A 57,671-nucleotide genomic window follows, 5' to 3' on the forward strand; every position below is an offset into this window, starting at 1 on the left:
AAATTTGTCTAGCCTTTTCTTGTTGCCAGTCATAATTTTTCTTGTAGTCTAATCAAAGCTTTCCTAGAATCAAGAATAAAATTAACCCAACTGGAATAATCAAAACCAGCCATTTTATTTTTTAAACATACAATTTCAAATCAAATAAATTCTTATTTAATACTTTATATATTGTGATTATTTTAACATTATTTAAGAATTAATAGCAACATCATAATTAAGCAATAAAAAATCCAATTACCAAATCCCAAATGAAAATAAGCCTTACTAACTAGTAATTAAACTGCAAGTAAGGCTTATTTATTTTCAACTTAACAGTGCTTCAATTATTTAAGATTAGTATTCTAAAATTTATTAAAGAAATCTAACTGAAAGATTTTTTAAGATAGTATCTAATATCATCGTTAAAAATTAAAAATCCACATTCTTCGTCAATCAGCGAAATAATGTGGATTCCCCCTCTAAAATAAGTATTAATACCTATCTTCCTTCACCAGTATATCATTAAACTGATTTATGTTTTTATAAGTTTAAACATACCTATAGTCAGTAATACCAAAGAAAAAAGAGCAAGCTCGAAATGAACTTGCTCTTAAAGTATTATCTTAATTTTTAGACTTAGGGGAATCAAATACCTCATAAATACTCCCCATGTTTCTTATTACTTCCAGGTAAAGTAACGGACCAACTTGAAGATTCCCAAAACCAATAGGATGCTTCCTAGCAAAGTCCAGAGCAATAATGCTCCCCAAAATGGGCTGAACAATAGGATGATTCCGGCCAACAAACTAAGAATTGCTGAGAAAATCATCCAAGCTGGTGATGCTGATGACCGAGCCATACTAAAGCCAACAAAGCTTTCAACCAACCATGTTATTCCAACAAAAATCCCAATTAGCGCAAAATAGTAGGTTGTTGCTGCTGCTAAATCTACAAATGTAAATATTCCAGCAATTAAGTACAAAGCTCCCAACAATAAATGTCCCAAGCGGCCCCAACCACTTTCATTATCTAAGCGGAAAACTGTGAAGACATAGCCTAGACCGATTAAAATAAAAGCCAGGCCAATTAAGATTGCAGCGACAGCCGCTGTGCGACCTGGCCAGAACAAAATCAAAGCCCCAAAAATTACTGATAGTAACCCATCAAAACCAATTCCATTACGAATATGCTTGAAAAATGAATCTGAAAACATAAATACCCCTCCAATCGTTATACATTAACTATAACATTTACTAAGGATAAACTGCAAAAGCTAAAATTCAGCTTTGCCTTTCAGCTTATTTTTTTAAAGGAAATAACATGCGCAACCCATTTAAGATTACTAGAATTGTGCTACCTTCGTGCGCAAAAACACCAAAGGTAATATTACTCAAACCCAAGAAGTTTAAAATAACCAGGGCTACCACAATTAACAGGGCAAAAATAATATTTTCCCAAACGATAGTCTTCAAGCGCTTTGATAACCGGTAAGCATACCGCAGCTTTACTAAGTCATTTTTCATCAAGACCATATCAGCTACGTCCACTGCCACATCAGTTCCATTTCCCATCGCAATCCCGATATCGGCCCCAACCAAGGCCGGCGCATCATTAACGCCATCACCAACCATCCCAACTGCACCATATTGCGCCTGCAATTGTTTAATCACGTTCAATTTTTCAGCTGGTAAAACATTTGCGATGACTTCGTCAATCCCAACACGTTTAGCAATTGCACTTGCTGTCAATTCTGCATCACCCGTTAACATCACGGTATGCACATTTTCATTACCTAAATATTTAATCACCGCATTTGCTGCTTGATTTGGCTCATCCATAATACCGAAATAACCAACTACTTGGTGATTTGCAGCAATATAAATAACTGTTTTACCCGCCATTGCTAGTTTATTTTTAGCCGTTTCAATCGCTTCCGGTACCTTCGTGAAAAGTGCTGGTTTACCAATTTGATAGGCTACATTGGCATAATCGGCAGTTAGCCCTTCGCCAAGAGTTGTCTGAATTGTTAAATCTAATGGCTTAGCATCAGACAAATAGCGGACAATTGCTGCCGCTAAAGGATGATTAGCCTGACTTTCCATTGAAAAAATTACATTCTTAAGCAAATTTTCTTCAACCTGAGCGTCTAAATGAAAATCAGTTACTTCAGGTTGCCCATTTGTTAAAGTTCCAGTTTTGTCAAAGGCTAGTACTTTTAATTCACTCAAACCAGCCAAAAAACTACCACCCTTAAACAAGATATTTTGCTTTGCTGCATTAGAAAGACCAGCTAAAGTTGCCGGAATGGCACTAACTGCCAACGCACAAGGCGAAGCTGAAATCAAGAAAATGATGCTACGATATAATGTTTCCGACCAAGTCCAACCAAACAGGTATACGCCCATTAATATCACTAGCGGGAAGAAGCCCAGAATGACGGTTACATAAATTGGCTCAAAGCGTTGAATCTTTGAGGCAATCCGACTAAGGTCTGTTTGAGATTGCTCAACTAATTGGAGAATCTTGGCAAAAACAGTATCCTTGCTCAATCGGGTCACAGTCAAAGTGATTCCTTCGCCAAGATTAATGGTTCCTGCAAAGACTTCGTCCCCACTTTGTTTTTCACGGGGCATACTTTCCCCATTAATTGTGGCTTCATCAATAACTGCTTGATTTGTCAGTAATCTACCGTCAATCGGAATCTGTCCCCCTTTAGGTACCTGAACCTGATCATTAACCTGTAATTGAGTAACATCGACGGTGTTAATTTGACCATCTGCTTGAATTTGGCGTGCCTTTACTGGTGTCAAAGCCAATAAATTACTTATCTCACGTCGACTCTTGCCCTCTGAATAATCTTCCAAGAAATGGGCCCCGGCGAAAATTAAAATTAATAAGGCGGCTTCAAAAAAATCACCAATTAAAATTGCCCCAAAGGCACCAATTGACATTAGTAAATGAATATTGGGCGTAAAACGACGCTTTTCACGTGTACTCTGCCAAGTTTGGCTAAAGCCCTCAAATACGATATGGTAACCTGCCAAAATACTGGCTAATAACAAACAAATAACAATGATACTTTTTGGCAAACCCAAGAATTCACCAGCCAGCCCTGCAAAAAATAGACCTAATCCTGCAAAATATAAGCTTAATTGCTTTTTCATGGTTTACCTCCAATTCTTTTTAGTTTTATGATAATATGAACACTCGTTCATATATCCTTATGTTTATAATAACAGCTTAAAAACGCTTTTTCAAGGTAACGTCTTTTATCAAAGTAAGTTTTACTGTATGATTAATAATATTATTACTTTAGGTAAGGAGCTTTATTGTGGCAATTGAAAATTATCCAAAGAAAAGCATTACACTAAAAAACCACGAAACCGCTGACCAAATTGCCAGCCCACTCGCTAATTTTTTTAAAACACTTAGCGATCCAACTCGCCTTAGAATTATTTTGGCAATTGGTACAACCTCGCTAAGTGTAAATGAAATTTCAACTATTATTAACATGAGTCAATCAAGCGTTTCTCACCAGCTACGCATTTTACGTGATAACCACCTTGTCATTAGCCAACGCTTTGGACAACATATTCATTATCAATTAACTGACCAACATGTCCTAACAATTCTTGAAAATAGTTTAGATCATATTAGCGAAAGCTAAAAAAACTGACAGACCAGTGTTTACCGAGTCTGTCAGTTTTTTTACTTTTGCCGCTTCTTTATTAAGAACCAGCCAACTCCAAAGATTAGTGCAAGCAAGCAAACTACCCCCACTAAAATGCTAGTCCAGTCTGTTGATTTTATTGTCACGTCCTTGCGGTTTAAACTTTCAGCAACTGAGCCTTTAATTGTAAATTCTCGCTCAAATTGCCAGCGATATTGATATTTTTCGGCCTTTTTATCATCAAAAGCCCTTGTTTCATAATTTGCTTGGCCGTTTTTCTCAGCAAAAGCCGTCAACTTCAGGAGATACTTTCCTGGCTTTAAACGTTCACCACTATCCAAATTAATTGAATAATTAAAATTAGTATTCGGTGCCATTTGCATAGTTGACCGCTTACTTTGATATAGAAGTTTTTTACCATCTGCCGAATAAACCTTAGCAATCACACCAAATTGATTAATATATACTGGCAGTGGATTTTGTAAATTAGCATCAATTACATTACGATAGTTCACCTGACTGGCTTTAACAGACTTTAATTTTAATCCATCCTTGGCTACTTTAGCCACTGGGAATGAATTACTTAAATCTTCGTTTTGCCGCATCAATAGGGCCAATTGGAACCCATAAATATTTTTTATCGCTGTCTTACTAGTTCCCTCTTGAGTGGCATTATCCGCTGCTTGATCATTAAAGGTCAGACCACCAGCTATAATACCGTCAAATTTTTCGTCCGGCATCTTTACTTTAAATATGACATCTTTACTTTCGTGCGCCTTTAATTTAACATCTGTTGGAATTGTAACTAAATCTGGTAAAGCATATTTCAAACTTTTATCTGCTTTAGCTGTTAAATCACCATAATCAACCGCCCCATTTGCATTGGTACTTGCGCTTGCGACTTTAGTAGTAACTGTAATCGGTTTGTCAGTATTATTTGAATATTTTAAATGTAATTCTTCTTCTTGACCAGGTTTTAGGAGGAGATTAAAAAATCCATCCTTTGTGTTAATTTGATTATTTGGCAAGGTTGGCTCAACTGAAAAACTTAGCTCATTAGCTGAACCAATTATGAAACTAAAAGCAGTCACAATGGTTATGCAACTAATAAAAATCACGGACTTTAAAATTTTCTGTAACATATTCCCCTCCATCTATCCAAGCCGTCTATTCCCCACATCTACTTAATAAAAGCAAACAATCTTTACTTAATTATATATTAAACACCAGGTATTTACCTGATAAACACCTTGAAAAGTCCGTATATAACTATTTAAATCAATAAAAGCCGTAAAACTCTCAATTTGAAAGTTTTACGGCTTTTATTAGTGACTAACTTTATCAAGCAAAGCTTTTGCTACAATTTGTGTATAGTATAACTCACCATCGGAATTTGGATGAACTTGATCATCATAAAACCAATCCGGATGATTGCTACTAGCTTCATTCCATGAAATAATATGCAAATTTTTATACTGCTTGCTTGCTGCTGCAAGTTGCGTGTTCACTTGATTCTGCCAACGCTGCGCAGGTGCATGAATATCAACCCAATACACCTGCCTATTTGAACCAATTGAATTCATAAAATCATTGAACTGGCTATCAGTCCAAGTACCATTGGTTCCCAATGATACCAAAACCGTGTCCGCCAATTGATTTGAATGTTTTAAATCATCTAAAACTGAATAGCTCTCATAAAGTTGTCGACCAACTTGTGCATCAATCTGCATTTTTGGAAAAACACTTTGTAATTGTGGGGCTGATGCTAAAACAACTGAATCCCCAATTGCAGTAACTGGTAAATTTGCAGCCGCTTGAACTTGACTTTGGGAAAGACCAAAACGTTTGGTTAAATCGGTTGCGTCACCATCTGCTTGGCTACTAGCTGACATACTATTTGCCTGATCAGCAGCTTTCTTTTTTAGTAAATCACTATTTTCCTTAATCTTATTTTGTAACGCGCTAGGTTTACTTGATCGGTCACCAGCTGCTGGTAAAGCAATTATCACGAACATGGCTGTAAATAAAACAAATAATGTATACTGTCGTAATCTTGCCTTTTGTAATCCTGGTTCTAGTATGGCTACCTTACTAGCTAACCACCAATCTTTAACGGTGCGATTTTTCAAAGGTTGCTCAATATAGCGATATGATAGTTCACTTGCCAATAAAATTAACCCAATCTCAATTAAAGTATACAAAATAGGTTGTCTACCGACATCAACCTTTGCTTCAAAAAAGACCATAATTGGAAATTGCCACAGATAAATCCCATAGCTTCGACTACCAATATATTTAAAGAAAGGTGTTGTCAGTAAGCGACCAGTTATCGTTGCTGGGTGAGCAACCACAAGTATTAGTAGGACAGTAAATATACTAAATAAGTACATCCCCCCCTGGTAGACAAAAGCTGAAGCGTCGCTGACAAATAAATAGAAAACAACCATCAAAATAAGGCTTCCAAGTCCCAATAAATCTAGCACATTGCGATTTTCGCTAGGTATTTTTTTGCTCAAGCCACTACTAGGCCAAACAAAAGCTAAGGCACCACCCAGTAGAAATGCAAAAGCACGTGTATCGCTACCATAGTAAACTCGACTTGGATCAGTCCCAGGGTGAAATAAAAAAGCCATTACAACGGCACTAATAATACTTAAGGCAAACAAAATATTAAATATAGTTTTATTGCCTTTACTCCCCTTGAAAAAATAGCTGAGCACGATAAAAACAATGGGCCACAGTAAATAAAATTGACCTTCAATTGATAGCGCCCAGATATGCTTAAAAGGTGATTCATTGCCAAAACGATCGAAGTAACTTGTGCCTTGCAAAATTTGCCAAAAGTTATTCACATATAAAAGGCTCGACAAGACAGCCCCTCTTAAATGGACTAATAAATTTCTTTGAAAAATTGCAATATAAATTGTGCTTGTCGAAACTACAAAAAATAACAAAGGGAAAAGTCGTCTAATCCGTCGTTGATAAAATTGTTTAACGGCAATTTTACCGTTTTGAATTCTTTCTTGCCTAAGTAAATCAGTAATCAAATACCCTGTTAATGAAAAAAATATTATAACCCCTAAAAAACCACCTGGTAAAAAGTTAGGAAGCAGATGATAAACTATCACTCCTACTACTGCTAGTGTACGTAATCCATCAAACCCTGTAATATACCTAGAACTTTGAAGCCTTTTCTTCTCCATGCACTCGTTTCCTCTTCCTGGTAACCACCCAAATATAACAATTCAAACTTTTTACCCTAACATTATTTTAACTTTTATTTATTACTTAATCATTTACGAATAAGCCCCGCTAGTAAGTTTAACAGCTACTAGGCCGTTTTAACCACTAAATTAATAATTTTAATTATAAACGCCTTGTCAAATTCAATAGCAGACAATTAAAGTATTAAAACTACCTACTACCTAATATAGCGCAAAAAAAGGATGGTAAACCAAAAACCATCCTTTTATCGTTTAATTGCTAACAGGTGTTTGTGCCAAAGTCCAGCGCAATGTAGTTGTATATGCACCGGTTTGTTTCATTGATGCACCTGGAACATATAGGGAAACTGTTCTGGCACCATCAGTACTATCATTACCATACCGAGTCACCCAGGTTCCCTGCCCAGCAGCCTGTGCTGCGGTTGTTACGCTCTGTTCAACTCCTTTAACTAAAGTATAGTTTGCAGTTGTCGTTGGCCTACCGGCATCTGAACCTGTAGCAGTTAAAACATTTCCACTACCGAAGGTTAAACTAGCTCCTGTGAGTGACTTTGTGCCATTTTTAAAGTCATCAACTTGTGTGACTTTCAAGGACCATCCTTGCGAGGTACCAGTATTATCTGTTACCTGGACATAATTTGGTACACTTTTCTCAGTTCCAGTGCTATCTTTACCCTTGGTTAAAGCTGCATAATAAGTCTGATTTATCGAAGTAATCTTCTGGCTACCAAAGTCTAGTGATGAAGCGAAATCAATTGATAAAGGTCCACTTGTCCCAGCCTGTGCCGGATTATCTGGCGTAAATGGATTGTTTGGATTAGTCGGATCGACTGGTGCAGTTGGATCAGTATTTGTAATGAAATTAATTGACGCATTTGACGTATAGTTTACATCGGCACTAACTGCTGGTTGCATTAATATCAACGTCGCTAAGCTTAAGCCGCCGACTAAGATTGCTTTTTTCATGATACTCCCCCATCTTTCTAGTCCCATCTAAAAATTTAACAGTTTATTAAATCACCCATTTTAAACAAAGCAATGATACCGAAGCTATTACCGTAGTTAGGTTTCACCAATCAACTAATGCTGCTATCCTCTTCTTACGCTTGATTATCCCATACAGGTGCATTTTTTTTATGAGGACTTTGCTAAGGGCTTATGAATTGTTTAATACCAAGTTATGACCAGCTTTTTTAACAAAAATAAAAGTCAGTCGTTTCGCAAAGCAAAACAACTGACTTTCTTAAATTAATTAGAATAATTACTTTTAATCTGCCTTCCGATAACTAAAGAAAGCGAGCAAGCAAATGACCAGCGCAAAAATTGAAAGATACCATGGATTAGTGGTTACTTGTGAATAAACTACAAAAATCAAAAATAGCAACACAATCACGGTAATTATCTTCAAGAACCAATTAGCAACGCCACTAACCTTAAAGTACAAAATCAAAGCTGAAACCAGCAAAACCATCCATACGATTGAAATGGTATAAGAAATTGAACCAGCAACAAACTGCCAAAAACCATTTCCAAAGATTGCTGATAAAATCACACCTAAGAACAAAACAGCTGAACTTACAGCAATTGCTCGTGTTGGTACTTGATTTTTATTTAATTTACTCAAGCTTTTACCTAAGCCAGTTTTTGAACCTTGTACTCGCGAATATAATGATCGTGAAGTGGCATAGATTGCTGAATTAACCGCTGAAAAAATGGCAATAACAATAACAATCAAAATCAACTTATCAGCGTGTGGAATCCCAACACGCCTAAAAATTGTTGCAAACGGACTTTCCGCGTTTGGATTAGCTACTTGCTTCCAAGGTAATAGCTGTAGAAATAGATAAATTGGAATTACATAAAACGCAATAATCCGGAAAAGCACACTTCGAATGGCTTTCGGAATTGCAAGTTTAGCATCCTTAGTCTCAGCAACTGTGACAGCCGCCAATTCAGAACCACCAAAGGAAAATATAACGACCAATAGTGAATTCATCACTCCTTTTAGGCCACCTGGTGCAAAACTTGGAGCCGTACTCTGGTTAGCAGCTAGTTGTGCAGCGGTTTGCTTGAAACCTAAATGAATATTATTAATGAATAATAGATAGAAGCCAACAGCAATTAAAATAATAATTACAGCAATTTTAACAAAAGCTAGCCAATATTCAGTTTCCGCAAACGCACGCACTGAATATAAATTAATCCCAGTGCCTAACACCGCAACAACCAAAGCAAAGACCCAAAGGGGCACGCCCGGAATCAGCATACTCAAAAAAGTTGCTACTCCGGCCTCTTCAGCAATCAAGACTGCCATCCAAGTTGCCCAATAAACCCAGTCGGTAAAATGAGCCATATGCGGCCCAATATAAGGTTTAATAATTGCTGACATTCCAACATCTGATGATCGCTTATTGTGTAAAATCATCTTAGCCACACCATTCATTACAATATATAATGAAAAACCAGCCAAAACGTAGGCAAGAATTGCTGCTGGTCCGGCAGTTGCAATCACTGAACCCGATCCCAAAAATAATCCTGAACCAATTGCTCCCCCAAGTGAGAGCATAACGACATGGCGAGTTTGTAGCGCAGGCTTTAACTCATCTTTTCTTTCTTCCACAGGTAATACCACCTTTAAATTTGTTCTTTTTATTTTCGATCGCTCACTTAGTATTTGCTCTGTAACCCTGCTTGGAGTCGATACACGATTAATTACAACAAAATACTTTAAATAAAAAGACTTCCATTAATTTAGCACAAAAACAAACGATTGTCATCATTTTCTAATCTTTCTTTCATAAACATACAAATAAAAAACCGTGATAGGTCTAAACCCACCACGATTAATATTAGATTAACTTTAATTTTCAAACAAAGCTTTATACTGACCATAACCTGCTGCATCTAAATCAGCTTTAGGAATGAACTTCAGCGCTGCTGAATTAATGCAATACCGCAACCCACCGGCTGCCATTGGCCCGTCATTAAAAACATGACCTAAATGAGAATTTGCTTGGCTAGAGCGAACTTCATCGCGAACCATCCCCGCGGTAAAATCAAGCTTTGTTGCCGTACTATCTGTATCAATTGGCTTTGTAAATGATGGCCAACCACAGCCCGCATCATACTTATCTCGTGAACTAAACAAGGGTTGACCACTGACTACGTCAACATAGATGCCTTCATCAAAGTTAGCGTCATACTCATTATTGAAGGCGGGTTCAGTTGCATTTTCTTGCGTAACAGCATACTGCTCAGCCGTCAACTTTGCCCGTAACTCTTGCTCACTTAAATTCTTATCCATCATCAATCCCCCTATCTAACTTTAAGTGGGTTACCATCGCCAACCATAATCGATAGTTAAATCTGTCCCCACTTTCAACCAAAACGGTACTTTTGTACCTAAGAATATTATCGCTCAACCAACTTAATTAAACAATAATTATACATATTTGAACGTTCCCATGACTAAAGTTACGGGATTCGACAATCCTAATTTAGCAAAACACTTAGACAATGCACTACTTATGTAACAATCTCCGAAATGAAACTCAATGAACCAAATCGTAATCATTTTGTAAACTTAGCCTGATGCGCAAATGGCTAACTCTTAAGTCTTTAAAAACGAAAAGGTTCTGTCTCACTCATATTTTTGGTTTATAGTCACTAAACTGCTTGGCTCTTAGCTTGGCAGTAAAGTCTCGAATTTTCTGTTTATTTATAAACGTAAATTTGCATCGTTACATAATAAAATAAGGAGTTGAACAATTTTCAAAATTTCTAATTAGGTCGTTAGAAAACCAATTGTTTAATCAATCCTAAGCCTAGCAAAATTATTAATAGCGCCAACCCCAAAAATGATTTTGAGTGGCCAGCTAATTTTGATTGCTTTACATTATAGCTACTTAGGTTTTTATTAATTAAATTTTGACTTTGATAATATTCAATTAATTGAATATCCTTATGTCGCTTTTGCATATTTTCCCCACCCTATATTCTGCTATTCAGCCTGGTAAATCCAGGCATTTACTATATATTATACAGACAAAACAGGTGGATTCTACTAAAACCGCTTTTAGCTTAATAAGCGTTTATACAAGGCATGTTGAACCGGTTGTGCCAGTTGCAGCACAAACTTTATCAGTGCAGTAGCTTGCCCTGCATTATCCTGCATGCTAATTTCTTTGGCACTAAGGACTTTAGCACTACCTAAGTAGTAGAAACTCTTGGTATCTTTAACTGTTTCATCCGACCAGCGCATGAAAACTTGTAAGACACCATAATTTTCCTGTGCCGCTAATTGTTGTTCGATTGGACTATGTAGCGTCCGCTGACTTTTAGAATAAAAAGTTAATCGGTTTTCAGCTAAAAATTCATTTGTATAATCAACTGAATTTATCGCTCTATCGCGATTAATGGTGATAAAGATTGGTAAAAAGCGGGCATCAGTTCGCTTAATATAGCCACTAACTACTAGCCCGGTTTGTTCTTTTTCCCAAGCAAAGCCTTTAATAATATCACGTCGATAATAACGATTACCAATTTCAAAACGCACTTGATTATCTGTAAATTCAAGTAACTGCTGCCAGGCCGCCTCAATTGTATCGTTAATATACGCCGCAAAATCCATATTTTCTGCCAAATTTTGAGCAAAATCACTTGTAAACTGCCACCGTCCAGCTTGTCGCTCAACTGGTGCCTGTGCTCCAAATTTCTTTGCGGTAACTGTTAAGAAGTAAGTATAGTTTAGTACCCGTTCTACACTGTCTAATGTTTCTGAATCATAGAAAAATTGATGCTTTTCAAAAGATTCAATAATTTCTGCGTCAGTAATAACCCGCTTTTTCACTAGCAAACGTAAAACCGCTACTTCGTTAATCCGCTTTGAATTAGCAATTTCTTTGCTGAAAAAAATCAACCACGCACTCTGTGCAGGTGTAAAGGTGGGCACAGCCACTCCTTTAGCAAACTTTGCCTGCATATTTTGTACGGTTGTATACTTTTCAACAATATCATCAAGCGTTACGCTCGCAAAACGCAGAAAGTCAGTTAGCATTGGTAATGCTTTCCCACTCTTGTCGGCTACTGTACTGAAAGCCGTTTTGAAGCGTTGACTAGCCTTTAAATCAGTTGCCCGAATACCATTTAATAGGCGCGTTTGCGCCAATTCTTCGAAATTAATTGTTGAAACACCCGAAATTGTCGGCGCTAAAACAGTGTTAATTAGTTGTTCTTTATCTGTATGCAGTTGTTGTCCCAAAGCCAGTGGAATCAGATAATTATTTTGGTAATTACCAATAAAATCAATTACAGTTACATAGTCCTTACCAATGTTTTTACGTAAGCCCCGGCCTAATTGTTGCAGGAAAATAATCTTAGATGTTGTTGGTCGCATCATCACAATTTGATTAATCTCAACAATATCAATACCTTCATTAAAAATGTCAACGGTAATTAAGTATTTAAGCTTACCTGCTCGTAAAGCTTGAACAGCATCTAAACGCTCGGCTAACGGCTGCTGACCACTAACAAATTGACTTGCAACACCCCGCTGTGTCAATTCAACGGCCAAAGCCTCGCCTTCGGTAATTCGACTTACAAAGATTAGACCGTGAAGTTGCTCGCCACTATAACCGTAGTATGCTGTCTTAGCTAAGAGGTAATCAACCCGTTCTGGCGCAACCAAATATTTTAATTGCGTCTGATCATCGATGATTTGCCCATTTAGTTCAAAATCACTCACTCCAATATAGTGAAAGGGGGTCAATAAGTTCGCAGCTAATGCATCAAGTAAGGATACTTCATAGACAATATTATTATCAAAATATTCATAAACATTTATACCATCCGTCCGCTCTGGCGTTGCCGTCATTCCTAACATAAATTTAGGTGTAAAATGTGCTAAAATCCGTTCATACATTGTGGTTTGCCCGGCCTGCTTGCTTAGGGTAACACGATGCGCTTCATCAATAATAATATAATCAAAATAATCGGCTGAGAAGGCAGCTAAAATTGACGGACTAGCCATCATATTAACAGTAGCAAAGGTATACCGAGCCTGCATATCGTGCTGATTACCTGATAAAATTCCGTAGTCACTGGCAGGTCCACCTAAAATCCGCCGAAAGCTTGCTAAGGCACTCATTAAAATCTGCTCACGATGCACAATAAATAGAAGATGTTGTACCTTAGCCTGCTGAACCTCAAAAGCTGCCAAATAGGTTTTACCCGTCCCAGTTGCCGATACCACTAACCCGCGTTGTGCCCCCTGTAAGCGTGTATTTTCAAGCGCTAGTAGTGCCCGTGCCTGCATTTGGTTGGGCTTAATTTGGGCGGTATAAGTCGGTGAAGTCGCTTGACTAGGTTGCTGTACTTGTTGCTGTGCCTGCCAAAAAGCTTGGTAATCATTAATCCATTCAGCACTCAAGGGAGTTGCATCAGCCCAAAGGGTCTCAGCTTCTTGCAAAACGTCTTGACCTAATTGTCCGGTCGCCTTAGATATTATTTTTAAATTCCACTCACCATTCCGTTTTAAAGCATTTTGGGTTAAATTAGCTGAGCCAACAATAATCGAATGATAATCTCCCTTAGTAAAAATGTAGGCTTTAGTGTGTAAAGCTGTCACTGAACTAATTTTGACACTTAAATTTTTAATTTTTAATAATTCCCAAAAAACTTTAGGCTGATTAAAATTAAGATAATTAGCTGTAATAAGGCGACCTTTAATCCCACGCCGAGCTAAATCAGCAAATTTGCTTTTAAGACTAACTAGCCCACTCTCCGTAATGAAGGCCACGACAAAGATAAAGCTTTCTGCCTGATCCAACTCCTCTAGTAAATGCTCCAAGACATTATCGCTAGCGCTATTGGTAATTAATTGTGGACTCAAATGACTATTATCACTTGCGCTATTAAACAACGCATATTGAATTCCCGCCTCTAACTCACCAAAACCTGCCATTTATTTTCGCTCCATCACTAATTTGCTTAGCTGTATTGTTAGTAAACTTCTTTGCGTTATTGCTCATTTGCATTTAAAATCTCAACTTGTAATGAGCGCATGGTTTCGAGTGCTGCTCGATACTTGCTTGGACTAACGCCAGCAGTTGCCTTAGCATCGACAATCACACGAACTTCCGGTGCAAAGTTCTTTATCAAGACAACATTTGAAATGACACAAATATCAGTATCAAGACCGATTAGTTCGACCTGATCTGGTGCTTCATCTCGAATATATTCCGCCAGTTCAATTGAACCAAAAGTGCTTTTTTCAAAAATCTTTTTAAAGCCAATCTGTGCATCGACTGGTAATTGCCAACCAAAGCTCCCCTTTTGGGCATGGACAATTGGTAAATTATGTCCTTCTTGTGTTTGCATATAATCCTCAAAATGGGTATCCATTGTTGCAAGGCGCTCTTCGGGCTGATATTCTTTTAACTTTGTCAAAACATCAGGCATAATTGCCACTGCTTCTTTATTTCCCAAACTACCATCAATAAAGTCATTCTGAAAGTCAATCAATACTAAGAATTTTTTCATTATGCACCCCTGTCTTTTAGTCAACATTGCCAAAGCCCCCTAACTTAGGTTCAAAATTATCTAAGTACCAAGTAACTGCACTCACTAATTTTTATCAAGTAAATTAACCTAAGCGAGTTCATGATACAAAAAAAATGGCCTTGGTACAAGTTACCAAGGTCATCATTTTCGTTACTTTTATTTACCGAACCAAGAAAGTATCGACTTCGGCATGCTTAGCAACATATTGAGCCACTGAACCCAAGAGCAAACGCTCCAAGTTTCCCTTACCAGTTGCCCCCATTACGATTAGATCAATACCATCATCTTCTGGATACTGCTTACTAATCAGATTTCGTGGATCACCAGTCACAACCTCAACATTGATTTTAAAGCTATCACTATTACCTTCCTTCAAGGCGTTTAGGCGCTCTTTAGCAGAGGCAATCGTATTATCACGCCGTTCTATATCGTAGATAACACCATGATCAGGTGAGCTAATTACCCGTTCTTCGTAAACATAGAGCAAGGTCATTTGTTCAATTCCGAAGTGCTCACCAATTTCTACGGCTTGTTCAAAAATGTGCTTTGAAATATCTGATCCATCAAGTGGTACTAAAATATGCTTAAACATAGTCAACCTCCTAGTATTTGCTTGCTTAATTTAATTTATAAGTTAATTATAAATTTTGATTATGGTTTTTACGGGCTTAAAGTGTGAATAAGCCAATAACATTAATTGTTTTTTCGCCGTGCAATTTTCACAATCTCGATAATTAAGGTTGGCAGTAAAATCAGGCCAAGGGCACATAGCCAATATGGCCAAGGTAAAACTACCAAATGAAAAGCGGTCGCAATTGGTTCAATTGTCACCAACATTGCAGTAATCAAAATTGAAAGGCCCGCTAACTGATATAAACGTGGATTGCTGCCATAAGAATCACTTAGTATCGACCTTGTGCTGCGAATATTGAATACATGGATAATCGAAATAACTGATAAGACTAAGAATGTCATTGATTGTCCCACCATCTCTGATGGTGTAACCCCATTAAAGCTAACATGTGTTCCCAAGTAAAAGGCTACCAGTGAAACACTGGTAAACAACAGCGCATTACCAATAATCTGTTGGGATAGCCCTTGACCAAACAATTTAGCATGCTTGGGTAGTGGCTTTTTTTGCATATTAGTCAGATCATTTTCTTCATAACTCAAAGCAAAACCTGGTAGGCCATTGGCAACTAAGTTAATAAATAAAATATGAATTGGCAAAAGTGGGCTGCCCCAACCAATTGCTAGAACTAAGAGAATTAGCAATACTTCAGCTACGTTCGCTGATAGTAAGAAGTTAATTGTACGACGAACCCGGTCATAGGAACCACGCCCTTGACTAATTGCGGCAACAATCGAGGCAAAATTATCATCTGCCAAAATAATATCGGCCGCTTCCCGTGCCACATCAGTTCCCGTTAAGCCCATGGCAATTCCTACATCAGCTGCTTTAAGTGCTGGCGCATCATTAACTCCATCACCAGTCATCGCTACCACGGCTTGATTTGCTTGCCAGGCCTTAATAATCCGAATTTTATCAGCCGGAGTAACTCGTGCAAAAACTGCATAATGTTGAATATTGTCTGTTAGAGTTGCATCTGACATTTCACGTAATTGACTGCCTGTTAAAGCTTGATCACCCTCACCCAAAATGCCAATTTCTTTAGCAATTGCGCTTGCAGTCAGCACGTGGTCACCAGTAATCATTACGGTCTTGATGCCAGCTTGTCGAGCTTCTGCAACGGCTTGCTTTGATTCTGGTCGTGGTGGATCAATCATGCCGAACAAACCAATTAATTTTAAATCTTGCTCCAAAAACTGTTCAGTTAATTCACCAGCAGGTAATTCATCAAAATACTTCACAGTCACTGCAATTACACGTAAAGCTGATTTTGCAAAGCTAGCTGTAACTTCTTCGGCCCGCTTTAAATCACCCTCTGTGATTAATGGTTTTAATACATCGATTGCACCCTTTGTAATTGCCATATAGGTACCATTTGGCATTTTTTGTACGGTCGTCATGCGTTTTCTAGTTGAATTAAAAGGAATTTCGGCAATTCTTGGATAGCTTGCTTGCAGCTGGCTTAACTTTGCAATCCGCTCGGTTGCAGCTACCAAGGCAACTTCAGTTGGTAAACCTAAAGCTTGATTGTCATCTTGGTCATAGTGGACATTGCTTGCCAAACCAGCCATGACCAGTAGGCTTCGAGCATTTTCATTAGCCTTATAATCAACATCAAGATTACTAATTTCATTATCAGCACTAACCCATATCTTTTGTACTGTCATCTTATTTTGGGTCAAAGTTCCGGTTTTATCAGAAGCAATCACTGATGTTGTACCTAAAGTTTCAACCGCTGGCAATCTTCGGATAATTGCCTGACGCGCAGCCATCTTACGAACGCCAACCGCTAAAGTCATTGTCACAATCACTGGTAGCGTTTCTGGGACTACCGCAACTGCCAATGATACGGCAATCATAAACGTTTGCATAAAGGCTAATCCCTGTAATAGACCAATTACCATGACAATTAGCGCTGCAACCACGGCAAAAATTGAAATTTGCCGGCCAAGTTGTTTCAGTTTAATTTGCAATGGCGTTAATTGCTTCTGCTCACTATTTAATAAGCTTGCAATTTGTCCCAGTTCAGTCTGGTCGCCGACCGCTGTTACTAGTGCCAAAGCAGATCCATTCACAATGGTTGTACCACTATATACCATATTGCTACGGTCAGCTAATTCAACTTCGTGTGTAAAGTCAGTATCTGCATTTTTTTCAATTGGTAAACTCTCGCCTGTTAAGGAAGCTTCCTCAACTTGTAGGTCGGTTGTTTCTAACAAACGTGCATCCGCTGGGATTTTTACACCGTTCTCAAGATATAAAATATCACCGACCACCACGTCAGCACTGCTAATAGTTTCAACTTTACCAGCCCGCAGGACCTTCGTTGAGGCTTGGTTTAAAGCTTGTAGGGCTGCTAATGCTTTTTCAGCTTTCCCCTCTTGTAAAATTGACAGGACGGAATTAATTATCACAATCCCGATAATCAAAATTCCCTCAACAATTTCACCACTTCCCTCCAAATATGCAGTCGTAAAGGAAATTATTGCTGCTAAAAGCAGAATAATTGTGGCGACGTCTTTTAAGGTATGCCCAATTTTTTTCAAAAGGCTTTCGCGAACCGGTGGCGATAGTTCATTGCGCCCATAACGAGCACGCTGGTTAGCAACTTTTTGGGTGCTATCAAGCCCCACTTTCAAATCAACTGCATGGTCTTTTAATAGTTGGTCCCGCTTAATTAAATAATCTTTCATCTACTTTGCCGTCCTTCCCCCAGTGTTAAGCTCTACAATTGTTCTCAATAAAATATTAGCAATTTTCAATGAAAGAACTATGACTATTTGATGAGCACCTTGTTAAACTTACTTTTGGTATATATCAACTAGCTAAAGTGCCAAGTAAAATTAGTTAAAAGTTCATCCCATTCTCCTGCATAACAAACCACGCTTCTTTAAAAGCTTGATACTGATATAATCAGCTTTCCAAATCACGAAAAATAAAAACCTGCCTAATTAATTCCATTTATCTATCAATCATCTACCGTTAAGGACATTAACAATGCTATTATCATTTCTGTTGAACAAACATCCCCAGGTTCAACAAAATTTTGGGTTTTCAATCCCAAAAAGGCCTAGTAAATCTAATCGATTTACTAGGCCTTTTTTATTAAACGTGAATTGGCAAACCGTCAGCTAATTCTGCTGTATCCATAATTGCTTCACCCAAGGTTGGATGCGGATGGATTGTCAAAGAAATATCTTCAGATGTTAAGCCATTTTCAATCGCCAAGGCTAACTCAGAAATCAAATCTGAAGCCCCTGGACCAACAATTTGACTACCAAGGACGGCCTTTGTCGCCTTATCAGTAATCATACGGACAAAGCCAACACCAGCATCCATTGATAGCGCCCGACCATTCGCTGCAAATGGGAACTTAGCAATGCCAACTGCCAAGCCCTTTTCCTTAGCTGACTCAGGCGTCTCACCAACAGTTGCAACTTCGATATTCGTATAGGCAACGGCTGGGAGTGCATAGTGCATATCAATTGCATTATCAGCACCCGCAATTGCGGCAGCGGCCACTTTAGCCTCAAAGCTGGCCTTATGTGCCAAAGCTGGTCCTGCAACCACATCACCAATTGCATAGATATGTGGGACTGACGTGCGCTTAGCAGCATCAACTTCAATCAAATTATGCTCACTTAACTTAATGTCAGTATTATTTAGACCAAGGCTGTCCGTGTTTGGCCGACGACCAACTGAGACTAGGAGGTAGTCCCCAGTTACCGTCTGTTCGGCACCATCAACTTCAAAGGTCAATGTAACTTCATCAGCCGTTTGACTTGCTGACTTAGCCATTGCACCGGTGAAAATTTCACCGCCCCGCTTCTTAAAATCAGCGATTACTGGCTGAATTAGTTCCTTATCAAATCCATTTAAAGTCTGAGGCAAGCCTTCAATAATCGTAACCTTAGCACCCAAGTTTTGATAAGCACCACCCAATTCTGAACCAATCACCCCACCACCAATTACAATCAAATGTTTAGGAATTTCAGGTAAGCTGAGGGCTCCAGTTGAATCAACAATGCGGCCACCAAACTTGAAAGCAGGAATCTCAACGGGCCGTGAACCAGTTGCAATAATGGCATTATTGAACTGCAAAAGCTCATGTCCTTCGCCTTCAAGTACATTTAAAGTTTCATTGTCATTAAAAGAAGCTTCGCCATGAATAATTTCAACTTTGTGCTTCTTCAATAACATCTCAACGCCACCAGTTAGTTGGTTAACGACCTTATTTTGCTTCCAGTCTTGGGTCTTTTGCCAATCAAGTGTGGCAGTGGGAATTTCTAGTCCATAAGGATTAGCCACTTGGGTACTCTTATATTCATGTCCAACATGAATTAGAGCTTTCGAAGGAATGCAGCCAATATTCAAACACACCCCACCAATATTATCTTTCTCAATAATCGTGACTTTTTGCCCTAATTCAGCGGCTCGAATGGCTGCTACATAACCACCAGGGCCTGAACCAATTACGACTGTGTCAATTTCTCGTGCTTGTGCGCCAACAACCATAACTAAACCTCCATCAACATGTAGGCAGGATCAGCTAACAATTGCTTTAAGTAATTTGTTGCTGTTTGTGCTAACATTCCATCAATCAAACGGTGATCATACGTCAAAGACAACTTCATATTTTGTCCAACGGCCAACTCACCATCAGCGTCAACAATTGGTTCTTTAACAATTGAACCAAGTCCCAAGATTGCAACTTCGGCACCATTGATAATTGGAGTAAACCAACTACCACGGGCGGAACCAATATTAGAAATTGTAATCGTGGCTCCCTGCATTTGAGCTGGCTTCAAAGTACCGTCTTGAGCAGCTTGAGCTAAGTCGGCAATTTCCTTAGCAATTGCCATAATTGACTTAGCAGCCGCATTAGCAATCACTGGTACAAACAAACCAGTATCCGTGTTAACAGCAATTCCGAGGTTAACTTCATCATGGTAGATAATCTCATTCGTCTTCATATCAACACTAGCATTCAATTCAGGGTATTCCTTAACCGTTGCCGCCAAAGCCTTAGCCACATAGGCCAAGTAAGTCAACTTAATTCCCTTATCCGCTGCCTTAACCTTAAAGTCCTTGCGGTGTGCAACTAACTTAGATACTTCAACTTGATCAAAGTTGGTTACCGATGGGATATTAGTATGTTGGTTCTCCATCGCCTTAGCAATTGCCTTACGAATTCCCGTCATTGGAACTCGACCCTCAGTCACCTTTGGTGCTGGGGCTGGCTTAGCTGCCGCTTGGGCTACTGGAGCAGTTGGCTCAACTGGCGCTGGCGTTGCTACTGAAGCTGCAACTGGAGTTGGCGCAACGGCGCTTGGCCCATTTTGTACATCCGCTAAGGTAATATGACCGTGCCGGCCAGTTGGTACAACGGTCGCTAGGTCAATATTATGCTCATGCGCATAATGACGAACCGATGGCATGGCCAAGATTTGCCCGTTTGAAGCAACGGTTGGCGCTGGCGTCGGTGTAGCTTCAACCGCTGGCGTTGGCGCCGCTGCAACTGCCGGAACAGCCTCAGGCACTGGTGTTGTAGCCGCTACCGGCGCTGGTGCTGCTTGTTCACCAGTTCCATCAAACTCAATTAGAGGATCACCAACTGCTACAACAGTTGGGGCATCGACATACAACTTAGTTACTGTACCAGCATAAGGTGACAAAATTTCTTGCATCAATTTGTCGTTTTGAACTTCAGCCACTTCTTGGTCAACATCAACATGGTCGCCGACCTTAACTAACCAATTTGTAATTTCGCCTTCTGCCATTCCTTCGCCAATATCTGGCATTTTAAAAATCTCAGTCATAATTCACGACCTCCAAAGCCTTTGCTACAATATCATCTGCCTTAATCATCCAGTCATTCTCGGCTTGCGCGAATGGATAAATGCTGTCTGGAGCAGCTACGCGACCAATTGGTGCTTGTAGGCTCAAAACAAAGCGTTCAGAAATTTCAGCCATTACGTTCGCTGCAACTCCCGCCATCCGTTGCGCTTCTTGCACAACCACGACCCGACCGGTCTTCTTAACCGTGGCACCAATTGCTTCAATATCTAATGGTGAAACGGTCCGTAAATCGAGTACCTCAGCAGATACATCTTGCTTGGCCAATTCCTCAGCTGCCTTAAGTGCTAGCGGTACACCACCACCATAGGTAATGATTGAAACATCACTACCTTCATGGGCAATAGCGGCCGTATCTAACGGTGTTGTATAGTAACCCTCGGGAACTTCGCCCTTTAGTGAGCGATACAAGTGCAAATTCTCCAAGAAAACAACGGGGTCATTTGATTCAATCGAGGCCAATAATAGACCCTTTGCATCAGCTGGATTGGCTGGCATTACTACTCGCAAACCAAGTACCTGGGCAACCATCCCTTCCAAATTATCCGCGTGCATTTCTGGCGTCTTAGTTCCACCTCCATAAGGTGAACGTAAAACAATTGGCATATTGCGGGTATTGTTAAAGCGGAAGCGATTCCGTGACATCTGGCCAGCAACTGAATCCATCACTTCAAAAATAAACCCAAAGAATTGGATCTCCATGATTGGTCGGTATTGTTGCGTAGTTAGTCCGATCGCTAAACCACCAATTCCTGATTCGGCCAAAGGCGTGTTGAAGACACGGTCTTCACCATACTTGGCTTGAAGCCCATCGGTTGCACGGAAAACTCCACCATTTTGACCAACATCTTCACCAAAAATCAATGTATTTTCATCTTTAGCCAAAGCTAAATCTAAGGCTTCGGTGATCGCTGCAATATATGTCTTAACTGCCATGATTACTTTCCCTCGCTTTCAAACTTTGCAATTTGCTCTTGCATAACTTGGCTTGGTACCTCAAGCGTGTGCTTTAGGTAATCTGAGATCTTCTGCTTCTCAACATTATCAGCTGTCTTAATGGCAGCATCAATTTCTGCATCAACTTGGGCAATATGCTCAGCTTCAATTTCCTCACTCCAAAGTTGCTTACCTTCAAGGAAGGCACGCATCCGAATCAAAGGTTCTTTAGTCCAATGCTCGTCAATGTCTGCTTGTGTCCGGTAACGCAATGGATCATCACCTGCGGTTGAGTGGGGCTCCAAACGGTTGGTCAAAGTCTCAATCAAGACTGGTCCATTTCCTGCCACGGCCCAAGCACGGGCTTCTTTGGCTGCTAAGTACATTGCAATTGCATCGTTTCCATCAACAACAATACTTGGCAAACCGGCGGCCCAACCCTTGGCTGCTAGATGTTGAGCGGCCGTTTGTAAGTCACGAGGCGTTGAAATTGCAAAGCCGTTATTTTGCACAAAGAATACCGCATTCGCCTTATATGCCGAAGCAAAATTAATACCCTCATAGAAATCACCTTGCGATGAACCACCGTCACCAGTGTAGGCATAGGCCACAGCATCTTGTTGGCGCTTGCGTAGCCCTAGGGCAACACCAGCCGCTTCAACGTATTGCGCACCGATGATAATTTGTGGGAACCAAGCGTTCACTGGGCTACCATCTTCCTTCGTATATTCATTACCAAGTTGGTGGCCACGTGACCACAAGATAGCCTTCCAAATTGGCCAACCCTTAATGACAATTTCCGGAATATCTCGATAACCTGGGAAAAGCCAGTCTTGATCCTTAAAGGCATAGGCTGAAGCCATCTGTGAAGCCTCTTGTCCAGCTGTCGGTGCGAAGAAGCCAAAACGCCCCTGCTTAGCCAACTTGGTTGAACGAATATCCAATTGACGGCTCATCACCATATTCTTCATGATTTGGACTAGGTCCTCATCAGTCAGCTCACTCCGTGACAAGGCGTCTGAATCAACGATTTGTCCGTCATTATTTAGTACCTGTAGCACTGGAAAGGCTTTATCTTGTGTAACAAGCTGTTCTGCGAAATCTAAAATCTTTGCATTTGTCTCTGTAATTGCCATGAGTATACTCCTTAAAATTAAGCATTATCAGAATCAGCGGCAGTAAACATCGCTGCTAATTCTTGATTGGAAATTTCACCAAAGTAACGTGGTTCCTTATTACGTTCTAAAATCTCAAAAATTGTTGTTGCCTCAAATGGTTGACCAATAAATTGATCTTTAATCACACGCCAATCGTCTAACGCCAAGAAATCACCAACAAAATTAATATCAGTAATCAATCCCGCCACTACATTGGCCTGGACATCAATTGAACCAGCTGTAAACTTTTGATGATTACTGAAAGAAAATTCTGGACTTGCACCATAATTCCAATCCCAATTATCAAATTTTTCAGCCCGCCAAGTTTTAATGCCTGCGATTTGCTCATCACTCAGCTTTAACTCACCGTCTTTGCCTTCATCAGACAAATAATAAGTTAACTTATCAATAAAGGCCTCAATTGTTAAATCGGCTGGTGCATAATCTTTAATGTTACCCACTCGGGCACGAACAGATTTAGCAGCCTTAGAAATAAACTTTTCATCAGCTACATTCAAGACCCGCACCATGGTATCAACGTCAACATCCCAAAGTAAAGTACCGTGATGCATCAAGTAACCATTTGCATAACGTTGTGCATTACCTGAAATTTTCTTACCGTCAACTACTAAATCATTCCGACCAGAGATTTCAGCCTCAATCCCGAGTGAACGAAGTGCATCATACATTGGTTGAACAAATTGCTTAAAATTCACCTGACCCGAACTAGGTAGTGGTACAAAGAAAGTGAAACAAATATTGCCTAAATCATGATAGACTGCTCCACCACCCGACATACGACGCACAACTTTGATACCCTTCTCATCAATCAAATCTTGATTAATTTCTGCAAAGGTATTTTGGTTGCGTCCTACAATCACTGATGGAGCATCTTGCCATAGGGAGAAGACCGGTTTATCCGGCTTAAGGTTATACAACAACCAACTGTCAGTTGCAATGTTGGTCGCGGGATCCGTCCCGAGATATTTGATGTACTGCATCTTACTCGCCTCCGAAAAATGTAAACGTTTTCATAAATATATTATAGACGTATTTTTCACAAAGTCAAAGATTTTCAACCTTAAATGTAAATTAAAAAGGACTTTTTTCTTAGAAAAAGTCCCTTTAAAGCCTATTATTATCAAATATCCGGAAAACCGGATAAATATTTTATTTTAAGTTACAAAAAATAAGTTTGTGAAATCAATATAAAAGTTCAATTAATTCGCTGAGTTGTGCTGTTGCTTAATGCGCGCTCAGGAATCATCGTACTATTCATATTTTTAAGTAGGCCAGCTTATTGTAATACCCGTTCAAAACATATTTTCTTTGAACGTTTAACCGCCATTTTGTGGATTTATTTCCAAACAACGCACCTGTATTTAAATCTCACCTGTTTAGCTAAGTACAGGCCTTAGATATTAAAGCAAAACTGGTCGGAAAAATCTCGGTTCAATCCCGAAATTTTTCCGACCAGCTACCGACTCAAACTTAACGTCAACTTTTTAGCACAATGCACTTTACGCCACTTTTAAAAAGTTTTTTTATTAAAGGTTTGTGATTGCTACAGAATCATTTTGATATTGTTCTGGCTGTAAAATCAATTGACTTATAAAGTGTGCCACGTTCCCTCTTGATACTTCAGCCACTTCAACTTGATCTGTTCTAGCATTTATAACATAATCTGATTGTCCATCATTGGTTAGCAGATTAGGTCGAATGATTGTTGATATGATTGAACTAGCTTCAATTATATCTGCGCCTAGAGGCTCGTCACCAATATAACTATTTGGGTCGTCCATCATTCCACCCTGTAACCGCATCTCTGGAATTGCCGCCTTTGGCTCTTCCTCATAAATGCCGATTGTTGCAACCCAAATCAAACGTCTAACATTACTTTTTTCAGCAGCTTTGACCACGGCCTTTGCCATTTCGGCCATTGGACTTGGTCCAAGATTTGCATATACAATATCTTGCTCTTCCATTGCTTCAACCAGGGCAGTTTAATTTAACACGTCACCAATGATGACGTGATTACGATTATCTGTTAATTTAGTTGAACTACGCACAAAAAGGGTGGTTTTAACTGAGCTACCTAATTTCTCAGTGACTAACCGGGCAATTTGCCCATTTGCGCCCAAAATCAAAACTTTTCGTATCACATTATATTCCTTTTTCATCAAAAACTTGACAGTATACTAGTGTTAATCAAATATGACACACCTTACTTATGACTAACCGTAAAACTGACTTGGGCAATTGTTCCCTTTGGCTGATGGTCAAAAAATCTAATCGTTAATCCATTCTTTTCTGCCAATTCAGCTGCTAAAGCCAACCCTAAACCAGTTCCATTAATTGTTGAGCTGTGCGCCCGGTCACCTCTAAAGAAGCGTTCAAAAACCTTTTTACGATCTGCCACAGGAATCCCTAAGCCACTATCAATAATTTCAATTAAATTATCTTTAAGGCGTAAAATAATTGGCGAATCTGCCGGTGAATATTTAACAGCATTTTCAAAAATAATCTTTAATACATACAGCGTATTTTCCTGATTCGTCAAAACCCACTTTGCAGTCTGGCGTTCAATCCTAATCTCACGAGAACTCTCACTTTGTACCTGCGCTGCAAAATCATCAAAAATTAAAGCCAAAGGATAATCACTCTGTAATGCCGTACTTCCTTCAATGTGTGACATTGCTAATAACTGTGAAACTAAAGCTTGCATCCGCTCTGCTTCCTGGTCTAAATGAGCCAAGGCCTGTGGAATTACTTCCGGGTGACTTTGCCCACGGCGATGAATTAAGGCTAAATTCCCCCTAAAAGCTGCTAATGGCGTCTTTAGTTCATGCGAGGCATTGGCAATAAAGTCCTTTTCATGTAACACCTGGTCTCGCAAAGATTCTAGCCAAGAAACCGAGGTTTCACGTAAAGTCCGCACCTCAGCTGGTGCCGTAATAGTTGGTAATTGTGGCTCAATGGGTTCTTCTAAACTAACCTGACCAACAGCTCGGGTAAAATTAACCAACGGAGCGCTAATTTTATCAGCCAAGCGCCGAATATAAAAAATCGCCAAAATATAAAGCAATAAAATGGCCAATAACATACTAACGACCACAATTTGTAGGGTCTGAAAAGCGCTGTGCATTCCAACCATGACTAAAATCTGACCATCATTCGTCGGTAAAAGATATTTATAATACAAACCACGATCGTCAACCCAGTAATAATGATTAATCAAGGCAGTTTTATTAGCCTTAGTAATTAAAGTTTTAGCAGCTGTATCGGAATAAAGATACTTTTTCCCATGTGAGGCATGATTTAACGTAATTTGTACATAGACATCGTGTACATCAACTATACTGTTTTCGCGCCAGCTATTCCAATCAATAAGACTATCAATATCCTCTTTGTTCATCTGTTTTGCCAGGCTAATAATATCATGTTGTCGCGTCAAAAGTAGTCGGTACCCTACTGTGCTGCTTGTAACAACAACTAGGACCAAAAAAATCATCGCAAACAAACGTGAAAAGGTACCCACAATAATATTGCGACTACTTTTAATTGGTTTCGTCTTCTCGGAGAACATACCCCACCCCACGCTCTGTCCAAATCAATTCAGCTTGTTTATCAAGTGCCAACTTTTGCCGTAGATGCCGAATGTATACATCAACTGTATTATATTGCCCAGCAAAATCAACACCCCAAACTAAATCAAATAATTCATCTCGTGATAAAACTTGACCGGAGTGTTTCATCAGCGTTGCCAATAAATCAAATTCGCGCCGGGTTAGATTTATCTTTTGTCCTGCCCGCTCAACCCGATGTGTGGAAGTGTTTAACGTTATGTCAGCAAATTGATAAATCGTTTTTTCTACCTGATTTTGTTGGATATTAGCTAGCCGGCGTAGCGCTGTGTGTAGGCGTGCCAATAGCTCCTCTATCTTAAAAGGCTTGGTGATATAATCATCAGCCCCCTTATTCAAACCTAAAACCTTGTCGTCGAGCTCCGTTCGGGCAGTCATTAATAAAATTGGTAATAGTTGCGTCGTTTGCCGAATTTCTTTCAAGACCGTAATACCATCTTTTTTGGGCAGCATCCAGTCTAAAATAATCGCCCCAATCTCGCCTTGGTGCACTTGATACAAAGCTAGTGCTTCTTGACCATCATAAGCTGAAATCACCTTGTAACCCTCAAAGGTTAGTTCTTGACGTAGAAAATATTGCAGTGCTTCCTCATCTTCAACTAATAAAATTGTTTCCATATTAATTCACTCACTTAGTTATTCTTCAATAATTAATTAAATATCTATCAAATAAGGGCACTCTTTAACATTTATTTAATGAGCTTGACCCTAAAATCTGCTAAAATTAAATGTGTTTGCGCAACAATTCTATAATCATTGCAATCAAATTCTTGGTTTGGCTCAGTCACATTCGACGTAATTTTACGCCTCCAAACATGTCCCTAACCTTAAATATTTTTACACTAACATTATTTATTTGGAGTCCTTCATGCAATTCATTACAAGAACTATCAGCCTTATTACAATTTTTGTACTATTCATCGGCTGTATTACGAATCTACTCTACCCATTTTCAGTAATTACTGTTCTTGGCTTTTTACTAGTTATCGCTTTACTAGCTTACCTGCGACCTCGACTAAACCAGTTACAAGTTAAGCATTGTGACTGGTTAATTACTGGTATTTTTATTGGTATGGTTATTATACAAATTATAACCCTATTAAAAATACCAACAACTGTCTATCACGATCCCTTACGAGTTTATTTTCAGGCCGAGCAATTAGCAACTGGCAATCATAATTGGGGGCATATTTCCTATTTTTGGCGTTATCCTAACAATGCGGGCTTTGCCATTATGCTCTCTTGGATTTTTAAAGTCACCAATTTCCTTGGGATTTCAACTAATTTTGCCGTTAATAGCCTAGCTCTTATTCTATATGATGGCTTAATTGTCTCACTACTCTATATGGCTAAAAAGCTGCAACAAAGTTCATTGCGTCGCCTTGGAATTATTGCTTTCTTTGCCCTAGCCCCCCTTTCATATACCTATGCTATTCATGTTTTCTATACTGATACGCCGTCATTAATTTTTCTTGCTTGGATTATCTATCTCCTGATTCGTTGGCCGCAATACAGCCATAAGAAACGCTGGATTACTGGTCCTTTACTAGTTCTTTTTGTTTTGCTTGGTCAGTTAACTAAACCAAATCTAATTGTGATGGCAATAGCAATTGTCATTTGGATGCTCTTAGCCTTAATAAAAAATCGACAAAGCTTCAAAAAATTAATCTTAATACCAGCGTTCTTAGTTTTAATCGGCTTTGGCTTATCAATGCCAGTAAAAAGTGCGATTTTACAATCGGCTAATTACCACACTAATACCAAATATGAATTGCCAGCAACTTCATGGATTTATATGAGCCTAAATCCTAAACATAGCGGTACTTATGTTAGTTCGGATGTTGCCAAGATGATGACGCTACCTGACAAAGCTGCACGTTCAAACTATCTTGCTAAAGCTATTCCAGAGCGGCTGAATCAGTATAACCCGTTGACCTTGTTGATGCATTTCGTCGTTAAATTAAGTGTCTTAACCAGTAGTCACACCCTACCAGTTGCTTACACGGGGGGACATACTAGTTCGCCAGCTTGGTATCAAGCAAATCAGTTAATTATTACCCGCTTGGCTAGTATCATGCAGCAAATTCTCTGGTCCAGTCTCTATTTCATTGCAATGTTGACAGCTATTGTGCGCTATAGAGCTAAGGATATGCCAGCTGAGTCAAACGCAATTACCCTTTTGATTAGTCTTACAATGCTTGGTTATGCTGCCTTCCATGCCTTGATTTGGGAAACTGAGGAGCGCTACGGTTTAATCCTCTTACCACTCATTTTTCTACTCTTATTTGTTCAAACAAATTCTCGCTTCGACGATAATTTTTCTAAAACTAAAATTCCCGTCTTAAAGCGCGGTATGGTCTTAACATTAGCATTAATCTTCTTACTCGCTAATGTATTAAATATCAGTCTTTCTGGTAGGTTTGGACAAAAGCAAACGGTAGTTATCAAAGCACAACGCAGTCAGTTATCGGCTCAATATGGCGCAGCCCCCTTCATGCTAGCACCACAACGCTTTTTAACCCAAGAAGTGCAACTAGGTACTACTAGCCAAAAAGTTTTAATTCAAATGCCAGCAGCTAGTCAAATTAATGCTTCTCTAGTCAATCTTGATAAGTTCAAGCGTACACCATTAAAGCCTGAGATAATTGGGGGTGTTCCTTATCTAACTTCGACTAAAGCACTAAAACCTGGTCGCTATCAAATTACTTTATCAAATGACACAAATGAATCACAACCACTTTGGTTGGTTAATTTAAATCGTTATCAATTAGCGCCTAATTCAGCAAAGAGTAACCAAATAATTCCGGAACGGGCATCATTAATTTACACATTCTTTGCACAACAGCACAACTTACCCCTCTAAATAGAAAAAGCGTTTTAACTCTAAGAGTTAAAACGCTTTTTTTATAACCAGCTCAGCTTGAAATCTGCTTGATTGGCGATTGGCTGAACAATTTCATAATTGTCAGCTGCCAAAATTCGCCGCATCGCACGATCCACATACAAAGCATCATCATCAGCAAAATTTTTTAACTTTGCATTTTCAACATTTAAACGTTGCTGCACCACATGGTAAGTATAAGGATGGCTTCCCGCATACTTTGCAACTCCCGCTAATGGAGCCGCTAAAGTATATTGATTAATACCATCTGCATCAACAACAATTGTCCCCTGCCAATTAATTGCCGCCTCTTGATTTAAACTAACCGCATCAACTTGATTAGCCAATAAGGCTAAATTAATATCTACAACTTGCTCTAAAAATAATTTATCTGCCATGAAAACTCCCCAATTTCTGCATAACATATATTATCTACGTTAAAAGCTGGCTAACCATCAATAGTATTATATCATAATTCATATCACAAGTTAATTTCTTCACTATCTTCAAAATGACATTATTGTAAGTTTTAACAATAACAATTTCTGTATAATTAATGTTATTAATAAGAAGGAGTCAATCGATATGTTTTCTAAGATTAATGGGCACTGGGGTATAAACTCTTTTGGTTTAAAAGTCATTGGTATCGTTTTAATGGTTGCCGATCACATTCATGAAATGTTTTATTATGTTGGTGCACCTGAATTTTTAACGATGGTTGGTCGCGTAGTCGCCCCAATTTTCTTATTTTTGGCGGCTGAAGGCTACCACTACACGCATAGTAAAATTAAGTATTTGCGTAACCTATTAATTGGTTTTTGGATTACGGCCTTAATGGAAATGCTTTTGCAAAATTGGTTGCCAAATCAGCACATTGTCTTGATTAATTCAATTTTCGGCACACTTTTCTTGGGTGTCCTAGCCATGTGGGTTTTTGATAGTTTAAAGCATCCTCGACAAGCGCCCAAAACATTTGGCTGGGGGCTACTTGGCCTAGCTTACTTACTATTGAGTAACGTCTTAGTGATCTTACTTCTATCAGCCAACAGTGCCCCTAATCTAGCGCGTTTTGCGCTCTTCTTACCAACCGCGCTTACTGTTGAAGGTGGCTTTATTTTTATCCTGTTAGCCCTGTTCTTCCATATTTTTCGTGGTAAAAAATGGCTACAAGCTGGCGTTCTCGTTATTCTAGGCTTAGCACTCTTCTTCTTGAATGGGCACGGTGATTTTGCTTGGCTACTAGTCTTCGCAGCTCCTCTTATTCTACTTTATACGGGTAAAGAAGGTCGTAAGGAGAAGTGGTTCTTCTATATTTTCTATCCTAGTCATATTGCTCTGCTCTATATCATTGCAACGCTGTGCTTCCCAAAGTAAACAAATTTGAGCTTCTCACATATAACTTTTAATTCTTTATAAAGTGTGAACCCCTAGAGTTAGCAAACATTCGCTGCCTCTAGGGGTTCATTTCATTCATAACTAAAGCTACGACCTTAATCTAAATCTAACTGACGGTATGGCCGATAAAGCTCTTTATCTGCATTCCAAGTGTAGACCGATTTAGTTGCGCCTTGGTAAGTCAAAACTAGCTGGTCAACTAGGCCCGGATTAATCGTCGCTGGTAGCCCGACACCTTGCTGAACTTTCGCAAACTCGCTTGCACTAAGCGCGTACTGTGGTAAGTCTACTAAGGCTGTACCAAGCGGTTTTAGCCAATCTCCTAAATCATCTGTGGCAGTCATCTGTTCTGCAATTTCGCTTAACGAATGAGTTTCGCTTAACACAAACCCGCCAGCTGCCTGTCGCGTTAATTGGCTCATCACAGCTGCAACCCCAAGCGACTTACCTAAATCAACCGCAAGGGTTCGAATATAAGTTCCTTTAGAAACGGCTGCTTCGAACCGGAATTTTTGTAAGCCCTCGGCTGCATCAAACTTGCTATCCGTTAGGCGTTCGAAGCGATAAATCATTGCCTGACGTACAGGTCGCTCAACACTTTCTCCCGCCCGGGCATACTCATATAAACGCCGTCCATTCACTTTAACGGCTGAATACATTGGTGGAATTTGGGTAATTGCGCCAGTTAGCTGAGCCATCGCTTGCATTAATTCTGCATCACTAAAGGGCTTAGCTAATGGGGTTTTCTCAATCACTTCACCATCAAGATCTTCAGTCGTAGTTGCAAATCCCAAAGTTACCTCACCGGTATACACCTTACCCGCACTTTGTAAAAATTCAATGGTCTTTGTTGCCTTTCCTAAAGCAATTGGTAAAACACCATCAACATTTGGATCGAGTGTTCCGGCATGCCCAATTTTTTTCATGTGTAAAATCTTCCGTAATTTAAAAACTACGTCATGACTTGTCATACCGACTTCTTTATATACGGGTAATATTCCATCCATCTCAGCTTATCCATCCATCTTTTATTTGATATAACATTCTAGCATATTTACTAAAAATTTTTTCTAAAAAAAAAAGATTGAATCAGCCAGTTAATCGCTAATTAGCGGCCTTAATCAATCTTTGTTTTTTTATTTATCTTGTTGGAGCTTACGAATTAAATCGTCAATTTTATTACCATAAGCGACTGAATCGTCTTTTACAAATGATAACTCAGGAGTCTTATAGATTCGAATCCGGCTGCCTAATTCGCGTCGAATCAAACCAGTAGCTGCTTCTAAGCCGGCTTTGGCCTTTTGATTATCTGATGCTAATTCAGACATAACTGAATAAAAAATCTTTGCCTGTTGCAAATCACCAGTGACTTCGACACCGGTAACTGTAACTCCTTCAACGCGTGGATCACGAATGCGCTTGAGTAAAATATCATTTACTTCGCGTTGAATTTCTTGCTCCAAGCGTCCAACACGGAAATTTGATTGTGCCATTGCTTGTCTCCTTTATCAAGATGTAAAAATTAACGAGGAATCTCAACCATTTCGTAGGCTTCCAAAGTATCGCCAATCTTTTCATCATTGTAATTCTCGATTGTCAAACCGAAGTCATAACCATTCTTAACTTCCTTGACATCATCCTTATAACGACGCAATGAACCTAATTTACCATCGTAAATTACGATACCATCACGAATCAAACGGACTGATGAATTACGAGTAATCTTACCAGATGTTACCATACCACCAACGATGGTACCAACCTTAGAAACCTTGAATAACTCACGTACGTCAGCTGTACCAACGACACGCTCTTCAAATTCAGGGTCAAGTTGTCCCTTCATCGCTGCTTCAATTTCATCAATGGCGTTATAAATAACTGAGTGCAAACGAATATCAACCTTATCAGACTCAGCTTGTTGCTTAGCTTGAGGAGTTGGTCGAACGTTGAACCCGATGATAATTGCGCCAGAAGCTTCAGCTAAGGTAATATCTGATTCGTTAATGGCACCAACGGCTGTATGCAAAATATCAACCTTAACACCTTCAACGTCAATCTTACGGAATGATCCAGCCAAAGCTTCAACTGATCCTTGTACATCCGCCTTAATAATTACAGGAACTGACTTCATTTGCTTCTCGGCCATCTTGTTGAACAAGTCAGAAACTGAAACCACATTATTGCGGTTACGCTCTGCCAACAAGGCCCGCTTAGCACGTTCTTCACCAGCTGCACGCGCAGTCTTTTCATCTTCAAAGACAACGAATCGATCACCAGCAGAAGGTACATCATTCAAACCAGTAATTTCAACGGGTGTTGAAGGTAGAGCTTCTTTAATGCGACGACCACGATCATTAGTCATGGTACGAACCTTACCAAAAGTATTACCAACAACAATTGGGTCACCAATGCGCATTGTACCTTGTTGTACCAAGACAGTTGCCACAGTTCCGCGACCCTTATCCAAACGAGCTTCAATTACTGAACCAGCTGCGCGTTGTTCTGGGTTAGCTTGTAGCTCCAAAACATCAGCTTGCAAAAGCACCATCTCAAGTAATTCATCAATATTTTGACCAAACTTAGCCGAAATATTAACAAAGATAGTGTCTCCACCATACTCTTCTGGGATTAGTTCGTATTGCATCAATTGGTTGATTACATTTTCAGGGTTTGCACCTGGCTTATCAATCTTATTAACCGCAACAATAATTGGTGTCTTGGCTGCCTTAGCATGATTAATTGCTTCAATTGTTTGTGGCATAACACCATCATCAGCAGCAACCACTAGGATTGTAATATCAGTAATATCAGCTCCACGTGCCCGCATCGCTGTAAAGGCCGCGTGACCAGGGGTATCCAAGAAGGTTACCAACCGACCAGTATCGGTCTTAACTTGATAAGCTCCGATATGTTGTGTGATTCCACCAGCTTCACCCTCAGTAATATGAGAATTACGCAAGTAATCTAGCAAGGTGGTCTTTCCATGATCAACGTGTCCCATGATTGTTACAACCGGTGCACGTGGTTCAAGGTCTTCAGTATTAGTTGATTCGCTCTCAAAGAATTGGTCCAAGTCAGCAATATCAACTTCAACCTTCTTTTCCGCATTGATGCCGTAATCAGCTGCCAAAACTTCAATCGTGTCATCATCAAGTGATTGGTTTTGATTTACCATTACACCCAACATGAACAACTTCTTGATGATTTCAGTTGCATCACGGTGAATCAACTTTGCAATATCTTGTACGTTCATCCCAGTTGTGTAAAGCAAGGTCTCTGGTAATGGTTGATCCTTACGTACAGTTGGGGCTGGCTTATTTTCGTTAACATTGTTGCGATTATTGCGCCGACCCTTTTTGTTAGAACGGAAGTTATTGTTGTTTCCACGGTTGTTGTTGTTATTACGACCGTGAGAATTATTGCTATTATTTTGTTGATTATTGTTACGGCCGCTACGTGGGCTCGTGCTTTGCACATTCCGGTTACCACGTGGCTTGTATTCAGTTTCAGTTTCATTGTTACGACTAGCTTGCTTTGGAGCAGCTGGTGTAGCTTTGCTTTCAACTTTTTTTGGTGCAGCTGTTTTTGCAGCTGGCTTTTTAATACTATCAGTCAGAATCTTTTCCGCCTTTTCATCAATTGTTGACATATGATTTTTAACATCGATACCAGCCTTCTCCGCGGCCACTACCAAATTTTTGGAAGGAACATTTAGTTCTTTAGCTAATTCGTAAATACGTTTTGTCATGCGAATCCTCCTTAAAGTTCCAGATACTCCCGCATCTTCTTTGCGAATCCACGATCAGCAACAGCAATGACGGTTCGGGCAAGACCAGTTGCATCGGCCAACTCCTGTCGTGTCAAATCTGTTGTAAAAGTTACTTCGTAACTAGTGGTTTTATCTGTAAATTTCTTCTTACTGCTAGCCCCACCATCTTCAGCAAAGAAAACAAGGTTTGCCTTTTTTGCACGGATGGCACTTAGCACCATCTCTTCGCCAGTAACTAATTTACCAGCACGTCGCGCTAGGCCGAGTAAGTTTAATAATTTTTGCTTATCTTTCATCCCCAAACAATTCCTTTCGGGCTTGTTGGTGGTCAACATAAGCAACTAATTCATCGTAAAAGTCATCCGTTAATTTAACAGTAAAGACGCGATCAAAAGTACGCTTCTTTTTTGCTAATTGAGCAACTTTAACGTCCAAAGAAATATAAGCCCCCCGGCCGTTAGCACGGTTAGTTGGGTCAAGTAGTACTTCACCTTCAGGTGTCTTAACTACTCGCACAAGATCCTTTTTGGGCACCATTTCTCCCGTTACAATATCTTTGCGCATCGGAATTTTACGTGTTGCCATAAATTCACCCCTTATTCTTCATCAAAGCGGCGATCCAAAGCAGCCTCAACCTCATCTAAGTCAGGAAGCTCAGCTTCCGTATTAGCATCAACGGTTGGTGCAGTCGCTTGGTGTGCTTCTTTTTCCACCATTGAAGCCGTAACATTGTCACGCTCTGATTCTGGCTTAATATCAATCTTGTAATTAGTCAAACGAGCAGCTAGACGGGCGTTTTGTCCTCGCTTACCAATTGCCAATGATAGTTGATAATCCGGTACGAGTACTGTTACTGCCCGATCGTTACTTGGATCAAAAATTACATCAACCACTTCGGCCGGTGACAAGGCATTAATAATGAATTGAGCCGGGTCTTCTGTCCATTCAATAATGTCCATGTTTTCACCGGAAAGTTCATTAACAACTGCTTGAACCCGTGTACCACGTTGACCAACCATTGTACCCACAGCATCTAGATTGCTGTTGTTTGAATAAACGGCCACCTTAGCGCGATCACCAGCTTCACGGGCAATTGACTTAATCTCAACTGTACCATCATAAACCTCTGGTACTTCGGCTTCAAACAAGCGCTTAACCAAGTCAGGATGTGCACGTGATACGAACACTTGTGGTCCCTTAGCATTGTTTTCAACTGCTGAAACTAAGACCTTGATTTTATCACCCATTTGATATTGCTCATTTGGCATTTGATCTTGCGGCTTCATCGCTGCAAATTGATTACCTGGCAAAATCATGTAAAGGTAACGGTTATCTTGTCGTTCAACTTCACCGGTGATAACTTCATCTTCATATTCAGCAAACTTTGTATAAACAATTTCACGTTCAGCTTCACGCACTTTTTGCATGATAATTTGCTTAGCTGTTTGTGCTGCTAACCGGCCAAAGTCTGATGGTGTTACTTCAAAACGTAGTTCATCACCAACTTCATAAGCGCGATTAATTGCCTGTGCATCTTCAAGTGAAACTTCATCATAAGGGTCAACTAGGTCATCGACGTCACTAACAACCGTCTTAACCGCATAGACTTTGATATTGCCCTTCTTTTGATCAAATTCAACTTCAACATTTTCAGCTTCGTCATAATTTTTTTGGTAGGCCTTGGTCAAAGCAGTTTCAATTGCTTCAATCAAGATTTCTTTCTTAATTCCCTTTTCTTCTTCAAGAGCGTTAAGAGCTGATACTAATTCCTTACTCATTTTGGTTCTCCATTAAAAACTAGAAATCATTCGCTTGGCGGGCTTGTGCAACCGCGGCACGTGGAATTTCTACCACTTGTTCATCATCCATTTTTAATTCTAAAATTGTTTCATCGGCCTTTAGTAACTCACCAGTAAAGTCCTTAACTCCCGCAATCTTTTGGTAAGTTGAAACATGTACCATCTTATTGATGGCCCAGGCAAAATCTTCCTGGCTGGTTAAAATTCGCACTTGGCTAATCGCCAAATGAGCCGATTTAACTTGATTCATTGGTAGCTCAAGCGTCTTACGCTTACCCTTGGTAGTTTTAACTAGGGTCAGACTACTATCAGTTACTGCTTGTAGCTCAGCATCAAATTCAGTTAAATCATCCAAAGGAACATTAAGCTCTAGGTGAATTGTCTTTTCAAGCGCCCAAGTAAAGTCCTCTAAGCGCTTCAGAGCACGTTGTGCACCTGGTGATGAAACATCCATCATGTAGGCAGCTGGAAATGGGTCAGGAGCTATTTGGTCTAATTGTTCACCAATCAACTCCGTCAACATCACCAAATCATCCATCGTAATTGCGCCATGTTGCCGGTCAACTAGGATACGCAAAACCATATCACTATCTTGCTTTTCGTAAATTACATCCCAAAGATCAAACTCACGTTCCGCTAAAATCGGTGTGAGTACAGTTTTAACGGTTTCTACAACACCTGTCATAAATTCCTCCCTTCACTTTTGTTAATCGAGTAAAACTCCAAAAAAAGGAGCGGCCAATCCTTTAATAGAAGACGGCCACTCACATTCATGAGCTATTAATAACAAAGATAATTATAGCTTATCTAGCTAGTGAATGCAAATATATGGTCTAATGTTCAAAAAAAGCCGGAACATTTGTCCCGGCTTTCAATATGCACCTAGCAGGAGTCGAACCTGCAACCTTCTGATTCGTAGTCAGACACTCTATCCAATTGCGCTATAGGTGCAAAACTCTGTTGCTAATTAACAACAGAATTTATCTTACACTATCTATCGCTGCAAAGCAAGGCTTAGTTCATAAAATGACTAATAAATAAGCCCGCAATTGAGAAATAAATCATAACTGAAGTTAAATCAGATAAAGTTGTGATAAATGGTCCGGAGGCAACAGCTGGGTCAACTCCAAAACGGTCCATAATCCGTGGAATAAAAGCACCGGCAATATTAGCAACTAAAATTGCAATCCCCATAGCTAATCCGACAGCCAAGCCCAAAAGCATATCACCCTTCCAAACCCAAATAACAATAAAGATGGTTGCACCGGCAACCACACCAACGGTTATCCCAATGATAAGCTCGGTGATAAAGGCACGTATAATATTTGGTCGCTCGCCTAAGGACAGACGTCGAATTGCAATCGCTAATGACTGTGTCCCAGCATTACCACCTGTTCCAGTAATTAAAGAGACAAACACAGCTAAGACCGATGCTCTAGCAATTAAACTATCGTAACCATCAATAATGGTACTTGTACCTAAGCCTAAAAAGATTAAGCCAATTAACCACGGTAATCGTTTAAGCGCCGCAAGCAATGGATTTTGCTGCGGGGCGTTGACATCAGTTCCTGCTAAGGCTGAATAATCTTCGCTGGCCTCTGTATCAAGCACATGCACGATATCATCAATAGTAATCATCCCAACTAGCTTACCTGCTTCAATAACTGGCAAAGCTACAAAATTATAGTCAGCCATAAGGCGCGCAACAACTTCTTGATCTTCAGCCGGATTGGTTGTGATTAAATGATGATTCATTACATCTTTTACCAGTGTTTGTGCATCATTTAAAATAAGGGCTCGAAAAGAAAGTACCCCTACTAATGCATCTGCCTGATCAGTAACATAGATATACTGAAAAGACTCAATTCTTTGCGCTGCCGTTTTTATTGTAGCTAAAGCTTTTTTAACCGTCATTGTGGCGGTCACTGCCACATAATTATTATTCATCAAAGCGCCAGCTGTACCAGCTGGATAGACTTTTACGGCCTGAGGATTGGATAATAAATCCATATAGGTCTGACGCTGCTCTTCGTCTAACAAACTCAATAATTGACTAGCGTTGTCAGAATACATATGCTCTAACAATTGAACCGCTTGATTTTTACCAAGCTGTGCCAAGAGTTCTGCAGCATTCGCCTTGGTATAGTTGATGTCGTTAAACATATGTGCAAGTTCTACCAAGTCTAACCATTCCACAATTGTGGCACGCTCAGTTAAATTTGATTGCAGATAAAACTGGCCTTGGACATGCGGATGTAAATCAAGAAATAACTTTAGAAATGGAGTACGACGTGCATTTTTTAGATCAGCTTTTAATTGCAAGGTAATCGCTTGATTTTTATCCATGCCGCTTCTCCTTATTTTAATAACTGTTGCATATCAACTGGCATCGGCGCCTTAACCGTACGGTCAGTTTGTGCAAAAGGATCATAATAGGTTAATTGATAAGCATGCAATGCTTGCCGCTCAATCCCCCGATCCATTGGTCCGCCGTATATCTCGTCACCAACCAAGGGGTGACCAATGTAATTAAAATGGACCCGAATTTGATGTGTCCGACCCGTATGCAATTTAACACGAATTAGCGTTTGATTGCCAAAACGCTGTTCAACCCAATATTCGGTCTGCGATATCCGTCCATCAGCCCTAACTTCCCGACGGATAAAGTCGCCATCCATTCGACCAATTGGTGCATCAATAATGCCATGGTCATCTGGTAAATCACCATTAACCAAGGCATAGTAACGCTTATCAACTGCATGTTCCTTCAATTGTTTATCCAAAAGTCCATGTGCAAAGCGATGTTTAGCTAAAAGAGCGACTCCTGAGGTAAATCGGTCGAGTCGAGTCACGACATGTGGAACTAAATCTTTGGCACCTTGTTGACTCAAGTAGCCTTTGACCCGATTAACCATTGTATTTTCACGGTCAGCACGACCAGGAACTGAAGTTATTCCAGCTGTTTTATTAACAATCAGCCAGTTATCGTCTTCGTATAAAATCTCAATTGGCAATTCTGAAGTAGCAACAATGTCATTACTTTCCTCGGCTGGCATAATAATTGTGACGGTGTCGCCAAGATTAACCTCATCAATTGTTCGAATATGTTGACCATTTAACAAAATGTCACCATTTCCACGCTTCATAATAGAAAACATTCGATGTGATACTCCACGCTGAGCCAAAAAGGTTTTAACCCGTAAAGTACCACTTTCTTTTTTTGTCCATGAAAAACGGGCCATCAATCTACCTCCGGGCCAATAAAACTTGATTTTACGCGATGCCAAAATTCTAAGTGTCGATATTCAGCAAAAGCAATTTTTTCGGGTGCAACCCGTAATTCGAGCCACTTAATATGTTTTGACGGTTGGCTCAACTGGTCAAAACTAATGATTTCATTGCCATCTTCATGGGCTGGCACAATCTTGATTGTTTCATTAGGGCCAACAATTAATGGTGAACCTAATGTTCGATATACTCGGTTATTTAATGATGCAATTTCCGATAATTGAATCACTGCTAAACTAGGCTGTACTACCGCACCACCAATTGACTTATTGTAGCCAGTTGAGCCCGTAGGTGTAGCTGCCGCTAGCCCATCACCTCGAAAACGCTCAAATAGTTCGCCATTGATATACACGTCAGCCACCAAGGTCCCCATTGACCGCTTAATTACCGCTTCATTTAAAGCCAATTCACGAATAACCTGTCCATCAGTTTCGTGTAACGTAACTTCTAATAAAGGATAGGTTACAGTTTTACCCGGCGTTGCCAAAAGCGAATCAACCATCGCTTGAACTTCATCTTTTTGCCAATCTGAATAGAAGCCCAAATGACCAGTATGTACTGCAATAAAACGCACATGTGCCAATTGATTGCTATAAGCATGAAAAGCTCCTAGTAAAGTTCCGTCACCACCAACGGAAATTACTACATCTGGGTTTTGATCATCAAAAATAATATCCTGACCCTTAGCCAATAAAGCACTTTTAATTTCTCTTGTTACCGCTAAAGAACTAACTTGATTATTACTGTAAATTGCTAGACGCATCAGTTATTTCTCCTAATTTCGTCGTGTTAACATGCTGGTCTAGCTCGGCATAGATGTCATCAACCTGCATACTTAATTCGGCTGCTTTTTGTAATTTCATCGCTAACCACTCAGGATCAGCCACATTATTTTTATAATTTAGTGCGTGCTCGATTGTTGCCCAAACATTCATTTGTAATGTTCGAATTTGAATCTCTGCTAAAATCTTTCGTTCACCAGAAATTAATTGCAATGGGTATTCAATCACGATGTGATAGGATTGGTATCCTGAAGGCTTAGGATTTGAAACATAATCGCGCTCCTCAAGGATGGTCATATCTTGTCGTTCCCGCAATAAATCAACCACACGATAAATATCACCCTTAAATTGGGTCATAATTCGTAAGCCCGCAATATCTTCCATATCGAGTTCTAAACGGTCCAGATCAATATGCCGCCGAACTGCTTTTTCTTCAATTGCAGCAATTTTTTTTACTCGTCCAGTCACAAATTCGATGGGAGTTTTTATATCAGCCATTGCAAACTCGGCGCGCATACCACGCAACTTAATCTTCAACTCTTCAACTGTCTGTTGATATGGTTGCAATCGTTTTGTCCATTCTTCAACCATCTCATTGCCTCCCTATTTGGTCTATCCTATTGTACCAAATTGTAACTACTTTCACGAACTACAATCTCAGCTTAAATAAACCCATGCTATACATTTTACCTGCTTAACCCAACAAATCATACTAGATATTAGCAATTCATTGTCCTACAACAACAAAAGTTAAGTGGCAGCTCATAAAGAGCTACCACTTAACTTTTGTTTCACCATAAATTTTAAATTATTGCATCTTGAACCGCTACTTCTAGGTCTATTAACGCCGCTTCCTCTAAGAAGGGACGTAACTGATCTGTTTGTTCATTTTCAATTACTAGCAATGGTAAAGTATTCTCTTTAATGTAACTCTGGGCGATTCGCTGCTTGCGCATTAAGCCTTGGCGGTTGGCTGGATCGTTACGTTCAATCAAAAACTCATCCCAATTAATTGCTAAGTCAGCTAACATTTTAATAACTAACTGCTCATTATACACTGCGCCGGCCGCAATTGCTTTTTGTCCAGCTAATAAAAACTGACGAGCTTTGCTTGCCCCCCAAATGTGGACAGCTTGATAATCTAACACAAACTGATAAAGCACCTGTCCCATTTGATAATCGACATTTTTCAGGGTCTGTATATTGATTACTGGTATTAAGCGTAACTTGTTTGGCTCGACAAGTTGACTATTTATTGTAATTAACCGCTCTTCTAGGTCAACTGCATCCATGCTTAAAGGCTCAATGAACAAAAGCATTTCATTCATAAAATATCCCCTCCTTCACTAACTTCAGTAGAAATTGTACCGAAAAAATTCATAAAGGTCGAATAATATGTTTATAACTTTGCCAAACTTTGAAGATTCAACCACTATAGTGGGCGCTTAAAACTAAATTCTAAGTTATCAACTGGCTTTGCATCACGTGTATAAAAGGTAACCGTATACTGGTTAGTACTTACACTTAAGATAGCATAAGTACCACCTAGATACGCATAGGTTCCTTTAGGTAATGAAATCGAGCCTGGGTTAATAAACAATCGATGATCAATTACTTCTGCACCTAATTGATGAGTGTGACCAGATGTTACAATATCAACCGCTAAATCAGCGGCCTTTTGTCTTAACTGGTTTAATGTTCTTTCAGTTCCAAACAAATGACCGTGTGTTTGGTATAGGTTAATAAGACCATCTTGATAATGATGCTCATCTGGAAAATTGGCATCATTATCCATATTACCAATTACGGTCCAAACATCTTTAAAAACACTGTCATTAGCTGCAAGTTCTGAATCACCGTTATAAAAAATTGCCTTAACTTGACCTTTATAATGGTCAAATAGCTCAGTTAAAATTTTACGATCACCATGTGTATCAGAAATAATCAAATATTGATCCATTTTATGCCTCCCACCACTGCTTAAATTCTTGAACAAATTTTTGTAAAGCTTGCCCTCGATGCGAAATCGCATTTTTCTCGGTCGCAGTCATTTCAGCAAATGACTGTTGCCTAGGTTCGTAAAAGAAATATGGGTCATAACCAAATCCATCATGGCCACGTGGCTCAGTTAAAATCCGTCCAGCCACTGAACCTTCAACGACTAATTTTTCACCGTTTGGCTTTAACGCAACAATCACTGCATAAAACTTCGCTGTACGTTTTTGAAATGGCACCCCATCTAAGGCCTGCATCAATTTAGCGTTATTGGCAGCATCATCATGATCACCAGCATAACGAGCAGAATAGATTCCTGGAGCACCGTCTAAGGCATCAACTACCAAGCCGGCATCCTCAGCCACAACCGGCTGATTAAATGCCTGTGCGATTGTTGTAGCCTTCTTTAAGGCATTTTCAGTGAAAGTGTGACCGTCCTCAACGATGTTTGGAACATTTGATAACTCATTAAGCGATTTTACTGTAATTCCTAGGGGTTCTAAAAATTCACGAAATTCACGAACCTTACCTTCATTTTTTGAAGCAAAGATTAATTCTGTCATCTAAATCTCTCCTCTTTATCTTACAACTAATTCATCGGCATTAATCGCTAATCCTTGCACTGATAATTGACTATCAGCCAACCAGCTCTGTGCAATTTTTGTAAATTCATCAACCGCACCGGTCGTATAGAAACGATTAGCCGCTAATGGTTCGTTTACATCGTGCGCTAAATCATTTTTCGCCATAATTTTTTCAACAACTTTAATTGACTCAGCACCAGCATTAATCAAATGTACCTTATCGCCCATTGCTGCTTGAATAAAGCCTTCAAGTAATGGGAAATGCGTGCAACCCATAATTAAAGTATCAACCGGTTGATTATTGAAAAACGCTAACCGCTCAGCCACTAATTTTGCAACCACTGGTGCATGATAATCCAGCTTTTCAACTGCCGTCACAAATTCTGGTGCTGCTAATTGAACAACTTCTTTATCGGAATTGCCAGTCGTTAACCCATTTGCATAGGCCATTGATTTAACGGTACCTTCGGTTGCAATCACCCCGACGTGCTTGCCTGGCAAGGCTAGTGCGGCATCAATTCCCGGTTGAATCACCCCAACAACTGGAATTGGTAAATTTTTTTGCAAGTCAGGTAGTGCCGCTGCGGTTGCCGTATTACAAGCAACCACTAATAGCTTAATATCTTGAGCAACTAAGAAATTTGCTAACTGCCAAGAAAAGGCCTTCACTTCTGCTTGCTCACGTGGTCCATACGGCATCCGGGCTGTATCACCAACATAAATTACTTGTTCATTAGGTAGTTGGTTTAAAGCCTGCTTCACAACGGTTAGTCCGCCCACTCCCGAATCCATATACCCAATTGCCCGGTTATCCATAATTACCACCCAAATGTTTCTTTCTACTTAATAATTTTTTTGGTTTGAACTTCCGCTAAAAGCTCTAACGGACTTTCAAAAATATAATCAGCCTCAGCAAACTTACTCTTATCATGTGCCCCCCAAGCTGCTAAGCCAAAATCAACACCAGCTGCATGCGCCGCTTGCATGTCATGAATCGAATCACCGATATAAAGACTTTCTGTTGGCTTTGTCGCTAAATCTGCTAACGCTTTTTCAATTGGGTCAGCAAATGGCTTCATCCGCTTGGTCATACCAGCGAAAACAAAGCTCGTAAAGTACCGGTTAATATCAAAAGCATCTGCATGGTCATTATATTCAGCTGCAGTATTAGATGTGACAATTCCTAGATTGAATTGCTGGGCTTGTAACCCAGTTAGCATGGCTGACACCCCATCAAAAAGTTTAACTTCATCCCAAAAATCATGGTAATGTTGTTGCCATTTTAACTGAACAGTCGGCGCATTCGGAATTGCTAAAAATTCCAAAGCATCTAGGGAAGGTAAACCAAAAGTTTGATAAACTTCAGCGTAACTTTTGGGTAACCCAATTTCAGCTAGCGTATGTTGCAATGAGTGCATATACATTGATTCAGTACTTAAAAGGGTACCATCAACGTCAAAGATAATTGTCTGCATACTTTCGACTTTCCTCTTTCATTCCATAAAAAAATTCCAGTAATATCATTATACCACTGGAATTTTACACCGGTCATCTAAGCCGTGTACTTATTTAGGATAGCCGCTAGTTGTGGTGCTGGTGTAAAACCAGTTAGCCTTTCAACCACTTCGCCGTCTTTTTTAATAATCAAAGTTGGAATTGCCAAAATTCCAAGTTCGCTTGGTGTCTCTGGGTTTGCATCAACGTCTAACTTGTTAAAGTTGACCCCGTCCATTGTCTTAGCGAGTTCTTCAACTACTGGTGATTGCATCCGACAAGGTCCACACCAAGTAGCCCAAAAGTCAGTTAAACTTACACCTTCACTTGTTACACGCTCATAATCTTCATCAGTTACATTTTGTACAGCCATAATTCATCCCTCACTTTGAATTGTGCTTATTTTTTGTTACCAATATTTTAAACCCAACTGAAAAAAAAAGCTAGTTAGCTGCTTAACTTAATTCCGCATAGGTTGCCCCCTGGTCAGGGCCAGTAAAGTTAAATGTCTTTACTGCACGATTTGACCGTAAGTACTCCTGGACACCTTTACGAATTGCTCCGGTTCCCTTACCATGAATAATCTCAACTGATGGTAAGTTATTTAGCAGTGCATTATCAATAAAACGGTCCAATTGTGCCATAGCTGCTTCATAGCGTTCACCACGTAAATCAAGAGTTGCTGACGCATTTGCACGATTAGTTGCCCGCGCCGTATTTACACCACGTCGCCCAGACTTAGGCTTAGCTTGGTCATCGCTCGCTTTCAAAGTTTGTTTCTCAAGCGCATCACCCTCTAAGACCATCTTCAAAATGCCCATTTGCACTTCAAATTTGTTGTCCTTTAAGACCCGCTTGATAATTCCTTGCTGGCCATATTCGCGAACCAAAACAGTATCACCTAAACTAAGGGCTTGATCAGCACGTGCTTGTTTAGCCTTCCGTAAAATTCGATTGTTTTTAGCTGAAGGCTCTTGGCGTAGCTGATTTAATTCACCCTTAGCAGCGATAAGTTCATTGGTCTTAATTTGATTACCATCTCGCTGCATTTTTTCCAAGTCAGCGATAATTCGACTAGACCGCTTTTTGGCTTCAGCCACAACATGATTAGCTTCCTGCTTAGCATCTTCGAGCAACTTTGCCTCTTTTTGCTCAAATTGCGTGTACTTTTGTTCATAACTTGATTTGATTTGCCGATTCTCAACGACCTGCGCTGCTAGTTGAATTTGCTGATCCAAAACCGCATTGCGTCGTTCAACCAAATCAGCAATCATATCATTTAGTTCTTGTGAATCATCTGCCGTCAAAGCAGATGCCGCATTAATAATGTCTTCTGGCAGACCTAACCGCCGCGAAATCTCCAAAGCATTTGACTGACCTGGAATCCCCAACAAAAATTTATAGGTTGGGCGCAATGTTTCTACATCAAACTCCATGGAAGCATTAATCGTATCCGTCCGGTTATAGCCGTAAACTTTTAGTTCTGGATAGTGGGTAGTTGCAACTGTATAAGCACCGTGGGCACCCACCGCATCAAGAATTGCCATTGCTAACGCAGCTCCTTCTTGTGGGTCCGTTCCTGCCCCCAACTCATCAAACAGCACTAGCGAATGGCGGTCAATTTGCTTTAAAATATCAACAATATTTACCATATGCGAACTAAATGTTGATAAGGATTGCTCAATTGATTGTTCATCCCCGATATCGGCAAAGATTTCATCAAAAATCCCCACCGTCGAATATTCTGCAACTGGCAAAAACAAACCTGATTGTGCCATTAGCTGTAATAATCCTAGAGTCTTTAGCGTAATTGTTTTACCACCCGTATTAGGTCCGGTAACAATAATCGCTGTATAATCTTCGCCCAAAATAATATCGTTAGCGACGGCTTTTGCGGGATCTAGCAAAGGATGCCGCGCAGCTCGCAATCGAATATGATTTTCAGCTGAAAATTCTGGTTCATTGGCTCTAATTGCAACGGCATAACGCGCTTTGGCATTAACAAAGTCTAAGTGACCTAAGATTGCCGCATTGGTTAAAATTGCATCCGCTTCTGGCCGTAAAATATCCGAAAGTTCTGCCAAAACCCGTTCTTCTTCTTGGCGCTCTTTCAAATAAAGTTCCCGCAACCGATTGTTCATATCAACCGCTGCTGCAGGTTCAATATAAAGGGTTTGTCCAGTCTGACTTTGGTCATGGACAACACCACCAAATTGGCTACGGTACTCGGCTTTTACTGGAATTACATAGCGATCATCACGAATCGTCACAATTGCATCTGATAAATACTTTGCCAGCTTCCCCCGCGTATAATTTTGCATCTGTTGCCGGATTGCATTTTCAGTACTTGAAATTGCTTGGCGTACCTTTTGCAAAGCTGGTGATGCTTCATCAGTAATGCGACCATCCGCATCAATTGCTGTGTTAACCTGACGAGTCAAATCTTGTAGCATCACTAGTTGAGAATAATAAGGTTGCAAAGCTGGAAAATCTTCGTCCTTATCAGCAACTAAGTTTTCAAAAAATGTTCGAACCTGCCCACTACTAAATAGTACCCGGCCGACTTGTGCCAATTCGGTACCACTTAAATTAGCATTGATTCTAAGGCGTTGCATTTGTGGTTTAATATCTTCTAACCGTGGCACCGTGATACCAGCGGCTAAACGGATAACACGCATTGCATCAGCTGTTTCGGCCAGCCAACGTTGCATTTCAGGCGCCTCTTTAGTTGGTAATAGCTTATCTAATTCTAGCTTACCTGCTGCGGTTGTTAAAAATGGTATCAGCTGGGCCTTAACCGCATTATATTCTAACGTTTCTAATACCTTTGAATTCATTTTACCCTGTCTTTCTGCTAAGCTTGTGCAATCCACCATTGATAGATTTCATTTGACAAAAATGGGGTTTGCGTAAGTATCCACTGTGCAAAATCAGAACTAGTCAGTTGATTTTGCCACCAGGGAACTTGCCATGTTTGAAAAATTTGGAGCACAAAAAATAATAATACATAAATAATGCCGATATTTAATAGACCACCTAAAAGCCGGTTAACCCAACCAATAACTGGAATATGATTTAAAAAGTTAACTCCGTTCTCAACCGAACGTAAGATAAAATAACCAATCATCGTAATTACCCCAAAGGCAATTCCGGAAGTCATAAATTGTAGAGCGGTGTCCTTGGCTACATCGGGCATACTAGTCACCCCATACTGAGCGGTTGTTCCAGTAAAAAAGCTGGTCAGAAGCCACGCCCCTAAACGATGGGCAAACAAAAGTGCAACAACCCAGATTAAGACTCGCCCGATTAAGCGAATAAAAGTCCGTAATAATCCATTATGATAGCCTTTACGCCAGGCTAACAATAATATGATTGCCAGTATAAATGTTAATACCATATTTTAATCCTTTACCTTTGCTGCCTGCATCTTTAATTGATCTGATAGGGCATTAAAAGCTAATAAAATTGCTGCTTGTTCATTTGATAAATTGGGGTTAGCTGCTTTAATCGCTGCTAATTGCTGATTGGCTAACTCCAAAACCGCCTTCATTTGACTCTGACTTTCTTCTGATGTGAAAGTATAGGTTTCTCCTAAAATTTTACCTTGAAATCTTGCGCGTACCATTCTATCACCCCTTTATTGATTATGTATATTAGGGCTGGAACATTTGACCATTCCAGCCCTAATTTTGTTAACGGTTATTAATAGCGTTTTTAGCTATATCCCGATTAACTTGCGATTAAATTTATTCATCCGCCATGCGGGCTTCAATCCAGTCCCAGACGTTTTCTTTACCAAACTTAGTCTGCGATGAGAACATCTCAAAGTCTGAAGCAGTCGCATCAAACTCTAAACTATGCTTTATTTGTGACTCTGCTTTATTCCACTTACCACGTGAAATTTTATCCGCCTTAGTTGCGACTACCAAAACTGGAATCCCAAAATAGGTTAGCCAGTTATACATGGCAATATCTTCTTCTGAGGGTGCATGACGTGCATCAACCAAAGATACCACCCCTTTAAGTTGTGGTCGTTCAGATAGATATTTTTCAATCATCTGTCCCCACTTCTCACGGGATTGCTTTGAAACTTTTGCATAACCATAACCAGGCACATCAACGAAATAGACTTGCTCCTCAACCTTATAAAAGTTCAAGGTTTGTGTCTTACCTGGTTGTGATGAAGTCCGTGCAAAAGCTTTCCGATTAATCAGCGTATTCGTCAAAGATGACTTACCAACATTTGAGCGGCCAACAAAGGCAATTTCAGGTAAATCACCCTCTGGATATTGACTTGGTTGGACGGCTGAAATTGTTAGTTCAACATTATGAACTTCCATTAAGCCCACCTACTTTCTAACTAGCGTTGGTTCGCTGTGATGCTCAACTGTGTCACGCGTAATAACAACTTCCGTTACGTCATCACGACTTGGCAAATCAAACATAATATCACGCATAACCGCTTCAATGATTGCTCTTAGACCTCTGGCACCAGTTTCACGCTGAATTGCCAATTCGGCCATTGCACGCAAAGCATCCTTATCAAAGGTTAGCTTAACATCATCAAGGGCCAGCAAAGCTTGGTATTGCTTAACCAGAGCATTTTTAGGCTCGGTCAAAATATGCACCAAATCATCCTCATCCAACTCTTCAAGCGCTGTTAGAATTGGCAAACGACCGATAAATTCTGGAATCAAGCCAAAGCTCATTAAGTCTTCCGGCAAAATATGTTGCATAATTGATGACTCTGAATCATTCAAAGCTTGCGCCTTAGAATCAGTACCAAACCCAATTACCTTAGCACCTAAGCGTTCCTTAACAATTGATTCAATCCCCGCAAAGGCCCCACCAACGATGAACAAAATGTTAGTAGTATCAATTTGAATGAACTCTTGGTTAGGGTGCTTACGACCACCTTGAGGCGGTACATTGGCAATTGTTCCTTCTAGCATCTTTAGCAAGGCTTGTTGCACGCCTTCACCAGAAACATCGCGGGTAATTGACACATTTTCAGACTTTTTGGCAATTTTGTCAATTTCATCAATATAAATAATTCCAGTTTCAGCGGCTTCAACATCAAAGTCAGCTGCTTGGATTAGTTTAAGCAAGATATTTTCAACATCTTCACCAACATAACCCGCTTCAGTTAACGTTGTTGCATCAGCAATGGCAAAAGGAACATTTAACAATTTAGCTAAACTCTGCGCAATATAAGTCTTACCAGAACCAGTTGGTCCGACCATGGCAATGTTAGACTTTTGTAGTTCTACATCACCCTCAGTTGCTTCACCACTGAGCATTGCGTTGATGCGCTTATAGTGATTGTACACAGCAACAGCTAAAGTCCGCTTGGCTTCGCTTTGACCTACTACATATTGGTCTAAGCTTTCAACGATTTCTTTAGGTGTCTTTAGCGTTAATGTGTGTTCCAGTGCATCTTGTTGTAAATCTTCTTCAATAATTGACTGGGCCAAGGCGACACATTCATTACAAATATATACGCCAGGACCTGCAATCAACTTCTTCACTTCGGACGCAGACTTACCGCAAAATGAACAGTAAGCTCCGCCACTCGTGTTATCGGTTGTATTAAACACGTTCCAACCTCCCATAGGCTAATTAAATTTAGTTTATCATATTGTACCAAATAACCCGTTAAAATAGCAGGGCAAGCTGACCAACCTCTAGTCTATTAGTAACTTTTAGGTTAAAACCATTGTACAACTTGCTTTGATCAATAAAAAATAACTAAGTTAATAGATAAGGGTCGAACATATGAATGTTCGACCCTTATCTTAAAAATAAAAATTTATGTTAACTTAGGCTTCTTCAACCGCTGAGTTAACAATCAAATCAACAGCTTGCTTGATTTGGATATCATGAGCCAACATATCCTCAGTCAAAGCTGCGCGTACGGCATCTTCATCCATGCTGTATTGTGCAGCTAAGTCAGCAACTTCGGCAGCAACATCAGCTTCTGAAGCAACAATGTTTTCAGCCTTAACGATTGCTTCCAAAACCAAGTTAGTCTTAACTCGGTCAGCAGCACCGTCTTCATATTGCTTATGCAAATCTGCTTCAGATGAGCCAGTGATTTGGAAGTACATCTCTGGTGAAACACCTTGATTTTGCATTGATGCGAAGAATTGGTTCATCTGACGGTGAACATCTTCATCGATCATAGCAGCAGGAAGATCGCCACCTTCAACTTCAGCATTTGCAACGGCAGCTGAAATTGCAGCTTCTTCCTTCTTATCTTGAGCTTCGTTTACCTTAGTCTCAGTCAAACGATCCTTAACCTTAGCCTTAAGCTCGTCCAAAGATGATACTTCTTCATCAACGTCCTTAGCAAATTCATCGTCCAAGGCAGGAACTTCTTTAACCTTAACTTCATGAATAGTTGTAACGAACTTAGCATCCTTACCAGCCAAATCCTCAGCTTGGTAATCAGCAGGGAAAGTTACGTTAACTTCAACTTCTTCATCAGCCTTGTGACCAACCAATTGCTCTTCAAAGCCAGGGATAAATTGACCTGAACCAAGTTCAAGGCTAAAGTTATCACCCTTACCACCATCAAATTCAACACCGTCAACTGATCCAACGAAATCAATCACAACAGTATCACCGTTTGAAGCAGCAGTATCCTCAGCCAAGACAAGCTCAGCTTGACCTTGACGTAGACGCTCGATTTCTTCATCAACTTCAGCATCTGAAACGGCTACGTCGGCTGCAGGAACCTTGAGTCCCTTGTAGTCACCCAACTTAATTTCAGGAGCAAGCTCAACTTCGGCTGTCAACTTCCAAGTTTCACCCTTGTTCATTGATACAACACCGATTTGAGGTTGTCCAACTGCTGTAATACCAGCTTCGGCAACGGCCTCAGCATATACTTCTGGCAAAACGTGGTTCAAAGCGTCGTTGTACAAAGCCTCTTCACCGTACATTTGCATAAATACTTGCTTAGGCATCTTACCCTTACGGAAACCAGGAACAGCAATGTTCTTCTTAGCCTCGTTAAATGCTTCATCAATACCCTTTTGAGCTGCTTCAACAGAAACTTCGAATGCCAAAGTTCCCTTGTTGCCTTCACCCTTAGTGAAAACTGCGTTTGTAGCCATCTGTTAATTCCTCCAATTTGTAACAACCTAGGTCGTTATCATTACATACTTATAGTATTATACCGATTAAATCTGTTTGCGACAACCAAATTTATTGGTCTTTATCAAAGTTACCCTAAAATTCTTTAACGTCGCTGAATTTCTGCTAATTGATTTGTGATTGATGCTAGAATTTCGACCTGAAGTCGCTGAACCTCCAAGGAATCAGCTTGATCTTGTTGCATCAAATGGTCGAGTTTTGAATGCAAAAGGCGAATTTCTGCTTCAGACTTGCGATTAATCCGATAACCATTGGTTGACTCTAAGCGATCATATTCAGCCGAACGATTTTGACTCATCATAATCAATGGCGCTTGCAAGGCAGCAATCATACTTAATGCTAAGTTCAATAAAATAAATGGGTAAGGGTCAAAATGAACCCCAAATAAGTGCAAAGTGTTAATCAGCATCCAAACTAGCATAAAGACTAAGAACGAAATGATAAAGGTCCACGAACCACCAAAACGGGCAACGCCATCAGCAATCCGCTGGCCAAAGGTTAATGTTTCGTCTAGATGCTTACGAACGTCAATCTCTTGATATTCCTCACTATCAGCCATTTTCGCAAAACGCTCATGAAAGCGGTCGTTTTCACGAAAATCTTTAGCTAACAAGACATCGAGCTTTTTCAAACGATAATTAGTTAGATGCTTATATGTAATAAAATCGCGCCGACTAGCTTTCGGATTATCTTTACGAATTATCGCAAACAGATCCCCATCTAATTCGGTCAAAAAGACTCCATCCGTTACTGGATAGTTCTTTCCATCAATTAAATCCTTTTGATACTTTAATACAGCCATTGTCACACTCCCTTCTATACTTAACTATACAAAAAAAACTCTACTGCGAACAGTAGAGTTTTCTAATTGTTATCAAAAGATAACAAGGGATACTAATTATTAAAAATTAGTCCAAGATTTCTGAAACAGTTCCGGCACCAACAGTACGGCCACCTTCACGAACAGTAAACTTCAATCCCTTTTCAATGGCAACTGGTGCGATCAATTCGATATCGAATGTAACGTTATCACCAGGCATAACCATCTCAACACCTTCTGGCAATTCAACTACACCAGTAACATCAGTTGTGTGGAAGTAGAATTGTGGACGGTAGTTAGTGAAGAATGGAGTGTGACGTCCACCTTCTTCCTTGGTCAAGACATAAACCTCGGCCAAGAACTTCTTGTGAGTGTGAATTGAACCTGGCTTTGCCAAGACTTGTCCACGCTCGATTTCTGTACGGTCAACACCACGTAGCAAAGCTCCGATGTTGTCTCCAGCTTGACCTTGTTGCATTGTCTTACGGAACATTTCGATTCCAGTAACAACAGTTGCACGAGGCTCATCCTTCAAACCAACGATTTCAACGGGCTCGTTCAAGTTGACAACACCACGATCGACACGTCCTGAAGCAACAGTACCACGACCAGTGATCGTAAATACATCTTCAACAGGCATCAAGAATGGCTTATCAACATCACGCTCTGGAGTTGGGATGTATGAGTCAACAGTATCCATCAACTCTTCGATAACCTTAACTTGTTCTGGGTCACCTTCCAAAGCCTTCAAAGCTGAACCACGTAGAACAGGAATGTTATCACCATCGAAGTCATATTCTGACAACAATTCGCGAACTTCCATCTCAACCAAGTCAACCAATTCTTCATCGTCAACCAAGTCAGTCTTGTTCAAGAATACTACGATGTAATCAACACCAACTTGGCGAGCCAACAAGATGTGCTCACGAGTTTGTGGCATTGGTCCATCAGTAGCGGCAACAACCAAGATAGCACCGTCCATTTGGGCAGCACCAGTGATCATGTTCTTAACGTAGTCCGCGTGACCTGGGGCATCGATGTGGGCATAGTGACGAGCTTCAGTTGAGTACTCGATGTGAGCAGTGTTGATCGTGATTCCACGCTCACGCTCTTCTGGAGCAGCATCGATTGAAGCGAAATCAGCTTGCTCAGCCAATCCCTTGTCAGCCAAAACCTTTGAGATAGCGGCCGTCAAAGTAGTCTTACCGTGATCGACGTGTCCAATAGTACCAATATTAACGTGCGGCTTAGTGCGCTCGAATGTTTCCTTAGCCAAAAGCTTATCCTCCTAATTTTCGCAAGTAAGTCATTATCAGACCAACTTAAAGTTGCTTGACAATAAGTATACTACATTCCTCACGGAACATAAACAACTCGATGCGAAAATCTATTATCTTGTTGTCTCCCCGTGGGAAGCTGTTGTTATTATATAAAAACATAGGCTTATTGTAAATGAATTTAGCTGAAATTCTTTAAAAAAAATTATAAACTTTATTCAGCCTATAACGTATTTAGCTCTGCCAGAATTTTTTGACGCATATTTCTTTGCAATTCAGGCTCGTCAAACATTGATTCACCCTGCAAATCGGCCGTTACCCCCCTCACCCATTGTTGAACATCAGTAATAACTTCTTTCGCATATGGATATAAGTTAATTAATAGATATTGATTAACTTGTTTCAAATTATCACTCAAAAGTGGATCATTTAACGCAGCTATCTCAACTTCAATGGCTTGACTAATTGTTTCTTGCTCCATTTCAATTAATCGAGCCGGTACGATTTCGTGTTCTTTTTGATCAAGCCATAAAAATTTAATTGGGCTAGTGACTGCTAATTTCCTTAAATGGTCTAAAAGACTCGTCCGTGTAATTTGACTCCCAAAGGGATCTAACAGATTAAACTTTGCCCCCAAGACGAAATCTTTAAAAGGTAATTTTAAAGCAGCCTGTAGGCGCCGATTTTGCTCTGGCAAAGCATATTCAGACAAATGATAAAATGCTCGGCTAACTTGCTTTAACGTTTGTGGAAAATTGAGTTCATAGTCCCCTTCAGCAGCAAGTACCAGCTCCATTAAGGCTTGATTTGCTGGCAAAGCTAAAACAAATTCACGTGCTAAAACGAAATTAGCTTCGTGGAGTAGTAGATTTAGATATATCTGCTGGTTCTCGCCTGTAATATAAGCTTCTGGTTGCTCATTTGCATAGGATAAGGCATCCGTATATAAATCTGCATTCAGCAAAGCGACAACCAATTGACGATTATTTTCAGCACTCTGTGCTTCTTGGTAGGCGGTTAAATACCTTTCAATTTCTTCGTCCATAAATATCTCCAAAAAAGCCATTCAAAAAATCCTAATAATTTTTTGCAATGGCTTCTCTATTTTTTATTTTTCAACTGTTACTTTTTCAACTTCAGGATTAGTTTTTGGCTTGCGATTACGAGGTCGACGCCGCTTCTTATTTGCTTCTGGTCCTTTTTGCTCTTTAGCCGGCGCTTTAACTTTGTCATCTGCCTTTTTAGTATTTGAACTCTTCTCTTTATTAGCAGAGTCATTCACCTTTGCAGGATTAGCATTTTGCTTACCAGCAAGACGCTTGCGACGGCGACCATTCTGGTTAGCTTCCATAATCACTGGCAAGATAACTGGCCGACGACGTGTCTGCTCAAATAGGAATTTACCTAAAGCATCACGAACCGCCCCTTTGAGCTTACCCCAATCAAATTCTTTACTATTCTTGATACCTTCTTGAACAGTAGTTTCGACCAAAGTTGCTGCTTCCCGCATTAAATCACGTGAAGTTTTAACATACACGAAGCCACGTGAATCAAGCTTAGGCTTAGCAATTACCTTCTTCTTCTTACGATCAATCGTAACAACCGCAATAAAGACGCCATCTTCTGATAAAATTCGACGATCATTTAAGACAATTGAGCCAATATCCCCAATTCCTGAGCCATCAATCATCGTTGACCCAACTTGTATTGAACCACCTAAATACATTTGCTTGTCATCATAGCGTAGGTTGTCACCCTTAGCCAAAAGCCAAGTATTGTCATCGGTATAACCAAGCTCTTTAGCAGCGTTATAAGCTGCGTTCAAAACACGATACTCACCTTGAATTGGAATTACGTTTTGAGGCTTTAACAGATTTAATAGTAACTGAAAATCATTCTTAGAGGCATGCCCTGAAGATTTCATATCAGTTGAAATTTGCTTTACCTGTGCACCAGCTCTAAAGAGCATATCGCGCGTTCGGGCAACATAACCTTCCATAGCGGTTGATGGGGTTGTGGTAATGAACACTAAATCACCAGTTGTGATTTTAACATTTCGATCATCGCCCAAAGCCATTCTTTGTAAGTGACGAATTGGCTCACCCATCCGCCCAGTTTCCAAAATCACAGTTTCTTCTGGTGTTAGCTTACTCAAATTTTTTAATGAAACAAACATTTCATTCTCAGGTATTGGTAAGGTCAACTTTTTAAGCCGTAATGCAGTCCGAACAACTTTTTCTAAATCATTACCAGAAAGCACAACCTTACGCCCAACCTTATAGGCTGCATCGATGATTTGTTGGATTCGTTGAATATTTGAAGCAACCGCTCCAACAATAATCCGTCCCCGATGGTGACGGAAGGTATCCAAGATATAGTTTGCTAAGTCCGCTTCATGGGCAGCATCTCCAATATTAGCTGTCCCTGCAGCATCAGCCAGCAATGCAACTACACCTTTTTGACCAATTTCAGCCAATCGCAATAAATCAGTACGGTAATAAGGTAGTGCGGTCGTATCAAATTTAAAATCACCAGTATAGACCACTTCACCAACTGGCGTTTCAATCACAATACCAAGTGATTCTGGAATTGTATGGGTTGTTTCAAAGAAAGATACAACTGTTTCCCCAAACGATACTTCTGAGTTACCACGTACAACATGATAATCATTAAAAGACTTTGTCTCAGGTTCAGCCTCAACTGCTAACTTAGCTAATTCAATCGTCAATTCTGAGCCAAAGACTGGCACTTGAATTTGAGCTAACAAATAAGGTAATGCACCAATTGCATCGGCATGGCCATGTGTCAAAAAGATACCAGCAATTTTTTCGGCATGCTCAACTAAATAAGCAAAATCAGGAATCACTACATCCACACCGAGTAAGTCGCTTTCTGGATATTTTAGGCCAGCATCGAGGATGAAAATATCACCATCTACTGTAACCGCATACATATTCTTACCGTTCTCACGAACCCCACCAAAAGGCATAATGTTTAACTCTGTTGTCATATATAATCTCATTTCTTTTCCGGGTCAGCACAACCCAAACGTTTTTTTGTTTCTTTAACTATAACATATCTAGGCCTTTTTTAAAGAGTGGGACAATCAAGTGTTTTAATATTTAAAAAAAAGGACAAGACCTAACGGTCTTGTCCTTTTTTACCAATTGCTTGGCACTTTTATCAACGATTTGATTACTTGTTCAACAATGCAGCCAAACGTGACTTGTCACGTGAAGCCTTGTTCTTAGCAATCAAGCCCTTTGATGCAGCACGGTCAATTGCTGAAGTAGCGTTTACAAACAACTCTTGCAAGTTATCTGATCCAGCTTCAACAGCCTTGCGGAACTTCTTCACTTCAGTACGGTATGCACTCAATTGTGAGATGTTACGCTCGCGTTGAATCGTGTTCAAACGGGCACGTTGGATTGATGACTCAATAATAGGCATCGCTTTTCCCTCCAATGATTAATGTTCAGTAAACTGTTCGAATCGTTAAAATTAACGACGCAAACCAAGAGCTTGAATTAACTCACGGTAACGTTGTACGTCGTTGTTACGCAAGTAGCGCAACAAGTTACGACGGTGACCGATCTTCTTCATCAAACCACGTTGTGAGTGGAAGTCGTGTTTGTGCTCTGACATGTGAGTGTTTAACTCGTTGATGTCAGCAGTCAAAACTGCAACTTGAACTTCAACTGAACCAGTATCACCTTCGTGACGTGCGAACTCTGTAATGATTTCATTCTTGCGTTGTGCAGAAATAGCC

General features: G+C 39.9%; 54 protein-coding genes and 1 tRNA gene (1 of these 55 only partly in view). 3 read left to right on the forward strand and 52 right to left on the reverse strand.

All coding sequences use genetic code 11. The annotated features are described in order from the left end of the window. Window positions 1-661 precede the first annotated feature (661 nt). Both TT13_RS06485 and TT13_RS06490 read right to left on the reverse strand, forming a co-directional pair. Entirely contained in the window at window positions 662-1,195 is a 534-nt protein-coding gene (locus TT13_RS06485; RefSeq protein ID WP_027699231.1) for an HdeD family acid-resistance protein, read from the reverse strand. Between the two features lie 85 nt (window positions 1,196-1,280). Next, window positions 1,281-3,146, reverse strand: a complete 1,866-nt coding sequence (locus tag TT13_RS06490) for a heavy metal translocating P-type ATPase (protein WP_045476846.1) — start codon at window positions 3,144-3,146, stop codon at window positions 1,281-1,283. A gap of 167 nt (window positions 3,147-3,313) precedes the next feature. On the opposite strand from TT13_RS06490, the gene TT13_RS06495 reads away from it, so the two are divergent. Further along, window positions 3,314-3,649: an ArsR/SmtB family transcription factor gene (locus tag TT13_RS06495; protein ID WP_052348572.1), complete on the forward strand. Its 336-nt coding sequence runs from the start codon at window positions 3,314-3,316 to the stop codon at window positions 3,647-3,649. A gap of 41 nt (window positions 3,650-3,690) precedes the next feature. Here TT13_RS06495 and TT13_RS06500 read toward each other — a convergent pair whose 3' ends face one another. From TT13_RS06500 to TT13_RS06585, 19 genes are all read right to left on the reverse strand, one after another. Beyond that, complete coding sequence (locus tag TT13_RS06500) at window positions 3,691-4,794, reverse strand: WxLIP family cell surface protein (RefSeq protein ID WP_045476849.1); 1,104 nt, start codon at window positions 4,792-4,794, stop codon at window positions 3,691-3,693. 183 nt (window positions 4,795-4,977) lie between these two features. Next, window positions 4,978-6,855, reverse strand: a complete 1,878-nt coding sequence (locus TT13_RS06505; RefSeq protein ID WP_027699234.1) for an acyltransferase family protein — start codon at window positions 6,853-6,855, stop codon at window positions 4,978-4,980. Window positions 6,856-7,128: 273 nt separating this feature from the next. After that, window positions 7,129-7,842 (reverse strand): WxL domain-containing protein, encoded by a 714-nt coding sequence (locus tag TT13_RS06510; protein WP_027699235.1) that lies wholly within the window; start codon window positions 7,840-7,842, stop codon window positions 7,129-7,131. A 301-nt stretch (window positions 7,843-8,143) separates the two neighbouring features. Further along, window positions 8,144-9,496, reverse strand: a complete 1,353-nt coding sequence (locus tag TT13_RS06515) for an amino acid permease (protein WP_278279340.1) — start codon at window positions 9,494-9,496, stop codon at window positions 8,144-8,146. 240 nt (window positions 9,497-9,736) lie between these two features. Beyond that, a complete protein-coding gene (gene msrB / locus TT13_RS06520) occupies window positions 9,737-10,180 on the reverse strand; it encodes a peptide-methionine (R)-S-oxide reductase MsrB (protein WP_027699237.1) in 444 nt (147 codons plus the stop codon). A gap of 488 nt (window positions 10,181-10,668) precedes the next feature. Further along, window positions 10,669-10,854, reverse strand: coding sequence for a hypothetical protein (locus TT13_RS06525; RefSeq protein ID WP_027699238.1), 186 nt, complete (start codon window positions 10,852-10,854; stop codon window positions 10,669-10,671). A 97-nt stretch (window positions 10,855-10,951) separates the two neighbouring features. Beyond that, window positions 10,952-13,837, reverse strand: coding sequence for a DEAD/DEAH box helicase (locus TT13_RS06530; RefSeq protein ID WP_052348573.1), 2,886 nt, complete (start codon window positions 13,835-13,837; stop codon window positions 10,952-10,954). A gap of 56 nt (window positions 13,838-13,893) precedes the next feature. Then, the gene (locus tag TT13_RS06535; protein ID WP_027699239.1) at window positions 13,894-14,415 is read right to left on the reverse strand and encodes a cysteine hydrolase family protein; all 522 of its coding nucleotides are present in this window, start codon (window positions 14,413-14,415) and stop codon (window positions 13,894-13,896) included. A gap of 181 nt (window positions 14,416-14,596) precedes the next feature. Continuing rightward, window positions 14,597-15,028 (reverse strand): universal stress protein, encoded by a 432-nt coding sequence (locus tag TT13_RS06540; RefSeq protein WP_027699240.1) that lies wholly within the window; start codon window positions 15,026-15,028, stop codon window positions 14,597-14,599. A 101-nt stretch (window positions 15,029-15,129) separates the two neighbouring features. Continuing rightward, window positions 15,130-17,760 carry a cation-translocating P-type ATPase gene (locus tag TT13_RS06545; RefSeq protein ID WP_027699241.1) on the reverse strand — a complete coding sequence of 877 codons (2,631 nt, stop codon included), beginning with the start codon at window positions 17,758-17,760 and terminating at the stop codon, window positions 15,130-15,132. Window positions 17,761-18,172: 412 nt separating this feature from the next. Further along, entirely contained in the window at window positions 18,173-19,582 is a 1,410-nt protein-coding gene (lpdA, locus tag TT13_RS06550; RefSeq protein WP_027699242.1) for a dihydrolipoyl dehydrogenase, read from the reverse strand. 2 nt (window positions 19,583-19,584) lie between these two features. Next, on the reverse strand, window positions 19,585-20,886 hold the full coding sequence (locus TT13_RS06555) for a dihydrolipoamide acetyltransferase family protein (RefSeq protein WP_027699243.1): 1,302 nt from the start codon (window positions 20,884-20,886) through the stop codon (window positions 19,585-19,587). Next, a complete protein-coding gene (locus tag TT13_RS06560; RefSeq protein ID WP_027699244.1) occupies window positions 20,879-21,859 on the reverse strand; it encodes an alpha-ketoacid dehydrogenase subunit beta in 981 nt (326 codons plus the stop codon). Before TT13_RS06560 ends, TT13_RS06555 begins: the two co-directional genes overlap by 8 nt. A 2-nt stretch (window positions 21,860-21,861) precedes the next feature. Then, window positions 21,862-22,995 (reverse strand): thiamine pyrophosphate-dependent dehydrogenase E1 component subunit alpha, encoded by a 1,134-nt coding sequence (locus TT13_RS06565; protein WP_045476851.1) that lies wholly within the window; start codon window positions 22,993-22,995, stop codon window positions 21,862-21,864. A 17-nt stretch (window positions 22,996-23,012) separates the two neighbouring features. Then, entirely contained in the window at window positions 23,013-24,017 is a 1,005-nt protein-coding gene (locus TT13_RS06570) for a lipoate--protein ligase (RefSeq protein ID WP_027699246.1), read from the reverse strand. Window positions 24,018-24,563: 546 nt separating this feature from the next. Beyond that, on the reverse strand, window positions 24,564-25,013 hold the full coding sequence (locus tag TT13_RS06575; RefSeq protein ID WP_340147922.1) for an NAD(P)H-binding protein: 450 nt from the start codon (window positions 25,011-25,013) through the stop codon (window positions 24,564-24,566). Between the two features lie 6 nt (window positions 25,014-25,019). Next, window positions 25,020-25,196, reverse strand: coding sequence for a Rossmann-fold NAD(P)-binding domain-containing protein (locus TT13_RS11305; RefSeq protein ID WP_190279638.1), 177 nt, complete (start codon window positions 25,194-25,196; stop codon window positions 25,020-25,022). A gap of 44 nt (window positions 25,197-25,240) precedes the next feature. After that, complete coding sequence (locus TT13_RS06580; protein ID WP_027699247.1) at window positions 25,241-26,602, reverse strand: sensor histidine kinase; 1,362 nt, start codon at window positions 26,600-26,602, stop codon at window positions 25,241-25,243. Then, window positions 26,574-27,278: a response regulator transcription factor gene (locus TT13_RS06585; protein WP_027699248.1), complete on the reverse strand. Its 705-nt coding sequence runs from the start codon at window positions 27,276-27,278 to the stop codon at window positions 26,574-26,576. Before TT13_RS06585 ends, TT13_RS06580 begins: the two co-directional genes overlap by 29 nt. Before the next feature lie 454 nt (window positions 27,279-27,732). On the opposite strand from TT13_RS06585, the gene TT13_RS06590 reads away from it, so the two are divergent. After that, a complete protein-coding gene (locus TT13_RS06590; RefSeq protein ID WP_190279639.1) occupies window positions 27,733-29,523 on the forward strand; it encodes an ArnT family glycosyltransferase in 1,791 nt (596 codons plus the stop codon). Window positions 29,524-29,564: 41 nt separating this feature from the next. On the opposite strand, the gene TT13_RS06595 is transcribed toward TT13_RS06590, so the two are convergent. Then, complete coding sequence (locus TT13_RS06595) at window positions 29,565-29,939, reverse strand: hypothetical protein (protein ID WP_027699250.1); 375 nt, start codon at window positions 29,937-29,939, stop codon at window positions 29,565-29,567. A 187-nt stretch (window positions 29,940-30,126) separates the two neighbouring features. Here TT13_RS06595 and TT13_RS06600 point away from each other — a divergent pair, with 187 nt between their 5' ends. Next, window positions 30,127-30,915, forward strand: coding sequence for a TraX family protein (locus TT13_RS06600; RefSeq protein ID WP_027699251.1), 789 nt, complete (start codon window positions 30,127-30,129; stop codon window positions 30,913-30,915). Between the two features lie 116 nt (window positions 30,916-31,031). Here TT13_RS06600 and truB read toward each other — a convergent pair whose 3' ends face one another. The 30 genes from truB to rpsO all read right to left on the reverse strand — a co-directional run. Further along, the gene (truB, locus tag TT13_RS06605) at window positions 31,032-31,943 is read right to left on the reverse strand and encodes a tRNA pseudouridine(55) synthase TruB (protein ID WP_027699252.1); all 912 of its coding nucleotides are present in this window, start codon (window positions 31,941-31,943) and stop codon (window positions 31,032-31,034) included. Window positions 31,944-32,072: 129 nt separating this feature from the next. Next, window positions 32,073-32,429, reverse strand: coding sequence for a 30S ribosome-binding factor RbfA (gene rbfA / locus TT13_RS06610; protein ID WP_027699253.1), 357 nt, complete (start codon window positions 32,427-32,429; stop codon window positions 32,073-32,075). Window positions 32,430-32,458: 29 nt separating this feature from the next. Then, the gene (infB, locus tag TT13_RS06615) at window positions 32,459-34,684 is read right to left on the reverse strand and encodes a translation initiation factor IF-2 (RefSeq protein ID WP_027699254.1); all 2,226 of its coding nucleotides are present in this window, start codon (window positions 34,682-34,684) and stop codon (window positions 32,459-32,461) included. 11 nt (window positions 34,685-34,695) lie between these two features. Continuing rightward, the gene (locus tag TT13_RS06620; protein ID WP_027699255.1) at window positions 34,696-35,001 is read right to left on the reverse strand and encodes a YlxQ-related RNA-binding protein; all 306 of its coding nucleotides are present in this window, start codon (window positions 34,999-35,001) and stop codon (window positions 34,696-34,698) included. Beyond that, window positions 34,991-35,290 carry an RNase P modulator RnpM gene (gene rnpM / locus TT13_RS06625; RefSeq protein WP_027699256.1) on the reverse strand — a complete coding sequence of 100 codons (300 nt, stop codon included), beginning with the start codon at window positions 35,288-35,290 and terminating at the stop codon, window positions 34,991-34,993. The genes TT13_RS06620 and rnpM overlap by 11 nt, the downstream gene beginning before the upstream one ends. An 11-nt stretch (window positions 35,291-35,301) precedes the next feature. Then, window positions 35,302-36,483: a transcription termination factor NusA gene (gene nusA, locus TT13_RS06630; protein WP_045476856.1), complete on the reverse strand. Its 1,182-nt coding sequence runs from the start codon at window positions 36,481-36,483 to the stop codon at window positions 35,302-35,304. A gap of 19 nt (window positions 36,484-36,502) precedes the next feature. After that, window positions 36,503-37,189 carry a ribosome maturation factor RimP gene (locus tag TT13_RS06635; protein ID WP_027699257.1) on the reverse strand — a complete coding sequence of 229 codons (687 nt, stop codon included), beginning with the start codon at window positions 37,187-37,189 and terminating at the stop codon, window positions 36,503-36,505. A gap of 192 nt (window positions 37,190-37,381) precedes the next feature. After that, window positions 37,382-37,455: transfer RNA gene (locus TT13_RS06640), tRNA-Arg, on the reverse strand. A 63-nt stretch (window positions 37,456-37,518) separates the two neighbouring features. Continuing rightward, window positions 37,519-38,850 carry a magnesium transporter gene (mgtE, locus tag TT13_RS06645; protein WP_027699258.1) on the reverse strand — a complete coding sequence of 444 codons (1,332 nt, stop codon included), beginning with the start codon at window positions 38,848-38,850 and terminating at the stop codon, window positions 37,519-37,521. 11 nt (window positions 38,851-38,861) lie between these two features. Beyond that, window positions 38,862-39,746, reverse strand: a complete 885-nt coding sequence (locus TT13_RS06650) for an RluA family pseudouridine synthase (RefSeq protein ID WP_027699259.1) — start codon at window positions 39,744-39,746, stop codon at window positions 38,862-38,864. Further along, entirely contained in the window at window positions 39,746-40,555 is an 810-nt protein-coding gene (locus TT13_RS06655) for an NAD kinase (RefSeq protein ID WP_027699260.1), read from the reverse strand. Before TT13_RS06655 ends, TT13_RS06650 begins: the two co-directional genes overlap by 1 nt. Then, window positions 40,533-41,165 carry a GTP pyrophosphokinase gene (locus tag TT13_RS06660; RefSeq protein WP_027699261.1) on the reverse strand — a complete coding sequence of 211 codons (633 nt, stop codon included), beginning with the start codon at window positions 41,163-41,165 and terminating at the stop codon, window positions 40,533-40,535. Before TT13_RS06660 ends, TT13_RS06655 begins: the two co-directional genes overlap by 23 nt. A 212-nt stretch (window positions 41,166-41,377) precedes the next feature. After that, on the reverse strand, window positions 41,378-41,902 hold the full coding sequence (locus tag TT13_RS06665) for a DsbA family protein (protein ID WP_027699262.1): 525 nt from the start codon (window positions 41,900-41,902) through the stop codon (window positions 41,378-41,380). Window positions 41,903-42,006: 104 nt separating this feature from the next. After that, window positions 42,007-42,534 (reverse strand): YfcE family phosphodiesterase, encoded by a 528-nt coding sequence (locus TT13_RS06670; protein WP_027699263.1) that lies wholly within the window; start codon window positions 42,532-42,534, stop codon window positions 42,007-42,009. A 1-nt stretch (window position 42,535) separates the two neighbouring features. Beyond that, on the reverse strand, window positions 42,536-43,132 hold the full coding sequence (locus TT13_RS06675) for an XTP/dITP diphosphatase (protein ID WP_027699264.1): 597 nt from the start codon (window positions 43,130-43,132) through the stop codon (window positions 42,536-42,538). A 15-nt stretch (window positions 43,133-43,147) separates the two neighbouring features. Further along, complete coding sequence (gene murI / locus TT13_RS06680; protein ID WP_082816200.1) at window positions 43,148-43,969, reverse strand: glutamate racemase; 822 nt, start codon at window positions 43,967-43,969, stop codon at window positions 43,148-43,150. A 23-nt stretch (window positions 43,970-43,992) separates the two neighbouring features. Beyond that, window positions 43,993-44,628 carry an HAD family hydrolase gene (locus TT13_RS06685; RefSeq protein WP_027699266.1) on the reverse strand — a complete coding sequence of 212 codons (636 nt, stop codon included), beginning with the start codon at window positions 44,626-44,628 and terminating at the stop codon, window positions 43,993-43,995. Between the two features lie 77 nt (window positions 44,629-44,705). Continuing rightward, window positions 44,706-45,020 (reverse strand): thioredoxin, encoded by a 315-nt coding sequence (gene trxA, locus TT13_RS06690; protein ID WP_027699267.1) that lies wholly within the window; start codon window positions 45,018-45,020, stop codon window positions 44,706-44,708. 82 nt (window positions 45,021-45,102) lie between these two features. Next, the gene (locus TT13_RS06695; RefSeq protein ID WP_027699268.1) at window positions 45,103-47,484 is read right to left on the reverse strand and encodes an endonuclease MutS2; all 2,382 of its coding nucleotides are present in this window, start codon (window positions 47,482-47,484) and stop codon (window positions 45,103-45,105) included. A gap of 17 nt (window positions 47,485-47,501) precedes the next feature. Further along, window positions 47,502-48,044 carry a CvpA family protein gene (locus tag TT13_RS06700; protein WP_027699269.1) on the reverse strand — a complete coding sequence of 181 codons (543 nt, stop codon included), beginning with the start codon at window positions 48,042-48,044 and terminating at the stop codon, window positions 47,502-47,504. 3 nt (window positions 48,045-48,047) lie between these two features. Further along, a complete protein-coding gene (gene zapA, locus TT13_RS06705; protein WP_027699270.1) occupies window positions 48,048-48,272 on the reverse strand; it encodes a cell division protein ZapA in 225 nt (74 codons plus the stop codon). 121 nt (window positions 48,273-48,393) lie between these two features. Beyond that, window positions 48,394-48,987, reverse strand: a complete 594-nt coding sequence (yihA, locus tag TT13_RS06710) for a ribosome biogenesis GTP-binding protein YihA/YsxC (protein WP_027699271.1) — start codon at window positions 48,985-48,987, stop codon at window positions 48,394-48,396. A 9-nt stretch (window positions 48,988-48,996) separates the two neighbouring features. Beyond that, a complete protein-coding gene (gene clpX, locus TT13_RS06715; protein ID WP_045476860.1) occupies window positions 48,997-50,259 on the reverse strand; it encodes an ATP-dependent Clp protease ATP-binding subunit ClpX in 1,263 nt (420 codons plus the stop codon). A gap of 207 nt (window positions 50,260-50,466) precedes the next feature. After that, complete coding sequence (gene tig, locus TT13_RS06720; RefSeq protein ID WP_027699273.1) at window positions 50,467-51,765, reverse strand: trigger factor; 1,299 nt, start codon at window positions 51,763-51,765, stop codon at window positions 50,467-50,469. 125 nt (window positions 51,766-51,890) lie between these two features. Continuing rightward, window positions 51,891-52,607 (reverse strand): DUF1003 domain-containing protein, encoded by a 717-nt coding sequence (locus tag TT13_RS06725; protein WP_027699274.1) that lies wholly within the window; start codon window positions 52,605-52,607, stop codon window positions 51,891-51,893. A 106-nt stretch (window positions 52,608-52,713) separates the two neighbouring features. Then, a complete protein-coding gene (gene tuf, locus TT13_RS06730; RefSeq protein ID WP_027699275.1) occupies window positions 52,714-53,901 on the reverse strand; it encodes an elongation factor Tu in 1,188 nt (395 codons plus the stop codon). 224 nt (window positions 53,902-54,125) lie between these two features. Further along, window positions 54,126-54,947, reverse strand: a complete 822-nt coding sequence (locus TT13_RS06735; protein WP_027699276.1) for a hypothetical protein — start codon at window positions 54,945-54,947, stop codon at window positions 54,126-54,128. A gap of 63 nt (window positions 54,948-55,010) precedes the next feature. After that, on the reverse strand, window positions 55,011-56,912 hold the full coding sequence (locus TT13_RS06740; RefSeq protein ID WP_027699277.1) for a ribonuclease J: 1,902 nt from the start codon (window positions 56,910-56,912) through the stop codon (window positions 55,011-55,013). Window positions 56,913-57,097: 185 nt separating this feature from the next. Next, on the reverse strand, window positions 57,098-57,352 hold the full coding sequence (gene rpsT / locus TT13_RS06745) for a 30S ribosomal protein S20 (RefSeq protein WP_027699278.1): 255 nt from the start codon (window positions 57,350-57,352) through the stop codon (window positions 57,098-57,100). A gap of 51 nt (window positions 57,353-57,403) precedes the next feature. After that, on the reverse strand, window positions 57,404-57,671 hold the 3' portion of the coding sequence (rpsO, locus tag TT13_RS06750) for a 30S ribosomal protein S15 (RefSeq protein ID WP_027699279.1). The gene runs 2 nt beyond the window's last position; 268 of the gene's 270 nt are visible here — the last part of the coding sequence; its start codon straddles the right edge of the window (only 1 of its three bases is visible, at window position 57,671); it ends in the stop codon at window positions 57,404-57,406.

It is taken from the genome of Weissella oryzae SG25 (genome assembly GCF_000691805.2).
In the GTDB taxonomy this organism is placed as follows: Bacteria; Bacillota; Bacilli; order Lactobacillales; family Lactobacillaceae; genus Weissella; species Weissella oryzae.

What these genes read in the sequence shown, in the direction of transcription:
- TT13_RS06485 (WP_027699231.1), bottom strand. Translation starts at nt 1,195, where the DNA reads ATGTTTTCAGATTCATTTTTCAAGCATATTCGTAATGGAATTGGTTTT.
- TT13_RS06490 (WP_045476846.1), bottom strand. Translation starts at nt 3,146, where the DNA reads ATGAAAAAGCAATTAAGCTTATATTTTGCAGGATTAGGTCTATTTTTT.
- TT13_RS06500 (WP_045476849.1), bottom strand. Translation starts at nt 4,794, where the DNA reads ATGTTACAGAAAATTTTAAAGTCCGTGATTTTTATTAGTTGCATAACC.
- TT13_RS06505 (WP_027699234.1), bottom strand. Translation starts at nt 6,855, where the DNA reads ATGGAGAAGAAAAGGCTTCAAAGTTCTAGGTATATTACAGGGTTTGAT.
- TT13_RS06510 (WP_027699235.1), bottom strand. Translation starts at nt 7,842, where the DNA reads ATGAAAAAAGCAATCTTAGTCGGCGGCTTAAGCTTAGCGACGTTGATA.
- msrB (WP_027699237.1), bottom strand. Translation starts at nt 10,180, where the DNA reads ATGGATAAGAATTTAAGTGAGCAAGAGTTACGGGCAAAGTTGACGGCT.
- TT13_RS06525 (WP_027699238.1), bottom strand. Translation starts at nt 10,854, where the DNA reads ATGCAAAAGCGACATAAGGATATTCAATTAATTGAATATTATCAAAGT.
- TT13_RS06530 (WP_052348573.1), bottom strand. Translation starts at nt 13,837, where the DNA reads ATGGCAGGTTTTGGTGAGTTAGAGGCGGGAATTCAATATGCGTTGTTT.
- TT13_RS06535 (WP_027699239.1), bottom strand. Translation starts at nt 14,415, where the DNA reads ATGAAAAAATTCTTAGTATTGATTGACTTTCAGAATGACTTTATTGAT.
- TT13_RS06540 (WP_027699240.1), bottom strand. Translation starts at nt 15,028, where the DNA reads ATGTTTAAGCATATTTTAGTACCACTTGATGGATCAGATATTTCAAAG.
- TT13_RS06545 (WP_027699241.1), bottom strand. Translation starts at nt 17,760, where the DNA reads ATGAAAGATTATTTAATTAAGCGGGACCAACTATTAAAAGACCATGCA.
- lpdA (WP_027699242.1), bottom strand. Translation starts at nt 19,582, where the DNA reads ATGGTTGTTGGCGCACAAGCACGAGAAATTGACACAGTCGTAATTGGT.
- TT13_RS06555 (WP_027699243.1), bottom strand. Translation starts at nt 20,886, where the DNA reads ATGACTGAGATTTTTAAAATGCCAGATATTGGCGAAGGAATGGCAGAA.
- TT13_RS06560 (WP_027699244.1), bottom strand. Translation starts at nt 21,859, where the DNA reads ATGGCAGTTAAGACATATATTGCAGCGATCACCGAAGCCTTAGATTTA.
- TT13_RS06565 (WP_045476851.1), bottom strand. Translation starts at nt 22,995, where the DNA reads ATGGCAATTACAGAGACAAATGCAAAGATTTTAGATTTCGCAGAACAG.
- TT13_RS06570 (WP_027699246.1), bottom strand. Translation starts at nt 24,017, where the DNA reads ATGCAGTACATCAAATATCTCGGGACGGATCCCGCGACCAACATTGCA.
- TT13_RS11305 (WP_190279638.1), bottom strand. Translation starts at nt 25,196, where the DNA reads ATGAAAAAGGAATATAATGTGATACGAAAAGTTTTGATTTTGGGCGCA.
- TT13_RS06580 (WP_027699247.1), bottom strand. Translation starts at nt 26,602, where the DNA reads ATGTTCTCCGAGAAGACGAAACCAATTAAAAGTAGTCGCAATATTATT.
- TT13_RS06585 (WP_027699248.1), bottom strand. Translation starts at nt 27,278, where the DNA reads ATGGAAACAATTTTATTAGTTGAAGATGAGGAAGCACTGCAATATTTT.
- TT13_RS06590 (WP_190279639.1), top strand. Translation starts at nt 27,733, where the DNA reads ATGGTTATTATACAAATTATAACCCTATTAAAAATACCAACAACTGTC.
- TT13_RS06595 (WP_027699250.1), bottom strand. Translation starts at nt 29,939, where the DNA reads ATGGCAGATAAATTATTTTTAGAGCAAGTTGTAGATATTAATTTAGCC.
- TT13_RS06600 (WP_027699251.1), top strand. Translation starts at nt 30,127, where the DNA reads ATGTTTTCTAAGATTAATGGGCACTGGGGTATAAACTCTTTTGGTTTA.
- truB (WP_027699252.1), bottom strand. Translation starts at nt 31,943, where the DNA reads ATGGATGGAATATTACCCGTATATAAAGAAGTCGGTATGACAAGTCAT.
- rbfA (WP_027699253.1), bottom strand. Translation starts at nt 32,429, where the DNA reads ATGGCACAATCAAATTTCCGTGTTGGACGCTTGGAGCAAGAAATTCAA.
- infB (WP_027699254.1), bottom strand. Translation starts at nt 34,684, where the DNA reads ATGACAAAACGTATTTACGAATTAGCTAAAGAACTAAATGTTCCTTCC.
- TT13_RS06620 (WP_027699255.1), bottom strand. Translation starts at nt 35,001, where the DNA reads ATGAAAGATAAGCAAAAATTATTAAACTTACTCGGCCTAGCGCGACGT.
- rnpM (WP_027699256.1), bottom strand. Translation starts at nt 35,290, where the DNA reads ATGGCAACACGTAAAATTCCGATGCGCAAAGATATTGTAACGGGAGAA.
- nusA (WP_045476856.1), bottom strand. Translation starts at nt 36,483, where the DNA reads ATGAGTAAGGAATTAGTATCAGCTCTTAACGCTCTTGAAGAAGAAAAG.
- TT13_RS06635 (WP_027699257.1), bottom strand. Translation starts at nt 37,189, where the DNA reads ATGACAGGTGTTGTAGAAACCGTTAAAACTGTACTCACACCGATTTTA.
- mgtE (WP_027699258.1), bottom strand. Translation starts at nt 38,850, where the DNA reads ATGGATAAAAATCAAGCGATTACCTTGCAATTAAAAGCTGATCTAAAA.
- TT13_RS06650 (WP_027699259.1), bottom strand. Translation starts at nt 39,746, where the DNA reads ATGGCCCGTTTTTCATGGACAAAAAAAGAAAGTGGTACTTTACGGGTT.
- TT13_RS06655 (WP_027699260.1), bottom strand. Translation starts at nt 40,555, where the DNA reads ATGCGTCTAGCAATTTACAGTAATAATCAAGTTAGTTCTTTAGCGGTA.
- TT13_RS06660 (WP_027699261.1), bottom strand. Translation starts at nt 41,165, where the DNA reads ATGGTTGAAGAATGGACAAAACGATTGCAACCATATCAACAGACAGTT.
- TT13_RS06665 (WP_027699262.1), bottom strand. Translation starts at nt 41,902, where the DNA reads ATGAATGAAATGCTTTTGTTCATTGAGCCTTTAAGCATGGATGCAGTT.
- TT13_RS06670 (WP_027699263.1), bottom strand. Translation starts at nt 42,534, where the DNA reads ATGGATCAATATTTGATTATTTCTGATACACATGGTGATCGTAAAATT.
- TT13_RS06675 (WP_027699264.1), bottom strand. Translation starts at nt 43,132, where the DNA reads ATGACAGAATTAATCTTTGCTTCAAAAAATGAAGGTAAGGTTCGTGAA.
- murI (WP_082816200.1), bottom strand. Translation starts at nt 43,969, where the DNA reads ATGGATAACCGGGCAATTGGGTATATGGATTCGGGAGTGGGCGGACTA.
- TT13_RS06685 (WP_027699266.1), bottom strand. Translation starts at nt 44,628, where the DNA reads ATGCAGACAATTATCTTTGACGTTGATGGTACCCTTTTAAGTACTGAA.
- trxA (WP_027699267.1), bottom strand. Translation starts at nt 45,020, where the DNA reads ATGGCTGTACAAAATGTAACTGATGAAGATTATGAGCGTGTAACAAGT.
- TT13_RS06695 (WP_027699268.1), bottom strand. Translation starts at nt 47,484, where the DNA reads ATGAATTCAAAGGTATTAGAAACGTTAGAATATAATGCGGTTAAGGCC.
- TT13_RS06700 (WP_027699269.1), bottom strand. Translation starts at nt 48,044, where the DNA reads ATGGTATTAACATTTATACTGGCAATCATATTATTGTTAGCCTGGCGT.
- zapA (WP_027699270.1), bottom strand. Translation starts at nt 48,272, where the DNA reads ATGGTACGCGCAAGATTTCAAGGTAAAATTTTAGGAGAAACCTATACT.
- yihA (WP_027699271.1), bottom strand. Translation starts at nt 48,987, where the DNA reads ATGGAAGTTCATAATGTTGAACTAACAATTTCAGCCGTCCAACCAAGT.
- clpX (WP_045476860.1), bottom strand. Translation starts at nt 50,259, where the DNA reads ATGGGAGGTTGGAACGTGTTTAATACAACCGATAACACGAGTGGCGGA.
- tig (WP_027699273.1), bottom strand. Translation starts at nt 51,765, where the DNA reads ATGGCTACAAACGCAGTTTTCACTAAGGGTGAAGGCAACAAGGGAACT.
- TT13_RS06725 (WP_027699274.1), bottom strand. Translation starts at nt 52,607, where the DNA reads ATGGCTGTATTAAAGTATCAAAAGGATTTAATTGATGGAAAGAACTAT.
- TT13_RS06735 (WP_027699276.1), bottom strand. Translation starts at nt 54,947, where the DNA reads ATGGACGAAGAAATTGAAAGGTATTTAACCGCCTACCAAGAAGCACAG.
- TT13_RS06740 (WP_027699277.1), bottom strand. Translation starts at nt 56,912, where the DNA reads ATGACAACAGAGTTAAACATTATGCCTTTTGGTGGGGTTCGTGAGAAC.
- rpsT (WP_027699278.1), bottom strand. Translation starts at nt 57,352, where the DNA reads ATGCCTATTATTGAGTCATCAATCCAACGTGCCCGTTTGAACACGATT.